General features: G+C 31.4%; 50 protein-coding genes and 3 rRNA genes (2 of these 53 only partly in view). 27 read left to right on the top strand and 26 right to left on the bottom strand.

The features are described 5' to 3' along the window. From J9309_RS07810 to J9309_RS07790, 5 genes are all read right to left on the bottom strand, one after another. Nucleotides 1–1,328, bottom strand: the 5' portion of a protein-coding gene (locus J9309_RS07810) for an acyl-CoA dehydrogenase family protein (RefSeq protein ID WP_230475341.1). Its footprint begins 475 nt before the window's first position; the window shows 1,328 of its 1,803 coding nt (coding positions 1–1,328); it begins with the start codon at nucleotides 1,326–1,328; the stop codon falls past the left edge of the window. 89 nt (nucleotides 1,329–1,417) lie between these two features. After that, nucleotides 1,418–2,599, bottom strand: a complete 1,182-nt coding sequence (locus J9309_RS07805) for an acetyl-CoA C-acyltransferase (protein WP_230475340.1) — start codon at nucleotides 2,597–2,599, stop codon at nucleotides 1,418–1,420. Nucleotides 2,600–2,624: 25 nt separating this feature from the next. Further along, nucleotides 2,625–2,984: a four helix bundle protein gene (locus J9309_RS07800; RefSeq protein ID WP_230475339.1), complete on the bottom strand. Its 360-nt coding sequence runs from the start codon at nucleotides 2,982–2,984 to the stop codon at nucleotides 2,625–2,627. 40 nt (nucleotides 2,985–3,024) lie between these two features. Continuing rightward, the gene (locus J9309_RS07795; protein ID WP_230475338.1) at nucleotides 3,025–5,424 is read right to left on the bottom strand and encodes a 3-hydroxyacyl-CoA dehydrogenase/enoyl-CoA hydratase family protein; all 2,400 of its coding nucleotides are present in this window, start codon (nucleotides 5,422–5,424) and stop codon (nucleotides 3,025–3,027) included. Nucleotides 5,425–5,426: 2 nt separating this feature from the next. Then, nucleotides 5,427–5,870, bottom strand: a complete 444-nt coding sequence (locus J9309_RS07790) for a MarR family winged helix-turn-helix transcriptional regulator (RefSeq protein WP_230475337.1) — start codon at nucleotides 5,868–5,870, stop codon at nucleotides 5,427–5,429. Between the two features lie 328 nt (nucleotides 5,871–6,198). Here J9309_RS07790 and J9309_RS07785 point away from each other — a divergent pair, with 328 nt between their 5' ends. After that, nucleotides 6,199–8,148, top strand: a complete 1,950-nt coding sequence (locus J9309_RS07785; RefSeq protein WP_230475336.1) for a KUP/HAK/KT family potassium transporter — start codon at nucleotides 6,199–6,201, stop codon at nucleotides 8,146–8,148. Between the two features lie 164 nt (nucleotides 8,149–8,312). Here J9309_RS07785 and J9309_RS07780 read toward each other — a convergent pair whose 3' ends face one another. The 3 genes from J9309_RS07780 to J9309_RS07770 all read right to left on the bottom strand — a co-directional run bounded on the left by J9309_RS07780 (nucleotide 8,313) and on the right by J9309_RS07770 (nucleotide 13,153). Beyond that, entirely contained in the window at nucleotides 8,313–8,774 is a 462-nt protein-coding gene (locus J9309_RS07780) for a Dps family protein (RefSeq protein WP_230475335.1), read from the bottom strand. Between the two features lie 450 nt (nucleotides 8,775–9,224). After that, nucleotides 9,225–12,047, bottom strand: a complete 2,823-nt coding sequence (uvrA, locus tag J9309_RS07775; RefSeq protein WP_230475334.1) for an excinuclease ABC subunit UvrA — start codon at nucleotides 12,045–12,047, stop codon at nucleotides 9,225–9,227. A 74-nt stretch (nucleotides 12,048–12,121) separates the two neighbouring features. Beyond that, a complete protein-coding gene (locus tag J9309_RS07770) occupies nucleotides 12,122–13,153 on the bottom strand; it encodes a GyrI-like domain-containing protein (RefSeq protein ID WP_230475333.1) in 1,032 nt (343 codons plus the stop codon). A gap of 109 nt (nucleotides 13,154–13,262) precedes the next feature. On the opposite strand from J9309_RS07770, the gene J9309_RS07765 reads away from it, so the two are divergent. Both J9309_RS07765 and gdhA read left to right on the top strand, forming a co-directional pair. Then, entirely contained in the window at nucleotides 13,263–13,847 is a 585-nt protein-coding gene (locus J9309_RS07765; RefSeq protein ID WP_230475332.1) for a DUF937 domain-containing protein, read from the top strand. 195 nt (nucleotides 13,848–14,042) lie between these two features. Then, nucleotides 14,043–15,392, top strand: a complete 1,350-nt coding sequence (gene gdhA / locus J9309_RS07760; protein WP_230475331.1) for an NADP-specific glutamate dehydrogenase — start codon at nucleotides 14,043–14,045, stop codon at nucleotides 15,390–15,392. A gap of 79 nt (nucleotides 15,393–15,471) precedes the next feature. On the opposite strand, the gene J9309_RS07755 is transcribed toward gdhA, so the two are convergent. Together J9309_RS07755 and J9309_RS07750 are read right to left on the bottom strand one after the other, a co-directional pair. Next, nucleotides 15,472–16,587 carry a tetratricopeptide repeat protein gene (locus tag J9309_RS07755; RefSeq protein ID WP_230475330.1) on the bottom strand — a complete coding sequence of 372 codons (1,116 nt, stop codon included), beginning with the start codon at nucleotides 16,585–16,587 and terminating at the stop codon, nucleotides 15,472–15,474. After that, nucleotides 16,574–18,181 carry a helix-turn-helix domain-containing protein gene (locus J9309_RS07750; protein WP_230475329.1) on the bottom strand — a complete coding sequence of 536 codons (1,608 nt, stop codon included), beginning with the start codon at nucleotides 18,179–18,181 and terminating at the stop codon, nucleotides 16,574–16,576. The genes J9309_RS07755 and J9309_RS07750 overlap by 14 nt, the downstream gene beginning before the upstream one ends. Nucleotides 18,182–18,357: 176 nt before the next feature. Here J9309_RS07750 and J9309_RS07745 point away from each other — a divergent pair, with 176 nt between their 5' ends. The 3 genes from J9309_RS07745 to J9309_RS07735 all read left to right on the top strand — a co-directional run bounded on the left by J9309_RS07745 (nucleotide 18,358) and on the right by J9309_RS07735 (nucleotide 19,650). Continuing rightward, on the top strand, nucleotides 18,358–18,504 hold the full coding sequence (locus J9309_RS07745; RefSeq protein WP_230475328.1) for a hypothetical protein: 147 nt from the start codon (nucleotides 18,358–18,360) through the stop codon (nucleotides 18,502–18,504). A gap of 70 nt (nucleotides 18,505–18,574) precedes the next feature. Then, nucleotides 18,575–19,186, top strand: coding sequence for a hypothetical protein (locus J9309_RS07740; RefSeq protein WP_230475327.1), 612 nt, complete (start codon nucleotides 18,575–18,577; stop codon nucleotides 19,184–19,186). A gap of 191 nt (nucleotides 19,187–19,377) precedes the next feature. Next, nucleotides 19,378–19,650 (top strand): T9SS type A sorting domain-containing protein, encoded by a 273-nt coding sequence (locus tag J9309_RS07735; protein WP_230475326.1) that lies wholly within the window; start codon nucleotides 19,378–19,380, stop codon nucleotides 19,648–19,650. A 53-nt stretch (nucleotides 19,651–19,703) separates the two neighbouring features. Here J9309_RS07735 and J9309_RS07730 read toward each other — a convergent pair whose 3' ends face one another. The 4 genes from J9309_RS07730 to J9309_RS07715 are packed head-to-tail and all read right to left on the bottom strand — an operon-like array spanning nucleotide 19,704 to nucleotide 24,306. Next, on the bottom strand, nucleotides 19,704–20,459 hold the full coding sequence (locus J9309_RS07730; protein WP_230475325.1) for an SDR family NAD(P)-dependent oxidoreductase: 756 nt from the start codon (nucleotides 20,457–20,459) through the stop codon (nucleotides 19,704–19,706). Between the two features lie 55 nt (nucleotides 20,460–20,514). Next, nucleotides 20,515–23,334: an AsmA family protein gene (locus J9309_RS07725; RefSeq protein ID WP_230475324.1), complete on the bottom strand. Its 2,820-nt coding sequence runs from the start codon at nucleotides 23,332–23,334 to the stop codon at nucleotides 20,515–20,517. A 60-nt stretch (nucleotides 23,335–23,394) separates the two neighbouring features. Next, entirely contained in the window at nucleotides 23,395–24,024 is a 630-nt protein-coding gene (locus J9309_RS07720; RefSeq protein WP_230475323.1) for a carbonic anhydrase, read from the bottom strand. Nucleotides 24,025–24,027: 3 nt separating this feature from the next. Continuing rightward, nucleotides 24,028–24,306, bottom strand: a complete 279-nt coding sequence (locus J9309_RS07715) for a GNAT family N-acetyltransferase (RefSeq protein ID WP_230475322.1) — start codon at nucleotides 24,304–24,306, stop codon at nucleotides 24,028–24,030. Nucleotides 24,307–24,569: 263 nt separating this feature from the next. Between J9309_RS07715 and dnaN the strand changes: the two genes are divergently transcribed. From dnaN to J9309_RS07700, 3 genes are read left to right on the top strand one after another with little or no spacing between them, the layout of a single operon-like run. Continuing rightward, on the top strand, nucleotides 24,570–25,688 hold the full coding sequence (gene dnaN / locus J9309_RS07710) for a DNA polymerase III subunit beta (RefSeq protein WP_230475321.1): 1,119 nt from the start codon (nucleotides 24,570–24,572) through the stop codon (nucleotides 25,686–25,688). Nucleotides 25,689–25,721: 33 nt separating this feature from the next. Next, nucleotides 25,722–28,136, top strand: a complete 2,415-nt coding sequence (gene pheT, locus J9309_RS07705; RefSeq protein WP_230475320.1) for a phenylalanine--tRNA ligase subunit beta — start codon at nucleotides 25,722–25,724, stop codon at nucleotides 28,134–28,136. An 11-nt stretch (nucleotides 28,137–28,147) separates the two neighbouring features. Next, entirely contained in the window at nucleotides 28,148–28,582 is a 435-nt protein-coding gene (locus J9309_RS07700; RefSeq protein ID WP_230475319.1) for an META domain-containing protein, read from the top strand. Nucleotides 28,583–28,639: 57 nt separating this feature from the next. Here J9309_RS07700 and J9309_RS07695 read toward each other — a convergent pair whose 3' ends face one another. The 4 genes from J9309_RS07695 to J9309_RS07680 form a co-directional block, all read right to left on the bottom strand. Continuing rightward, the gene (locus tag J9309_RS07695; RefSeq protein WP_230475318.1) at nucleotides 28,640–29,923 is read right to left on the bottom strand and encodes a cation:proton antiporter; all 1,284 of its coding nucleotides are present in this window, start codon (nucleotides 29,921–29,923) and stop codon (nucleotides 28,640–28,642) included. A gap of 113 nt (nucleotides 29,924–30,036) precedes the next feature. Beyond that, on the bottom strand, nucleotides 30,037–30,879 hold the full coding sequence (locus J9309_RS07690) for an OmpA/MotB family protein (protein ID WP_230475317.1): 843 nt from the start codon (nucleotides 30,877–30,879) through the stop codon (nucleotides 30,037–30,039). Nucleotides 30,880–31,115: 236 nt separating this feature from the next. Beyond that, nucleotides 31,116–31,571 carry a peptidoglycan-binding protein LysM gene (gene lysM, locus J9309_RS07685; RefSeq protein WP_230475316.1) on the bottom strand — a complete coding sequence of 152 codons (456 nt, stop codon included), beginning with the start codon at nucleotides 31,569–31,571 and terminating at the stop codon, nucleotides 31,116–31,118. Between the two features lie 69 nt (nucleotides 31,572–31,640). Further along, a complete protein-coding gene (locus tag J9309_RS07680) occupies nucleotides 31,641–32,474 on the bottom strand; it encodes a hypothetical protein (protein WP_230475315.1) in 834 nt (277 codons plus the stop codon). A gap of 121 nt (nucleotides 32,475–32,595) precedes the next feature. On the opposite strand from J9309_RS07680, the gene J9309_RS07675 reads away from it, so the two are divergent. From J9309_RS07675 to J9309_RS07650, 6 genes are all read left to right on the top strand, one after another. After that, complete coding sequence (locus tag J9309_RS07675; RefSeq protein WP_230475314.1) at nucleotides 32,596–33,633, top strand: asparaginase; 1,038 nt, start codon at nucleotides 32,596–32,598, stop codon at nucleotides 33,631–33,633. Nucleotides 33,634–33,783: 150 nt separating this feature from the next. Next, a complete protein-coding gene (locus tag J9309_RS07670) occupies nucleotides 33,784–34,431 on the top strand; it encodes a TatD family hydrolase (protein ID WP_230475313.1) in 648 nt (215 codons plus the stop codon). A 20-nt stretch (nucleotides 34,432–34,451) separates the two neighbouring features. Next, the gene (locus tag J9309_RS07665) at nucleotides 34,452–35,174 is read left to right on the top strand and encodes a tRNA threonylcarbamoyladenosine dehydratase (protein WP_230475312.1); all 723 of its coding nucleotides are present in this window, start codon (nucleotides 34,452–34,454) and stop codon (nucleotides 35,172–35,174) included. Between the two features lie 66 nt (nucleotides 35,175–35,240). Further along, nucleotides 35,241–35,954, top strand: a complete 714-nt coding sequence (locus J9309_RS07660; protein WP_230475311.1) for a hypothetical protein — start codon at nucleotides 35,241–35,243, stop codon at nucleotides 35,952–35,954. Between the two features lie 148 nt (nucleotides 35,955–36,102). Beyond that, nucleotides 36,103–36,732: a hypothetical protein gene (locus J9309_RS07655; RefSeq protein WP_230475310.1), complete on the top strand. Its 630-nt coding sequence runs from the start codon at nucleotides 36,103–36,105 to the stop codon at nucleotides 36,730–36,732. Nucleotides 36,733–36,839: 107 nt separating this feature from the next. Continuing rightward, nucleotides 36,840–37,754, top strand: a complete 915-nt coding sequence (locus J9309_RS07650) for a helix-turn-helix transcriptional regulator (RefSeq protein WP_230475309.1) — start codon at nucleotides 36,840–36,842, stop codon at nucleotides 37,752–37,754. On the opposite strand, the gene J9309_RS07645 is transcribed toward J9309_RS07650, so the two are convergent. Further along, nucleotides 37,755–39,893 (bottom strand): type IA DNA topoisomerase, encoded by a 2,139-nt coding sequence (locus tag J9309_RS07645; RefSeq protein WP_230475308.1) that lies wholly within the window; start codon nucleotides 39,891–39,893, stop codon nucleotides 37,755–37,757. Between the two features lie 326 nt (nucleotides 39,894–40,219). Between J9309_RS07645 and J9309_RS07640 the strand changes: the two genes are divergently transcribed. The 4 genes from J9309_RS07640 (at nucleotide 40,220) to J9309_RS07625 (ending at nucleotide 43,239) form a co-directional block, all read left to right on the top strand. Next, the gene (locus J9309_RS07640; RefSeq protein WP_230475306.1) at nucleotides 40,220–41,032 is read left to right on the top strand and encodes a MotA/TolQ/ExbB proton channel family protein; all 813 of its coding nucleotides are present in this window, start codon (nucleotides 40,220–40,222) and stop codon (nucleotides 41,030–41,032) included. An 81-nt stretch (nucleotides 41,033–41,113) separates the two neighbouring features. Then, nucleotides 41,114–41,704 carry a biopolymer transporter ExbD gene (locus J9309_RS07635; RefSeq protein ID WP_230475304.1) on the top strand — a complete coding sequence of 197 codons (591 nt, stop codon included), beginning with the start codon at nucleotides 41,114–41,116 and terminating at the stop codon, nucleotides 41,702–41,704. A gap of 18 nt (nucleotides 41,705–41,722) precedes the next feature. After that, on the top strand, nucleotides 41,723–42,262 hold the full coding sequence (locus tag J9309_RS07630; protein ID WP_230475303.1) for an ExbD/TolR family protein: 540 nt from the start codon (nucleotides 41,723–41,725) through the stop codon (nucleotides 42,260–42,262). Between the two features lie 32 nt (nucleotides 42,263–42,294). Continuing rightward, the gene (locus tag J9309_RS07625) at nucleotides 42,295–43,239 is read left to right on the top strand and encodes a hypothetical protein (protein WP_230475302.1); all 945 of its coding nucleotides are present in this window, start codon (nucleotides 42,295–42,297) and stop codon (nucleotides 43,237–43,239) included. Nucleotides 43,240–43,328: 89 nt separating this feature from the next. On the opposite strand, the gene J9309_RS07620 is transcribed toward J9309_RS07625, so the two are convergent. Next, entirely contained in the window at nucleotides 43,329–44,396 is a 1,068-nt protein-coding gene (locus J9309_RS07620; RefSeq protein WP_230475301.1) for a M20 family metallo-hydrolase, read from the bottom strand. Continuing rightward, complete coding sequence (gene argB, locus J9309_RS07615; RefSeq protein ID WP_230475300.1) at nucleotides 44,390–45,157, bottom strand: acetylglutamate kinase; 768 nt, start codon at nucleotides 45,155–45,157, stop codon at nucleotides 44,390–44,392. The genes J9309_RS07620 and argB overlap by 7 nt, the downstream gene beginning before the upstream one ends. Before the next feature lie 329 nt (nucleotides 45,158–45,486). On the opposite strand from argB, the gene J9309_RS07610 reads away from it, so the two are divergent. The 7 genes from J9309_RS07610 (at nucleotide 45,487) to carB (ending at nucleotide 54,254) form a co-directional block, all read left to right on the top strand. After that, nucleotides 45,487–45,990, top strand: a complete 504-nt coding sequence (locus tag J9309_RS07610) for a GNAT family N-acetyltransferase (protein WP_230475298.1) — start codon at nucleotides 45,487–45,489, stop codon at nucleotides 45,988–45,990. A gap of 70 nt (nucleotides 45,991–46,060) precedes the next feature. Continuing rightward, the gene (locus J9309_RS07605) at nucleotides 46,061–46,513 is read left to right on the top strand and encodes an arginine repressor (RefSeq protein WP_230475297.1); all 453 of its coding nucleotides are present in this window, start codon (nucleotides 46,061–46,063) and stop codon (nucleotides 46,511–46,513) included. Nucleotides 46,514–46,521: 8 nt separating this feature from the next. After that, complete coding sequence (argG, locus tag J9309_RS07600; RefSeq protein ID WP_230475295.1) at nucleotides 46,522–47,703, top strand: argininosuccinate synthase; 1,182 nt, start codon at nucleotides 46,522–46,524, stop codon at nucleotides 47,701–47,703. An 83-nt stretch (nucleotides 47,704–47,786) separates the two neighbouring features. Continuing rightward, entirely contained in the window at nucleotides 47,787–48,773 is a 987-nt protein-coding gene (argC, locus tag J9309_RS07595; protein ID WP_230475293.1) for an N-acetyl-gamma-glutamyl-phosphate reductase, read from the top strand. A gap of 21 nt (nucleotides 48,774–48,794) precedes the next feature. After that, nucleotides 48,795–49,931 carry an aspartate aminotransferase family protein gene (locus tag J9309_RS07590; RefSeq protein WP_230475292.1) on the top strand — a complete coding sequence of 379 codons (1,137 nt, stop codon included), beginning with the start codon at nucleotides 48,795–48,797 and terminating at the stop codon, nucleotides 49,929–49,931. Beyond that, entirely contained in the window at nucleotides 49,924–51,012 is a 1,089-nt protein-coding gene (carA, locus tag J9309_RS07585) for a glutamine-hydrolyzing carbamoyl-phosphate synthase small subunit (protein WP_230475291.1), read from the top strand. Before J9309_RS07590 ends, carA begins: the two co-directional genes overlap by 8 nt. 11 nt (nucleotides 51,013–51,023) lie before the next feature. Beyond that, complete coding sequence (gene carB / locus J9309_RS07580; RefSeq protein WP_230475290.1) at nucleotides 51,024–54,254, top strand: carbamoyl-phosphate synthase (glutamine-hydrolyzing) large subunit; 3,231 nt, start codon at nucleotides 51,024–51,026, stop codon at nucleotides 54,252–54,254. Nucleotides 54,255–54,665: 411 nt separating this feature from the next. Here carB and J9309_RS07575 read toward each other — a convergent pair whose 3' ends face one another. Continuing rightward, the gene (locus J9309_RS07575; protein ID WP_230475289.1) at nucleotides 54,666–55,274 is read right to left on the bottom strand and encodes a hypothetical protein; all 609 of its coding nucleotides are present in this window, start codon (nucleotides 55,272–55,274) and stop codon (nucleotides 54,666–54,668) included. A gap of 118 nt (nucleotides 55,275–55,392) precedes the next feature. On the opposite strand from J9309_RS07575, the gene J9309_RS07570 reads away from it, so the two are divergent. Beyond that, nucleotides 55,393–56,307, top strand: a complete 915-nt coding sequence (locus J9309_RS07570) for a T9SS type A sorting domain-containing protein (protein ID WP_230475287.1) — start codon at nucleotides 55,393–55,395, stop codon at nucleotides 56,305–56,307. Nucleotides 56,308–56,519: 212 nt separating this feature from the next. On the opposite strand, the gene J9309_RS13590 is transcribed toward J9309_RS07570, so the two are convergent. From J9309_RS13590 to J9309_RS07550, 4 genes are all read right to left on the bottom strand, one after another. After that, nucleotides 56,520–56,882 carry a DUF3667 domain-containing protein gene (locus J9309_RS13590; protein WP_262897260.1) on the bottom strand — a complete coding sequence of 121 codons (363 nt, stop codon included), beginning with the start codon at nucleotides 56,880–56,882 and terminating at the stop codon, nucleotides 56,520–56,522. Nucleotides 56,883–56,928: 46 nt separating this feature from the next. Then, nucleotides 56,929–57,036 (bottom strand): 5S ribosomal RNA (rrf, locus tag J9309_RS07560). 91 nt (nucleotides 57,037–57,127) lie between these two features. Continuing rightward, nucleotides 57,128–57,235 (bottom strand): 5S ribosomal RNA (rrf, locus tag J9309_RS07555). A gap of 145 nt (nucleotides 57,236–57,380) precedes the next feature. Then, a 23S ribosomal RNA gene (locus tag J9309_RS07550) occupies nucleotides 57,381–57,671 on the bottom strand (it continues 2,490 nt past the right edge of the window).

The raw sequence follows: 57,671 nt of genomic DNA, 5'->3' as shown, positions 1-57,671 counted from the left end.
TCGTCTGCAATTCCCATTGCTGGAGTCATCAAATCTAGCTTACCTTGGAATGCACGTTTTACTAACATCGACACACATAATAAGGAGTTGATTTCGTTTGTTCCTTCGTAAATTCTAGAAATACGAGCATCTCTCCAAGCACCTTCCATAGGCATTTCTTTAGAATATCCCATACCTCCATAAATTTGGATTCCTTGATCCGAAGCAACTTGAGCAGCTTCAGAAATCCAAACTTTTAAGATAGAAGCTTCAATTGCGTATTCTTCAATACCTTTTAATTCAGCTTCATTATGAGCCATTCCTTTCGCTATATTATCTGCAATTGCATCTTCAACATCTTTTGCAGCGCGGTAAGCACCCGCTTCAGAAGTGAATGTAGCAACAGCCATATCCGCTAACTTTTCTTTAATCGCACCAAACGTATTGATAGAAACACCAAATTGTTTTCTTTCTAAAGCGTATTGTAAAGAATTATCTAACACACGACGCTGAGCATCTAAACAAGCAGCACCTAATTTGATACGACCTACGTTTAAAGCATTCATCGCAATTTTAAACCCTCCGTTTCTTTCTCCTAACATGTTCTCGACAGGAACACGAACTTCATTTAAAAATACTTGACGAGTAGATGACGAAACAATACCTAATTTATCCTCTTCTTCCCCTAAAGTAAATCCTTCTCCTGCTTTATCTTTCTCTATGATGAAACCTGTAATATTTTTATCATCATCGATGCGAGCAAAAACAATGAATATATCAGCGAAACCTGCATTAGTAATCCACATTTTTTGACCTGTGATGATATATTCTTTCCCATCTTCAGATAAGCGAGCTTTTGTTTTTCCTGAATTAGCATCTGATCCAGCTTCTGGTTCAGTTAAACAATAAGAAGCGAAAACCTCACCTGAAGCTAATTTTGGTAAATATTTTTGCTTTTGCTCTTCCGTACCATATAAAGTAATTGGCATCGTTCCAATCCCTGTATGCGCACCAAAAGCTGTTGCTAAAGAACCAGTAGCTCCAGAAATGTAATCACAAACCAACATTGTTGTAACGAATCCCATTCCCATTCCGCCGTATTCTTCCGGAACAGAGATTCCTAACAATCCTAATTCACCAATTTTACGCATCAACTCTTCGATTAATGCATAATCTTTTTTCTCAATTTTATGTTTATTTGGAACTACTTCTTTATCGATAAACTCTTTCGCAGATTCTAAAATCATACGTTGTTCTTCTGATAAATCTTCGTAAGTAAATATATCATTGTATGAAGCGTCTTTTATTAAATATTGACCTCCAATTAATCTGTTTGGATTTGTAGACATTATAATAGTTTTTTTTGGGTTTTGAAAATATTTTGATAAAAGTGAGACCGACTCGGTTTTGAAGCTCATCAGTCTCACACCGCATTATTTTATTTTAAATATTCGAAAACAGAAGCAGCACCTTGACCAGTTCCGACACACATCGTTACCATACCGTATTTTGCTTTACGCGCTTCCATTTCGTGTAATAATTGAACAGTTAATTTTGTTCCCGAACATCCAAGTGGGTGACCTAATGCAATCGCACCACCACTAACGTTCACTTTTGATACATCCATCTCTAATTCGCGCATAATGGCAACGGATTGAGAAGCGAACGCTTCATTTAATTCGAATAAATCGATATCTTGTAATTGTAATCCAGCTTGCTCTAATGCTTTTGGAATCGCATATAAAGGCCCCATTCCCATGATACGTGGCGCTAAACCTACAGTAGCATAAGAAACTAAGCGAGCAACTGGCTCTAAACCTAACTCTTTTACCATATCCTCAGACATTACCATTACGAAAGCAGCACCGTCTGACATTTGAGATGAATTACCTGCTGTAACTGAACCTCCATTTGCGAAAACTGGACGTAATTTTGCTAAACCTTCTAATGAAGTATCTGCACGTGGTCCTTCGTCTTGTTTGAAGATTGTTTTTTTCGTTTGTATTTTCTCATTCGCATCTAAGAAATTATATTCTACCTCAACCGGAACAATTTGAGAATCAAATTTTCCTTCAGCCAATGCTTTTAACGCTTTTTGATGCGAATTAAACGCAAACTGATCTTGTTCTTCACGAGAAACTTTAAATTCGTTTGCAACTGCTTCAGCTGTTAATCCCATACCCCAATAATAATCCGGATGATCTTTTGCCATATCCGTTTCTGGAATTGGCTTGTAACCTCCCATTGGAATATACGACATTGACTCAGCTCCACCCGCAATGATACATTCTGCCATTCCAGTTCTAATTTTAGCCGCTGCTAATGCAATTGCTTCAGAACCTGATGCACAATAACGATTTACTGTAACTCCTGGTACTTTATCTGTGCTTAATCCCATTAACGAGATTAAACGTGCCATATTCAAACCTTGTTCTGCTTCTGGCATTGCACATCCTACGATTAAATCGTCGATACGTGCTGGATCTAATGTTGGATAATCCTCCATTAATCGTTTAAGAACAGTCGCCGCTAATTCGTCTGGACGAGTAAAACGTAAAGTTCCTTTTGGTGCTTTACCTACTGCTGTTCTATATCCTGTAACAATATATGCTTGTTTCATTTTTTTTGAATTTAGTTTTTAGTAATTAGTCCTTAGTAATTAGTTTTTGTTGTAATGCGAAATTCATTTTTTGAATCTCAATAATTTTATTTTTTAGATGTAGAAATTCATCCTCTGAACAAAATTTCAACTTAAACGAAATTTCTAATTGTGTTAGTAATTCATAACTTGAACCATGAGAAATCGCTAAAAATTGTTTGAATTCTTTTTTCGAATTCCTTCCTGCTCCTTCAGCAATGTTAGATGCAATTGAAACCGATGCTCTTCTCATTTGATTAATCAATCCAAATTTTTCAATTTCAGGAAAGTGAGTCGTTAAACTGTAAATTTGTACAGATAACTCAACAGCCTTATTCCAAACTTTTAAATCATTTAGATTATTCATCTTCCTCTAATTACTATTTACTAACATCTAACTACTATTTTTAGTTACGTAATGGTTTACCTGTTTTTAACATGTGTTGGATACGCTCTAACGTTTTACGTTCACCACATAATGATAAGAACACTTCTCTTTCTAAGTCTAATAAGTATTGTTCTGATACTTCTGTCGCTTCAGATAAGTTTCCACCTGTCATTACATATCCTAATTTATTCGCAATTAAACGATCGTGGTCTGAAGCGTAACGCCCAGCTACTAATTGATCTGTTCCTACATAGAACATCCCTTGCGCTTCGCGACCCAATACTTTCACTTTTTGTTTGATTGGACGTGTATATCCAGCTTCAGCCATAATGATTGCATGTTTCTTTGCTTCTGCGATTTGACGATCTTTATCCACTACGATAATGTCTTGATCACGAATAATTCCCATGTTTTTCGCTTCGTAAGCAGAAGTAGCCACTTTTGCCATTGCGATGTTCATGAAAGCATCTCTTAAGTGATTTGTTTTAACGTCATCTGCTATAACATTTTTAGCAGCTCGTAAAGCAAACTCTTTCGATCCACCTCCTCCAGGAATCAAACCAACACCAACTTCAACTAATCCGATGTAAGTTTCACCAGCTGCAACTACTTTATCTGCATGCATTGTCATTTCACATCCACCACCTAAAGTCATTCCGTGAGGAGCAACTACTACAGGAATATCAGAATAACGAACACGCATCATCGTATCTTGGAACATTTTGATTGCCATATTTAAATCCCACCAATCTTGTTCGGCAGCCATCATCATAATCATTGCTAAATTTGCTCCGACAGAGAAATTATCTGCTTGATTACCGATTACTAAACCTCTGTGGTCTTTTTCAGCTAAATCAATTGCTTTGTTGATTCCTTGTAAAACTCCACCTCCTAAAGAATTCATTTTTGAACGGAATTCTAAATTGATGATTCCATCTCCTAAATCTTGAATAGAAGCTTCTTTGTTCGACCAAATTTCATTCGTTTTACGGATATTATCTAAAATAATAAATGCATCTTGACCTGGAATTGGTTCGAACTGTTTTGAATTTTGGTTGTAGTATAATTTTTTACCCCCTTCAACTTTATAAAAAGAATCTGCTCCAGTTGCAGCTAATTCTTTTACCCATTCTGAAACTTGATATCCTTCTGATTCTACTAACTCAATTCCTTTAGTTAAACCAACATAATCCCATGTTTCGAAAGGACCATATTTCCAAGCATAACCTGTACGAATTGCGTCGTCGATTGGATAGAATACATCTGTAATTTCTGGAACACGTTGAGAAACATAAGCAAATAATGATGCAAAATGTTTACGAATTAAATCTCCGTGTTTTCCATCAGCTTTTAATAAAGCGGCTAATTTATTTTTTGTAGAACCTGCTTGTTTTGCTGTTTCAACTGCAGCAACTTTTGCACGTTCCATCGGACGATATTCTAAAGTATCTAAGTTTAAAGCAAATCGATTTGTGTTTCCTTCTTTATCTACTTCTTTGTAATAGAATCCTTTTTTTGTTTTATCTCCTAAGAATTTATTTTCAATCAAGAAATCTAAGAATTTAGACTCTTTTAAATCTTGAATCATTTGGTCTCCCGTCGTATTTTGTTGTAAGCCTTTCGTAACATTATACGCCGTATCTAAACCAACTAAATCTCCTAATTTGAATGTTCCAGTTTTAGGTCGACCTAAAATAGACCCTGTTAATGTATCTGCTTCTTCGATTGTAAGACCTAACTCTTGCGTTAGCTCCATTACTTTTGCCATCGAATAAACCCCAACTCTATTTCCGATGAATCCTGGAGTATCTTTACATAAAACAGCTGTTTTTCCTAAGAATAAACCTGCGTAATTCATAAAGAAATCTAAAACAGATTGATCCGTTTTTGGACCAGGAATTACTTCAAATAATTTTAAGTAACGTGGAGGATTAAAGAAGTGTGTTCCACAGAAATGTTTTTGGAAATCTTCTGATCTTCCTTCCGACATCATATGAATTGGAATACCAGATGTATTAGATGTTACCAATGTTCCTGGTTTGCGTAAAGCATCCACCTTTTCGAACATAGCTTGTTTAATATCTAAACGTTCAATAATTACTTCGATGACCCAATCCGAGTTTTTAATTTTCTCTAAATCATCATCAAAGTTACCGACAGTTATACGTGAAGCAAAAGCTTTGTCGTAAATTGGGGAAGGATTGCTTTTAAGTGCTGCATCTAGATGAGATTGAGCCGTTCTGTTACGAACAACTTTACTTTCTAAAGTCAACCCTTTCGCTTGCTCTTGTGGCGTAAGCTCGCGAGGCACCATATCTAACATCAAGACTTCTACACCGATATTTGCAAAATGACATGCAATACCAGATCCCATAACCCCTGATCCTAATACAGTAACATGTTTAATGTGTCTTCTCATAATTATTTTTTGAATATTTTACGATCAGATATTAATTGATTAATCTTTACCATTACTTCAAAAAATATCTTCATCTTTTCTGGTTCTATATTTTCATTAATTGCATTATTAAATTGTAATACGAATCTTTTAGAAGTATCCCTCATTTTCAACCCTTCATTAGTTAATGTTATTAAAACACTTCTACCGTCTTCTGGATTTGGTTTACGTACTATAAATTTTCTGTCTTCAAGATTTTTCAAAGTTCTTGATAAACTTGTAGGCTCAATACCCATTTTAGGCCCTAACGAAGTACTTGGCGTACCTGTTTTGGGATCGATAGACAATAATGTAAAGGCATATACCATAGTCGAGTCATACTCGCTTGCTTGTTCATTATACATTTTTTGTACGGCCAACCATGTTGATCGCAATAAATAGTCAATCGTTAAATCGTCTCTTAACATATCACTCAGTGTATATATAACAAATATAGATTATTTTTTACTATGCAAGCATAATAAAAAATATTTTTTTTTGAATTTCTATATTTTAAGCATATATATTTTAAAAATAACACTTTAAAACACTATTAATCATATTCATTATTATCATTCAAATTAAAATTTAATCATTATTTATAACAAAAACAGTATAGTGTATATGTACACCATTAAATAGATTTTATCATCAATAACTGAATCTACATTATAAATATTAAGTATTAAATTAAACAAAGCTAAGAACTACATTCGTATAAGATTTCAAATCAAATATTTTAAGAATCAAAATATTATGAGTACAACTACAACTCACTCAAAAGTAACTTATGCATCGCTGCTAATTACATTCGGTATTATTTTCGGAGATATCGGAACTAGTCCACTTTATGTAATGAAAGCAATCATAGGAAACGAAAGATTAATTACTGAAGATATTGTCTACGGTGGTGTATCGTGTATATTTTGGACACTATTTTTTCAAACCACGATAAAATATATTTGGCTAACCTTACAAGCTGACAATAATGGTGAAGGTGGAATAATTTCACTTTACTCATTAATTAATAAAAAAGGTAAAAAATTAATTATTCCAACAATTATTGGTGCAGCTATGCTTTTTGCAGATGGTATTATAACACCACCAGTTTCTGTTACATCAGCCGTTGAAGGGTTAAGGTTTATAAAAGGATTAGAAGAAATACCAATCATTCCGATAGTTCTTACCATTATCACCATACTATTTTTAGTTCAGCGATCTGGAACATCTAAAGTTGGGAAAATATTTGGCCCTATGATGTTTATTTGGTTTACTTTTTTAATGGGAATTGGTATTTATATGTTGACAAAGTACCCAGAAATCATTAAAAGTTTAAATCCATATTATGCTTACAATTTATTAGTTAACTATCCAGAAGGATTTTGGTTACTTGGTGCAGTATTTTTATGTACTACAGGAGCTGAAGCATTATACTCTGACTTAGGACATTGCGGGAAAAATAATATTCGAATCAGTTGGATTTACGTAAAGATTGCATTAATCATCAATTACCTTGGACAAGCTGCTTGGTTGATGCATTCGGGTCAAGAATATCTAAATGGTAAAAATCCATTTTTTGCCATGTTACCAGAATTCTTATTAATTCCAGGAATCATTATATCAACATGCGCTGCCATTATCGCTTCACAAGCGTTAATAACAGGTTCTTTCACTTTGGTTAATGAAGCTATCAATATTGGACTTTGGCCACGAACAATGGTTATACAACCCAACGAAGAAAAAAGTCAAATTTATATTCCAACAATCAATGTATTACTTTGGGCGGGATGTGTTTTTGTCGTGCTTTATTTCCAAAGTTCAGAACATATGGAGGCCGCTTATGGACTAGCCATCACTGTAACTATGTTAATGACTACGTTTCTGTTGGCCTACTATTTATATTTATACAATAAACTTCCTAAAGTTGCGATTGCAATTATCATTACAATATTTACAATTATAGAAATATCATTCTTTACAGCTAATATTTTAAAATTTCATGAAGGTGGTTACGTTGCACTTTCAATTAGTTTAATATTTATTGTATTGATGTATTGTAATTATTATGGTAAAATCCTAAACGAGAGAAACCTAGAATTTGTAAATTTTAATAATTATAAAAGTATTTTATCTGAATTGAGCGAGGATAAAAGTGTGAATAAATATTCTACTTTGTTATTCTATTTCACTAAATCAACAAAGAAAAATAAGATTGAGAAGAACATCATTAATTCTATATTAGCTAAACGACCAAAACGCGCCGATATGTATTGGTTTGTAAATGTAGAAAGAACTAATCAGCCTTATACGTTAGCGTATGAATTAATTGAAATTGAAGAAAAGAAAATCTATAAAATTATCTTTAAAATTGGATTCAGAGTTCAACCAAAAACTGAATTATACATCAAAAGAATCATTAGCGATTTGTATCAATCGGGAGAATTAGAATTAAAATATCTTCAACCGACCTTAAAAAGATATAATTCTGAACCGGATATGAAATTTATTTTATTACAAAAATTCCCTTCAATAGAAAGTCATTTCACATTAAAAGAAGCTACAATTTTAAAGGTTTATGGTTTAATTAAAAAGGTTGAATATAATATTTCTAAAAGTTTTGGTTTAGAAAAAAATGACGTAATTATTGAACAAGTACCACTATATCTACATTCTAAAAATAAAATTGATTTACAACGTATTAAATAATATTTTAAAAATAGAAAATTAAGCTACGCTTAAAATTGAAGAAAAAAGAAATTAAACACGAACCTCTATAAAAAGCTGAAGCCTTGGACAAAGTCCAAGGCTCAACCTAATTAACACTAATATGAATTAACACTAAAAACTTATGAAGTAAAATAATGTTCACTTTATTTAAGATGCGATCTAAGCATCCAAGCAGTTTTTTGATGTTGTTCTAACAATCCAACTAAATAGTCTGAAGTAGATACATCGTTTAAATCTTCAATTTCATTGATAGATTCGTTTAAGAAAGCAATAATAATTTCGTAATCGTTTAATAATTCTCTCATGAAAGATAAACTATCATACTTTTCGATTTTGTTTTCTTTTAAGTGAGTTAACTGCAAATACTCACTTATTGTTGCAGGCGCATAAACATCTTTTGTTCTGATTTTTTCTGCAACCTCATCAATTACTAACTGCAACTCGTTATATTGTGTTTCAAAATACACGTGCGCAGTTTGAAAATCTGGACCTTCTACATTCCAGTGAGCATTACGTGTTTTTAAATATAATATTGTTTCGTCAGCTAATAATTGTTTTAAAATATTCGCTATTTTATTTATTTGATCCTCTGTTAAAAATTTCATGATATAGCAAAGTTTAGATTCTAATTTGTTTCTTTTTCTGATACAAATATAAAACAATACTATTTCAAATCAATAGATTTTATAAATTAAAAATTAATTGAATAATAAATAAAATTTATAGAACGACTCTTTTAAATAAAACCTTTTATTTGGTATTATTACAAGGCAAAGTTAACGCAGAATCTCATATTTAAATTAAATAATTAGTTAAATAATCTTTAAAATTCTGTTATTTAGCATTTGTATTCATGATTACTCAATAAACATGCCACAATAAATTGATTTATAACAATATATAAATCATCAATTTTAAAACTAACTAAAAAACTTTTCTGAAATTCATCTATTTCACAAAGATATTTTTCCGTATATACCTTATACAGCGAAAATATTAAATAAATTTTAAGAAAAATTAAGGTCTTAAAATGAGTAAAACCTAATTATATTGCTTTAGAGTTCGTTTACTAAAAACTTCCCTGTTACGCTCTTTTTGTTTTTTGCAATTTCCTCTGGAGTACCTTCTGCTACAACTTTACCACCATTTCTTCCACCTTCAGGACCTATATCAATCACATGATCGCCCAATTTTACAACATCCAAATTATGTTCAATTATGATCACAGTATTTCCAAACTCTACAATAGTCTCAATAACATTCATCAAAATTCTAATATCTTCAAAGTGTAATCCCGTCGTCGGTTCATCTAAAATATAGATTGTTTTACCCGTTTGCTTTTTAGATAATTCTGTAGCTAATTTTACACGTTGTGCTTCACCTCCACTCAAAGTAGTTGATTGTTGCCCCAATGTGATATATCCTAAACCAACATCTTGTAACATTTTAACAACACGATAAATCTTTGGAATTGGTTCAAAAAATTCTACCGCTTCGTTTACTGTCATATCCAAAACATCAGCAATAGATTTTCCTTTATATCTAATTTCTAAAGTTTCTCGATTAAAACGTTTTCCATTACAAGTTTCACAATTTACATGAATATCAGGTAAAAAATTCATTTCAATTACTCGCAAACCTGCACCTTGACATGTTTCGCAACGACCACCTTTTACATTAAAAGAAAAACGACCAGGTTTATACCCGCGAATTTTAGCTTCTGGAAGATTGGTAAATAACGTACGAATATCAGAGAAAATACCTGTATAAGTTGCAGGATTAGAACGTGGTGTACGCCCAATTGGAGATTGATCAACTTCAATCACTTTATCCAAATGTTCTAAACCTTCAATCTTTTTATAAGGCATTGGTTCTTTTTCAGCTCTGAAGAAATGTTGGTTTAAAATTCGGTAAAGCGTTTCGTTAATCAATGTTGATTTCCCAGAACCAGAAACTCCAGATACAACCGTTAATGTACCTAAAGGAATTGAAATGTCTACATTTCTTAAATTATTTCCTGTAGCTCCTTTTAATTTCAAAAATTCACCATTTCCTTTTCGGCGTTCAGTCGGAACTTCTATATTTTTTTTCTTATTTAAATATTGTGATGTTAATGTATCTGATTTTAACATTTCTGTTGGTGTACCTTCCCAAACGATTTGACCACCATTTCTACCAGCTTTTGGACCAACATCAATTACGTGATCTGCTTCTAAAATCATGTCTTTATCATGCTCTACAACCAAGACAGAATTTCCTATATCACGTAACTTTTTTAATGAATCTATCAACTTTACATTATCACGTTGATGAAGACCAATACTTGGCTCATCCATAATATAAAGTACATTAACCAACTGAGAACCGATTTGTGTTGCTAAACGTATACGCTGCGCCTCGCCTCCTGACAAAGTTTTAGAAGATCGATTTAACGATAAATATTCTAAACCTACATCTAACAAAAACGTTAATCTAGTCGAAATCTCTTTTAAAATCTCAAAACCGATTTGTTGTTGCGTAGAACTTAAAGTATTTGGAACATTATCAATCCAATCATAAAGAGTTTTTAAATCTAAATTTGCTACTTCTCCTATGTGTTTCTCGTCTATACGAAAATGTAAACTTTCGTTATTTAAACGAAAACCATAACAAGATGGACACTCGATTTTTCTTGATAATAATTTTGAAATCGCATTAGAATTTGAATTCGTTTTATCATCAATTATATCTTGTAAATAAGGCAACAAACCTTCAAAATCTATTTTATATGTTTTTTTAACGGATGCAAACTTTAAATCTACATTTAATGTTTCTACCAAACCATGTAAAATATCGTGAAGTAGTTCTTTTGATAGATCTTTTAATTTTGTTTTTTGATCCGTATTATGTTTAACAAAAATCGCCTCTAATTGCTTTTCAACTCTTGACGTATTTTTTATTATTTCAAAAATTTCTTCCAGATTATCATTCAAAGATTTTTTATGATCTGAAAATAATTTATCCATATTCACCTCTTTTAACTCCCCTAAACCAGCACAAGTAGAACATGCACCTTTTGGTGAATTAAACGAAAATGTATTTGGTTCTGGCAATGCATAAGAAGAACCTGTTGTTGGACACATCAAGTTTTTTGAATAAAATTTTGCTTCTCCGGTTTCGTAATTCAGAATCATGATGATTCCGTTACCTTGATGCATTGCTTGTGTAATTGAAGATTGTAAACGTTCGTCAGATATTTTATCGTTTAACTTTAATTTATCAATTATCAATTCAATATCATGGGTCTTGTAACGATCTAGCGTCATTCCAGGAGAAATCTCTCGTACTTCTCCATTAATGCGCATTTCTAAAAATCCTTTACGAGAATATTGAGCAAAAAGTTCCCTGTAATGTCCTTTACGAGATCGTACTAAAGGCGCTAATATTGCAATTTTTTGATCATCAAAATTTGTGCGGATCAGATTTATAATTTGATCTTCCGTATAAGAAACCATCGGTTCGTTTGTTGCTGTTGAATAAGCAGTTGAAACACGCGCAAAAAGTAAACGAAGAAAATCGTAGATTTCTGTAATTGTACCAACAGTTGAACGTGGATTTTTTGAAGTCGTTTTTTGCTCGATGGCAATAACCGGAGATAATCCATCGATTTTATCAACATCTGGACGCTCTAAACCTCCAAGAAATTGACGAGCATAAGCTGAAAAAGTTTCGATGTAACGACGTTGCCCTTCAGCATAAATCGTATCAAACGCTAATGAAGATTTACCACTTCCACTTAAACCAGTAATAACTACTAATTCGTTACGAGGAATTTTAACATCAATATTTTTTAGATTGTGTTCTCGTGCTCCGTAAACTTCAATAAAATCTTTATCCATTGCAATTTTTTGATAAGTTGCAAAATTACAATAAAAAAGCCACATTTCTGTGGCTTTAAAGACGTTAAAATATCTTAATTTGTTTTGATTGGAATATAAATTCGTGTTTTTAATTGTAACGAATCCGTTTCTTTTGGATCATTTAAAAACACTTCTAATTCTCTATCATCTAAATTTATTTTTTTACTTTTTGCATAATCTTTCATTAATTGAATGGTATGCTTTCTTTTGCTACGAGAACCTTGATGCAGAGTTAATAAATATTCACCCTCAGGCACAATTACTCTTTGCATTCCTTTTTGAAAATTGATTCCTTCTATATAATTTATCCCAGCAAATAAAGTTTTTCTATTTTTTTCTAAATCATTTTGAGTTGTATAGACTGTTGGAAATCCTAAATCAAAATCGTAAGTATTTTCTTCATTAACTAATGATTCGTAAATGGTTTCAAAAGCTTCATCAGTTTTGTCCATTGCATCCTTATCATCTAAAGTTGAAGTTTTCTTAATCGCCATTAATACTTGACGATTTAATTTTACTAACCTAAATTCACCGTAATTTAATTTTCCTTCCTTACGCTCTTTATCCAACCTAACTTTTACCATCTCGTTGAAATTTTCTATAGATTGTTCAACTTTAGTCAAAGGAGATTTAAAAAATAAAAAATATCTATAAAAATACGGAACATCTTGACTTACATAATGTATATTTAAAAGTGTATTTCCTGATGCTTTCTGTTCAAACTCAATCTTTAGATTATCTTTTTCTTCCCAACCTTGGTACTGTAAAACATATTCTATCGATTTATTCATTTCGAAATCATCTATAATAATCTTCCCATTTCCAATATCAGATTTTGTACTTTTCCATTCAGTGAATTCTTTTTCAGCTTCTTCGTTACTAAATGATTTTACAACTGTTGAATCTTGTCCAGTAAATTGTTCCCATTTAGAAAATTTTCTCAAATCCAAAAACTCATCGTAAACTAATCCTATAGGAGCTTCAATTTCATAAGTTAATTTTTCATCTACTTTTTTTGACAAGAAAAATGGAAAAAGAACAAATAATAAAACCAATCCGATTAAAAATATATTTATTTGTTTCATTACTGTATAATAAGTTACAAATTTACCATTTCGCTATATATTTTATCCTCTTGATTAAAATTATTTCATTAAAAATCATTATTTTTATGTACAAAGAAATTTAAACGCTATGGATTTATCTTCATTATTACAAGGTGCGATGGGACAACAAATTGTTGGAGCTGCTGCACAACAATTAGGAATTAACGAATCTCAGGCACAAACTGCTGTTGGTGCTGCAATTCCATTTTTATTATCTGCATTAAACAAAAATGCTCAAAGTGGTGGAGCTAATGGTATTGCTAACGCTCTAAATCAGCATGACGGTAGTATTTTAGACAATCTTTCTGGATTCTTAGGTCAAGGTGGAAATATGCAAGATGGTTTAGGAATTTTAGGACACGTTTTAGGTGGAAATCAAGAAACAGTTGCAAATAATATTGGAAAACAAACTGGATTAGATTCTGGTCAAATAATCAAAATTTTAGCATTAGTCGCGCCTATTGTTATGGGATTCTTAGGAAAACAAAAACAAGAGCAGGGATTACAATCTGATGGAATCGCTGGATTATTAGGTGGTTTAATTGGCGGAACTAATCAAGCTGCAGGTGGAATCAATTTAGGTGGTTTCGAAAAATTATTGGATCAAGATGGCGATGGTCAATTAGGTGCAAGCGATGTAATGGGATTACTAGGAGGATTCTTCAAGAAATAATTTTTTATATCATATTGATAAATGCGAGTTTGTAAAAACTCGCATTTTTTTTGTTCTATATTTTTTCAAGTTCATAATCAAAACTACTTTTTAATCTCTATTTGATAAAAATAATACTATTTTATCTTAAATATATGGTTTAAAAACAGATTAAATTCACTTTTTATTAATTTTAGCCTACACATCAAACACTAAATGAACACAGTAGATTATTGTACAGAATTTGTAGAGCAAATAGCTTTAAAAAATCCGAACGAAACAGAATTTATTCAAGCAGTATCAGAAGTTTCTGAAAATATATTACCCTTTATCGAGGATCATCCAAAGTATAAAAAATTTAAGATTTTAGAACGAATTGCTGAACCTGAAAGAGTAATACAGTTTAGAGTAACTTGGGTTGATGATGCAGGAGTTGTACAAATAAATAAAGGATATCGAGTTCAAATGAATTCAGCGATTGGTCCATACAAAGGTGGACTTCGCTTCCATCCAACTGTTAATCTATCTATTTTAAAGTTTTTGGCTTTTGAACAAGTCTTTAAAAACTCTTTAACAACATTACCAATGGGTGGTGGAAAAGGCGGATCTGATTTTGATCCAAAAGGAAAATCAGACATGGAAATTATGAGATTTTGTCAAGCTTTTATGACAGAATTAAGCAAACATATTGGTTCTGATACTGATGTTCCGGCTGGCGATATCGGAGTTGGAAGTCGTGAAATTGGCTACTTATTCGGGCAATATCGAAAATTAAGAAATGAATTTACAGGTGTTTTAACTGGTAAAGGATTAGAATTTGGAGGTTCGCTTATTAGACCAGAAGCAACAGGTTACGGTTTATTATACTTTGTAGAATGCATGCTAAATGAAAATACAGATACTTTAGTTGATAAAATCGTTGCAATATCTGGATCTGGTAATGTAGCTCAGTATGCAGCTGAAAAAGCAATAGAATTAGGTGGTAAAGTGGTAACCTTATCAGATTCTTCAGGATATATTTATGATAGTGAAGGTTTTTCTAAAGATAAATTGAAAGTGATTTTTAAGATTAAGAATGAAAATTACGAGAGAATTTCTAAATACATTGACAATTTTCCAAATGCTGAATTTTATCCAAATGAAAAACCTTGGAATGTACCTTGCGATATTGCCTTGCCTTGCGCTACGCAAAATGAATTAGACATTCAAGACGCTATTACTTTACATCATAATGGCTGTAAATTGGTTGCTGAAGGCGCCAATATGCCAACGACACCAGATGCCGTTCATTATTTCTTAGCAAATGATATATTGTATGGTCCGGGAAAAGCTACAAATGCTGGCGGAGTTGCTACATCTGGATTAGAAATGTCTCAAAATTCTATTCGCCAAAATTGGAGTCGAGAAAAAGTTGATTCCTATTTAAAAGATATTATGATTAAAATTCATGATCAATGTAAAACGTACGGATCTGAACCACATCAAAGAAACGTTAACTACTATAAAGGAGCAAACATTGCAGGATTTGTAAAAGTTGCTGATGCAATGTTGGCCCAAGGAGTATAGTTTTTTCCATATATTTAATTCTTTTATAGCCGAAATTAATTTCGGCTATTCTATTTTAACTAATTGTAAAATAACTTTTTTAGTTTAATATTTTCTTGATTTCTTTCTGAATTAAACTTGTTGATTTTCGTTTCTTAAAAATAAAAAATCCTAAAACTCCACCTATTAACAATACGGAAGTGATTAACATTATATTGATACGTTCATGTTTTTCGATTAATTTATCTGTTTCTTCTAAATTTGATTGAAACTGATAATCTATTGATTTACTAATTGATTGCAATTCGTTCTGATTTCGTTCAAAAGTAATTTTCTGGAATTTCTGATTGTATAATTTGTAATTTTCAAATTGGTTTAATGCCAAATAATTTTTAGCTTTTTCTTCAAAAATTCCTTCATTCAGCATTAAATCGCCGATTTCATTAGATAAAATTTCAGCTTCATTAAGCAATTCGAGAGCTTTTGTATAATTGCGTTCAGCAAAATAAACTTCAGCCATTCCTTTATTAGCAAACGCCAACAAACTTTTTGCATTTCCTATTTTCGCAAATTCTGATGATTTTTCAAATGCTTTTTTTGCATTATCTAAATCATTCAAAATCATATACGAATAACCAATATTATAATAAACTACACTTTGATTTGGACTTGCTTTATGCGTTAATTGATTAAAGTATGAAATGGATTGATTGAATTTATCCAAAGCCAATTCAGGATTTGATTGACTTTTATAAATTATTCCTCGAACAGCATAAATACGACCTAAAATAGAAAACTTTGCGTTGTCAGATTCCACCTTTGGAGCCAAAATTTCTGCTTCGTCTAATGTTTCTAAACTTTTACTATACAATTGCATTTGTTGATATTGAATAGCAATTTGTAACAAAACATTCGTTTTATTTTTAACATTCGTAACATACTTCAACAAACCTTTAGCTTCTAAAATAACATTCAAAGATGTTTCGTAATCACGCTTGGCTAAATATGCAGTAGAAAGCAAAATGTAAAAGTTCATTTTCTCATCTACCGAAATATTTTGTTTTATTATATCATTTGAAACTTGTATTGTAAAATCAGGATTTTTGTATAAATTTTTTTCTGCATTAGCATAAATAGAATCCATTTTATCAGAACCAAAAACAAATGATGTTGATAAGAAAAGAAACGATAAAAATATGCGACTAATTCTCTTCATTTTTGATCTGATTTAATTGTTGAATATAAACATTCGGCGACATTCCTGTAATGGATTTAAAAACAGTAGTAAATGAACTGTGAGATGAAAAACCAGAAACTTCTGCCAAATAACTCACTTTATAATTCAAAAATTCTGGATTTTCTTTCATCAAATAAGCAATATAATTTACTCTTAATTCATTAATATACGAATTGAAATTTTTGCCTTTGTATTTGTTTATTACTTCAGATAAGTACTTTGTATTAGTTTCGAATTGTCCGGCCAAAACTGCCAACGACATTTCTTTACTTAAAAATCTATTGGATTTTTCAAATTCCTGTAATTTCTCAAGAATCTCTACTTCTGTATTTTTACTAATAACCAGATTACGTTTATTCTCTTTTAATTGAATTTCGTTTTCTGTTTCAACTTCTTTAATTTGTTGAAAACTATTCATTGCCAGATCAAATTTCTGATTCTGTTTCTTAAAAAAAGCCAACTGTTTTTTTACCTCTTCGTTACGCTTGTTTTCAAAGATCAGATAAATTACTAAAGCAATCAACACAACAAATGATGCAATAACTATATAAATAGATTTACTTTTTTCTGATTCGAAAAGAAATGAATAAGAATTTTTTTCATGAGCCTCAGTAAGTTTTAACAAATAACGAATACCTTCTTTTTGATTGATGTCTAAATCTTCTTTAGAATCAGCATACAACTTATCATATTCTTTGTATTTATCTTTATTATTAATTGCTAAATAACTTTTTGCTAATCCTGAATAGATTAGGTTTTTCATACCTAAATATTCATAATTATCAATTTTTTTCAATGCTTTTTCATTTACCTCAATAGCTAATTGATAATTATTTTCTAAAAAATAAACATAAGCCAAACGATGGCTAGCTAAAGCGAAGAGAAAATTGTATTCTGGATTTGATTCTAAATCCTTCAAAATTTTTAACAACTGAGCTTTTGATTGGTCTAAATGTCCTAATTGTCTTAAAACTGAAGCTTTAAAAATTGAATTTTCAATTAAAAGAATAGTATTCTCTTTAGAGGAAAGCTTTAAACTGTCATCACTTTTATTAAAAAAATCTAATGCTTTTGTATAATCTTTTAAAACAAGATAATTAAGAGCTTGTAGTTGATACAATTTTGCGAACGTAATTAAATAATTTGCATTATCCTTTAAAGAAGGTTGTTCTTCTTTAAGCAATTGATCTATCAACTTCTGAGATTGATTGTATAATTGTAAATTTTGATATTGTTCTGCCAAGACATAATCTGAGTAGAATTTAGCAAAATCAGAGGGTGTTTTATAAGAATCTAATGTTTCTACATCTAATGAAACACGAATAGATTGAATGTATTCGCCTTTCATTGCATAAGCCTGAGAAATAATATTTTGCAATAAGTTTCTACGCTCTATATTTTGTTGGTTTAATATAATTCCCTGAGTAAAAACAATACATTCTTCCGGATTTTGATAGAGCTTCTCAATACTTTTATCAAACAAAGTAAAGAAATCATCATTTTTTTCAGCTTTTAGTAAACTTGTTAGATGCAAAAAACATAATAAAATAACGATAATCAATCGTTTAGGCATAATTCATCAAGTGTTAAATTGAATTTATTTTCTCAAATACAAAAAATCAAAATATTCATTTTCAATAACTTGACATTTTATACTTTCAAATTTCACGAATTTATAAAAACTATCTTTTCATTCAAAATATTTAATTCATTAAAATTGATAAATATTAAATACAACACTCACGAAAAATGAAAAAAATTTACGATTTATCTTTAATGACTTTAGGTTTATTGCTTCTAAGTCCAACTGTTTCAAAAGCACAATTATATATTATTGATTCAAATTTATCTCCTGCAGATGTTAATAATGATGGTGTTGTAACTGGAAGAAAATAAAACAACTTATCGTTGGTCAAATAATGATGGTTTATATCAAATCGGAACAATTGCAGAAGGTAGTACATTTATGGGAAAACCATTAGTAGGTACTGATGGAAATAGAATTGTAACATATTTATTAAACCCTGAAACAAATTTAAATGAAATAACTATTTACGATTATGTTACACATTCTAAAACTTATTTAGGTGGAATCAATGGTTTTTCAGATTTTTCTAAAAGTTCTCCTTGGGGAATGTCTGAAGACGGGACAACAATTGTTGGCTTAGGTTGGTATAACACAATGGTAGGACAAGCTATTAAATGGACTGCTGAAGATGGAATTGTAAGTTTAACAACAAATAATAATGATTCTTCAAGAGCAAATAGTATTAGTAATGACAAATCTGTAATTGCTGGTTGGCAAGATACACCTTTCGGTTTTAGACAAGGTGCTGTTTGGAAAAACGGAACTCAGATCTTATTAACCGATCAAGATGGTTTAGAAGTTAATGAAGCTGGTGAAGTTTCTGGAAATGGTGAATATGTAATTGGGCTTAGCAGTACCTATCCTTACATTTGGAACGAACAAACTGGAATTACATACATAGATCACCCGTCAGCAGGAAACTTTTTTAGAGGTGGAGCTACAGGTATTAGCTTTGATGGTAGCAAAGTTGTAGGTTATTATAGAGGTTAGCCAGGTGGAGCAGCATTTGGTGAAGGTTTTATTTGGACTCCTACTGAAGGTAGAACAGAATTAAATGCTTACGCTGATAGTTTAGGTATCGATACGCAAGGATTAACTTTATCATTGCCATTAGCTATTTCTCCGGATGGTACAAAATCGTTGGTATCGGAAGAGATGCAAACTATTCATTATATGGATTTATGCTTGATTTAACAAACTATTTAAACACAAACAATGCGACTGATTTAAAGAATAAAGTTTCTATTTATCCTAATCCGGTTGCAGATGTTTTAAATATTTCTGGAATAAAAACTGAAGCTAAAATTGAAATCACTAATATTTTAGGTCAAAAAGTTAAATCAGAAAATATTAAAAATGGAAAAGTTAATGTTCAAAATTTAAACAAAGGTACTTATGTAATTTCTATCACAGAAAATGGAAATGTAACTAACCTTAAATTTATTAAAAAGTAACATTAGATATATATGAAAAAGCTCGGTTAATAACCGAGCTTTTCTATTTGTATTTATTTTTTGTAGATCGTTGCTCCACTCGCTTGTGCTCGCGGAAAAATTGTAACATCTGCTATTTGCACATGTTTTGGAGCATTTAAAGCATAAGCAATTGCATCTGCAATATCTTCTGCAACCAGAGGTTCAAAACCTGCATACACATTATCAGATTTTTCCTGATTTCCTTTAAATCTTACCAAAGAAAATTCAGTTTCAACAGCTCCAGGAGCCACATTTGTAACTTTTACACCAAAAGGCAACAAATCAAATCGCATTCCTTTACTCAAAGATTCAACAGCCGCTTTGGACGCACAATAAGTTGCTCCGTTTGGATAAACCTCTTTACCTGCAATAGAAGAAATATTAACAATATGTCCATTTTCAGATTGTTTAATCAATGGAATAACTGCTTTAGAAACGTAAATAAGACCTTTCACATTAATATCAATCATAGCTTCCAAATCATCTAATTCGGCCGCATCAAAAGTTGCTAAACCATGTGCATTACCAGCATTGTTAATTAAAACGTCGATCGATTTCCAATGCTCTGGCAAATTTTCAATCGCATTAAAAACTGAACTCTTATCTCGCACATCAAAATTTAATGTTAAAACTTCGGTTTCTTTTGCTAGTAAATCTTTAAGTTCATCTAACCTATTTTGCCTTCTTCCACATATTATTAATCGATAATTTTTAGCTAATATTTTGGCTGTTGCCATTCCTATTCCAGACGAAGCGCCTGTAATTAAGGCTGTTCTTTTTGTATTCATTTTGTACTAAAAATTGTTTGCTTTTAAGCAACTAAGTTACAATCAAAATTAAGTTTTAAAAAATTAACAAAGTCTGTTTTAACCCATCGAGTAAACTTGCTAAAAAGAAATTAAAAAATGATTTTTGATGATCTCTTTCTACTCCTTTTATTTCTGCTTCTTTTTTATTTCCCGCTGTATTTTTACTAACCGCTACATTGGCAATAGCTGATAAAACTTTCCTTTCAGACATATCGTCTTTTAGTAAATTAAGTTTCAAATTATTGTAACTAATGTCAAATTTACCATTCGCAATGTTATCATTTCCATTGATGTTGAAATTAACCTCATCAAAATTTCCTTCCGCAGAAACTTTTAAATACGGTCGAAGAAATGGATCCATATTTTGCATTGGAAGATTTTTAATATGACCTTTTATACTAAAATTTTCAGCAGTATGCATTGGATTAAAAACCCACTTTACAAACATATTTCCACCCATAAAATTAGATTTCCAATCTAACGTTAAATCTGGTAAAGATTTCTTTTTAAATCCAGAATTTATATTCTTTCCAATCGCATTGATATTAGAAAATGTTAATTTCCCACTTCCTATACTATTTGGTCCTTCTTCAGCATATTCTAATTTTGATTGAACAATATCTAATTGTTTTATAGCCAAACCAAATTTCATTTTTCTTAGTTTTTCTGAAAACATCGATTTTCTCGAAGTATCATCTGGAGGTGTTTTACTTCTAAAAATATTCGCATCCAAACCATTTAAAGTAAATAGATTGGCATTAAGATTAAAATCTTTCTTTTCATCAATATTCCATTTTACTTGTTTTCCTGTAATTTGGTTAATTGTTAGAGTGTATAAATCCTGTTCTTTCTTTAGATTTGATACAAATGCACTACGAGAAATTTTGGGAATTAATTTAAAATTATTTACTAACAAATCACCGTTATGAAATTTAAGATCATTCGTATTTAATTGATAAATTTCATTCATCTCAAAATCTAAACCTTTCGAATGCAATAAGACGTTATCATACAAAAACGGAATCGAGTTTTTTATCGTTGTTGGATCAAACTTTATATTTTTAAAATCAAGATTAAATGTTTTTAAGGTAAGATTTGGATTTTTTCTACCGTAAGGAATCATATTTAATGTTCCGTTTTGTACAGATGTATTCTTAATTTTAATAATATCGTTAAAAGAATTTGAAGTTACAGCTTCTCGTTGAGTTACGCGTTCGGGTTGACCAAACAGAGTAAAATTCGGATTTTTAACAATTAATTGATTAGCAATTAATTCTTTAGAATAAAAATTTTTCAAACCTAAAAGCGTGATATTTACATTTTTAAAATCAAACTTTTTATTGGCAATAAATTGAGATTTTTTAACTTGGATTGTATCAACAATAAGATCAAAATTTATTAAAAATTTCTTTGCAGCTTTTTCAGCATTTTTTGCAATAGTTTTTTCGTTCTTTTGATTGATGATTTGAACTTTCACATCATCCAATTTTATCGCATTTGTTTTGAAATAAAATTGTGAATTATTAAAACCCCATTCGTTATTATTCATTTTTAAAATAGGTGCTTCAATATCCAATAAAGTATTAGATGAAGTGTAATTATTTTTAAATTGATTATTCTTAATCAAAGGTTTCATTTTGAAATCTTGTAACACTAAATTTTTAGTAGTAAAATCTAGCTTAGCAGCGCGTAAATATTGTACCTCGTTCAACTCGTAATACATCGAATCGAGTTTAATTTTGAAGGTTTTGTAATCAATAGGAATTTCAGAAGCTTTCGTAATCGAATTCATTTTAATGCCATCAATATTACAAACAACATTATTGATATAAAATTTTGGTTTAGATGCGTCTGGATACCACATTTTAACGCTTCCATTTTCAATCTCGAAACGTTTAACGTTTATCAATTCTGCATCTGATTTATTTATTTTTACATTCGATTTTTCTTGCTTATTTGCAGCTTTTGCAGCTTTTGCAGCTATGATATTTATTGTTGGATTTGAAAATTTAATTAAATCAGATTTAAAATAAAATTTATCTTGATTATCAAATCCCCAATCTGTTTTGGTTAAAACTAATTTCGGAGATTCGATATCAAAAATATCTGCATCAGTTACATTTGGCGCGTATTTAGTTCCGTCTTTTTGGATAGGTTTTAAACGATAATCATTCAAAATCAATTCTTCATCACTCCATTTCACATGGCTAGAAACCATATATTGATAATTATTCATTCTGAAAACCATTGTATCCACCTCAATTTTAAAATTGGAAAATTGAAATGGAATTTTCTTTTCGACAGTACGTTTATTGAAGTAAATTCCGTCGAAATCAATATTTATATTTTGAACTCTCGCCAATCGATCTTTTCCAGACGAAGAAAATAGATTGAAATTTCCACCTTCAATTTCTAAAGAATTTATATCTATACTTTGACCAACTTTAACTTCTGCTGTATCTTTTTTTGCTTTTACTGAAGGTTGATAATAATTAACTTCTGGCTGTTTAATTTTTATTTTAAGCGCTGCGAGTTCTTTATTTTTAAACAATTTAAAAAAATTAACCCCAACAACATCTATCTGTTTTATTTTACCAGTAACATCTATTGAATCTTTTATTGTGGTAGAATCTTTTGGAGAAACTTCAATATCATTTAACGATAATGAGCTCCTTAGAATTGAAAAATCAACCTCTTGATAGGAGAAATTATAAGGTGTATCATTTTTTTCAGCAATAATGTTTGGAAGTTGCTGATGAATTAAGATTGTTATGAAATAACTTAAAACAAAAAGTATCGCAATGACTGAAGCCAAAACGATACTTGATATTTTTATCCATTTTTTAACGATCATATTAGGTTTTTGATTGAATTATTTAAAACCTAACAAATTTTAATCCAAATATTTAAAATACTATTCGGTGATATCGTAAATTTCTTTGATGTTTTTTAAAATCGTATCAAAATCTAATTCTAAGTCGATAATTTTTCCCGAAAATAAGTCAAAAACCCAACCATGTACAACTAATCCTTTTTTTAACATCGCTCTTTGAACAAAAGGATTTTTAACAACATTAACGCATTGTTCTTGCACATTTAATTCTACCAAACGATTGTAACGCATTCCTTCATTTTCAATCGCATTCAATTCCTCTGCATGTAAACGATACACATCTCGAATACTTCTTAACCAAGGATTCATAATTCCTAAATCTTTCGGAATCATAGCAGATTTTATACCACCACAATTGTAATGCCCACAAACAATAATGTGTTTTACTTTTAGATGTTCTACCGAGTAATCTAATACCGATGTTGTGTTCATATCCAATCCTATAACCATGTTTGCTATATTTCGATGAACAAACACCTCACCTGGCTCTGCACCCAATAATTCTTCAGCTGTTACTCGGCTATCTGAACAACCTATATAAAGCACTTCTGGATTTTGACCATAAGATAATTCATCAAAATACGATGGATTTTGAGCTAAACGTTTATCAATCCAAGCTTTATTATGCTCGAAAATTTTTTCTATATTCATAAGCTAAACTACGTCTTGTACTTCTGGATGACGACCAATGTAAACACTAACATAAGAACAAAATGGTCTAACTTTCAACTCATTTTCTCGCGCATATTCAATAGCTTTTAAAACTAATTTTTCTGCTAAACCTTGTCCTCTCAGATTTGGGTTTACACCTGTATGATTAATAATCATTTCTTTATCTCTCAACAAAAAAGTTAATTCGCCAACAGCTATTTTTTGATCATCAATCAATTCGAAAACGCCATTATTTCCGTTTAATTTCAATTCAATATTCATAGTAATTATTTTATGTAGTAATTAATTGTTCAATTATCTATCCAAAAAGAATATTCAGTTATCAAATTAATAACAAATTTAGGTTTGTAATTTTTAAAAAATACTACGATTTAAAGTTAATTTTTAGAATAATTTACAATTAATTAAAAGACTGATTAACAATATGTTTATAAATCGTTATATAAATAATGTATGACAAGCAATTTTATTCGTTTGATATTTCTTACATTTGTTAGATATATTTAGGAAAATATTCTTCTCTTATGAAATTTATTGTATCAAGCAACACGCTATTAAAAAATGTTAACTTAATTGGTGGTGTTATCAACTCGAATAACACGTTACCTATCCTTGATAATTTTTTATTTGAATTAGACGGAAATCAATTAACAATTACTGGATCTGATTTAGAAACTACAATTTCAACAACTTTAGAAGTTGAATCAAATGACAGTGGAAAAATTGCAATTCCATCTAAAATCTTAACTGATACGTTAAAAACCTTCCCAGCGCAACCTTTAACTTTTATCCAAAAAGAAGGTCACACGTTAGAAATTGTGTCTGAACAAGGTAATTATCAGTTAGCATTCGAAGATGCTAATGAATATCCTCAAACTCCAGATATTGAAGATGCAAGCAATACAACTGTTGGCGCTAGCATTTTATCTGAAGCTATTGTAAAAACAATTTTTGCTACAGGAAACGATGAATTACGCCCTATTATGACAGGAGTATTCTTCCAAGCAGAACAAGATATTTTCCGTTTTGTTGCAACAGATGCGCACCGTTTAGTAAAATACACGCGTACAGGTTTAGAAAACGCGGGTACTTCTGAATATATTATGCCTAAAAAACCTTTAAACTTATTAAAGAATATTTTAGGAGGAAATAATGATGATGTAACAATCGAATACAACAAAACAAATACGCGTTTCTCTTTCCAAAACATTGTTTTAACTTGTCGTTTAATTGACGGTAAGTATCCAAACTATGAAGCGGTAATCCCAAAAGAAAATCCAAACGTATTAACAATCAACAGAAACTTATTCTTAACATCGTTAAAACGTGTGGCAATTTTCTCTAACAAAACAACAAATCAAGTTCGTTTAAAATTAATTGGAAACTCATTAACGATTTCTGCAGAAGACGTAGATTTCGCAAACAAAGCGGAAGAACGTTTACCTTGCGATTACAACGGAACAGACTTACAAATTGGTTTCAACTCACGTTTCTTAATCGAGATGTTAAACAATTTACAATCTGATGAAATTACATTAGAAATGTCTGAACCAAATCGTGCCGGAATCATCAAACCAGTTGATGGTTTAGAAGAAGGTGAAGAAATCTTAATGTTAGTTATGCCAGTAATGTTAAACGCATAATCAAACAGATAAAAATCTATTTTTCAAATAACAATGAAAATCTCATATAATTGGCTTAAAACCTACATCGATACTGAAGTTTCTTTAGATGAAATTTCAGCGGTATTAACAAATATCGGACTTGAAGTTGAAGGTGTAGAAAAAGTAGGTGGAGCTAAAGAATACTTAGAAACAGTAGTGGTTGGTAAAGTTTTAGAGACTCAACCTCATCCAAATGCTGATAAATTAAAAGTTACTAAAATTGACTTAGGTGACGGACAAGCAACACAAATTGTTTGTGGTGCTCCAAACGTTGCAGCTGGACAAACTGTTCCTGTTGCTACAATTGGAACTGTTTTCCCTGGTGATTTTAAAATAAAAAAATCTAAAATACGTGGAGAGGAATCTTTCGGTATGATCTGCTCAGAAGTTGAGTTAGGAATCGGAGAAGATAATTCAGGAATTTTAGTATTGGACGATGCTTTAACAGCAGGAACTCCATTATCAACAATTTTTGTTGAAGAAGAAGATCATTTAATTGAAATCGGATTAACGCCAAACCGTGCAGATGCAATGTCTCACTTTGGAGTAGCTCGTGATTTATATGCAGCTTTCAAAGCGCGTGAAATTAACGGATCATTTACTTCTTACAATGTAGAGGCTTACCCAACGACAGATTTTGGAGCAAATCCAATCGCTATCGAAGTTGCAGATACTGAAGCTGCGCCTCGTTACGCTGGTGTTTATTTAAAAAATGTTACGGTTAAGGAATCTCCAGATTGGTTAAAAAATAAATTACGTACAATTGGTTTATCGCCAATTAACAATATAGTAGATATTACTAACTTTATTTTACACGATTTAGGGCAACCTTTACATGCGTTTGACGCAGATAAAATCGAAGGAAATAAAGTTACAGTTAAGAAATTAGCTGAAGGAACTAAATTCACAACTTTAGACGGAGTTGAACGTTCGTTGAAAGGTCACGAATTAATGATTTGTAACGAAAATGCACCAATGTGTATAGCTGGTGTTTTCGGAGGTCAAGATTCTGGTATTACAGAAAATACTACAAACGTTTTCTTAGAATCTGCTTACTTTGAACCTGTAACAATTCGTAAAGGTGCGAAAGCTCACGGATTAAATACAGATGCTTCTTTCCGTTTCGAACGTGGAATTGATCCATCAATTACTGTTGATGCTTTGAAAAAAGCTGTGATGATGTTAGTTGAATTAGCTGATGCTGAAATTGCTTCTAACATTACAGATATTTATCCAACGCCAATCGAAAACTTTACATTCGATTTACGCTTAGCGAAAGTGAAAGAATTATTAGGTGTTGAAATTCCTGAAGCAACAATCAAAACGATTTTAGCAGCTTTAGATATTAACATCTTAAACGAAAATAACGGAACATTATCAATCGAAGTTCCTGCTTACCGTGTAGATGTACAACGTGAAGTGGATATCATCGAAGATATTTTAAGAATTTATGGATACGATAACATCGAAATTCCATCAAAATTCTCATTCTCTTACGTTCCTACAACTTCTATAGACCCTGAAAAAACAGAAGATTTTGTTGCAAGACAATTAACTGCTGCAGGTTTTAACGAAGCAATGAACAACTCTTTAACGAAAAAAGAATACGAAAATGTATTCTATTATCCAGAGGGAGAAAGCGTAGAAATGTTAAATCCACTTTCTACTGATTTAGCTGTAATGCGTCGTACATTATTAAACGGATTATTAGAAAATGTTGCGTTTAATGTAAATCGTCGTAATACAAATGTTAAGTTATTTGAATTTGGAAAAATTTACCGTAAATTAAATGAAGTTTACGAAGAACAACGTTGTTTAGGAATCGTTTTATCAGGAAACTACACATCGGAGTCTTGGACAGGTAATTTACGTAAAGCATCTTTTGCTGATTTAAAAGGTTTAGTTCAACAACTTTTTGTTCGATTAAAAATTGAAATTACAGCAGAAAAAGCAGCGCATAATGATAATTATACAGATGGTATCGAAATCTTTAATAATGAAGTTTCTTTAGGATCTATTGGAATTATCAATAAAAAATTAGCAAAGAAAATTGGAATATCACAAGAGATCTACTTTGCACAATTAAACTGGGATGCTATTTTAACATTAGCAAACGAGCAAAAATTAACGTACAAAGAAATTTCTAAATTCCCATCGTCTCGTCGTGACTTAGCTTTATTATTAGACAATACAGTGAAGTACGAAGAATTATATCTTGCAGCACGTTCAGTTAAAACGAACTTATTAAAAGATATTAATTTATTTGACGTTTACGAAGGTGATAAATTACCTGCTGGTAAAAAATCATACGCATTAAGCTTTATGATTCAAGATGAAAATAAAACATTAAGTGATCAAGAAATTGATGGCGTAATGAATAAATTAATCAAAGTTTACCAAACTCAATTCAATGCTGAATTAAGATAAAATATAAACTTATGAAATTTGTAAAAGTATTATCAGTTCTCGCTTTGTCAGGGATATTATTAACAGGTTGTACAACTTCAAAAAGTGCATCAACAGGTTATAATGTAACTACAAAAAATAAATCATCATTAACTGAAACGAAATGGAATTTAGTTGAAGATGATGAAATCGTGAAAGGATTCAACGGTGAAAATGTTCATATCACAATTACTGAAGATGGAAATTTGAATGGTTACGCAGGATGTAATCAAATATTTTCTGAAGGTTTATTAGAAGGTTCATCCATCAAATTCAATTTAATTGGAGGTACAAAAATGCTTTGTCCATCAATGAAAATAGAAGAATCTTTTACAAGCATATTAAAGTCTGTTGACCGATATGAAATTAAAGGAAACGAATTATATTTTTACAAAGGCAATATGCTTTTATTAAAGTTTATAAATTAAGAGAAGAATATATAAAAAAAGGCGAACCATTTGGTTCGCCTTTTTTGTTATGATAGATTAATGTGATTTATCCACAATAACATCGTTATCTATTTCCTCATCATCTTTCAAGAATTTTTTCGCAACTTTTCCTACTGTTAAACCTTGAACAACAATCGAAAATAATACGACAATATATGTAATTTCTAACAACAATTCTTTCCATTCGCCATTCGGTAAAGACATTACTAATGCAATAGAAACACCTCCACGAATTCCACCCCAAACCATTACTGGCAAAGAACCTTTTGAATAAGGATTTCTTCTTAATAGCGTTTTGAAAGGAATCAAAATCGATAAAAAGCGTGAAAATAACACAACGAAAATACAAGATATTCCTAATAAGATTTGATCCAATAAATCATCGATTAACAATAATTCAAATCCAATAAACAAGAATAAAATTGCATTCATAATCTCGTCAATCAATTCCCAGAATTTTCCTAAGTAATCTTGAGTTTCCTTAGACATCGCTACAGATTTACCATAATTACCAATGATTAAACCTGCAATTACCATCGCTAAAGGAGATGAAGCATGAAGTTGCTTCGCAACTAAAAATCCTCCCATTACCACAGCTAACGTCATTAAAACAGAAACTTTATAATCGTCAATCTTCTTCATTAAGTTAGAAGCTGTAATTCCTAAAACTGCACCTAAAATAATTCCTCCACCTGCTTCAATCAAAAATAGTTTAGAGATTGATCCAAACGAAGCTTCAAAATTTGGATTCGTAGCAATTTGTAAAACAACAGCAAACATTACAACAGCAACCCCATCATTAAATAAAGATTCTCCTGTGATTTTAGTTTCGATAGCTTTCGGAACTTTCGCTTGCTTTAAGATTCCTAATACAACAATAGGATCTGTAGGCGATATTAAAGTACCAAACAATAGACAGAATATGTATGGAATATTGATTCCGAATAAAGGCGCTAGATAATATAGAATACCAGAAACTATAAAAGCCGACAACACAACACTAACTGTTGCATAGGTCATGATGGCCCATTTTTGATTTTTTAGATCCCCAAACTTTACATGTAACGCTCCGGCGAATAATAAAAAATTAAGCATTGCACCCATTAAGATTTCATTGAAATCTAAATCTGTAAATAATGCATATAGTTCTTTCGTTGCATCAGGAAAAAATTGATCTCCTACAAGACGAATAACAACTGAAACTAACATTGCGATAATCATAATTCCAATCGTTCCTGGAAGTTTTAAAAATCGCAGATTAACATACGCAAAAATTGAGGCAAGCACAATTAAAGCAGAGAAAGAGTAATACAATTCCATTGGCAAAAAATAATTGATTATATAATTAATGAAGCCTAAAGATATGAAAAAAGCCACTTTACAGTGGCTTTTAACAATTATATAGATAAATAAATATTTTTATTTATAAAGAATTAGTCTTTTGGCGCTTGACCAATTAATTCCATAAACTGATCTAGTTTAGGTAAAATAATGATTTGAGTACGACGGTTTTTAGAACGTCCATCTTCAGATGCGTTAGAAGTTAAAGGATTATATTCTCCACGTCCACCAGCTGTCATACGTTTTCCATCAACACCAAATTGATTTTGTAATGCCTGTACTACAGACGATGCTCTTAAAGCAGATAAATCCCAGTTGTTACGAATGTTTGTTTTATTAATTGGAACATTATCCGTATTACCTTCGATTAATACATCGTAATCTTTATAGTCGTTTATGATTTTAGCAATTTTGCTTAAAGTTTCACCAGCAGCTGGAGAAATTTCGTAAGATCCAGATTTGTATAACATATTATCTGATAACGAAATATAAACTACTCCTTTTAAAACCTGAACATCAACATCTTTAGACTCGTCACGAGATAATGAACGAGTTAAATTATTTGTTAATACCATGTTTAAACTATCAGATTTATTTTTAGTATTAACTAAGTGCTTGATGTATTTATTAGATTCGTTAATTTCTTTTACTAATTCAGCAACGTTTTTGTTACCACCTTCAATACAGTTAGATAAAGCTTTTTGTAACTCACGTACTTGTGCGCGTTCGCTAGATACTGTGTTTTCGAATTGATTATTTGAGCTTTCGAAATTAGCTAATTTAGATTTAGCAACCGCTAACTCAGTTTGACAACCTTGGTTTTCTGAATAAACAGAATTAAAACGATCAGATAACTCGTCATACTTTTTCTGACTCACACAACTAAATAAAGTTGTTCCAGCGATTAACACTAATGGGAAAATTGAAAATTTCATAAATATTCTAATATTTAATTAATACGAATTTATAACATTATCACAATTACACAACAATATCATTATATTAATCAATAATATAAGTTTGTAGTATAATTTTATATGTGATACTAATTAGTAAAATTACATCATAGCTTATTATTAATTTGATATTACTAAAGCTAATATATAACAAAAAGCTCTCCAAAACATGTTATTGGAGAGCTTTTTTATTAACAATTATTTTTATCGTGTATCTAACCTTGTGGAATGTATAACACTTGTCCTGGATAAATTTTATCAGGATCAGATAACATTGGCTTATTTGCATCAAAAATAACTGGATATTTCATTGGATCGCCATATACTTCTTTTGCAATTTTTGATAAAGAATCTCCACTTTTCACAGTGTACATCGTTGCTGCAATATCTGGAATTTCAATTTTTAATGGTGTTTTTAAAGTTAATTGATCCTCTACATTTTCAACTCCATCAACATTTCCTGCAGTAGCTAATATCTTTTGTTTTTCGTCAATATTCAATGCTTGCCCAGAAACTACGATAGTTTCTCCATTTGCAGAAAAAGTTACGTTAGATAAATCAAAATTAAATTTAGCTACATGGTCTTTTACTTTCGCTGCTTTTTCTTCAGGTGTATCTGCACCTCCAAAAATTTTTTCCCCTGCGTTTTTAATAAAAGAGAATAATCCCATAGTTTTATTTTTTTAGTTAATATGTAATTAAATATTGGTCAATATAAATATAGGTTTTTTTTCTAATAATTAACGCTGAATTGATTCAAATTTTGTTTTTAAGTTATCTATTGCAATACGTTGCGTCTGTAATTGCGATGTTACCACATCAATTTGGTCATCTAAAACATTGTTATTTTCTTCGGCCATCATCACTTTTCCAGTTAAAATTTGAATTTTTTCATCCAGTGATTTAAATCGATTCACCTCTTTAGTTTTTTTCTTCATCAAAACATCAATTTGTTTATCTTCTGAAGCACGTTCAAGCTGATTTTCTAACAAGTCTAATTTATCACCAATTAAAGTTCGCTTATTTTCTAATTTCAACAATTCATTATTCGATTTTAAATACGATTTGATTGAAGTTCCTTTCTTTGTTTGTAATTCTACATTTTGTTTACTCAATTTAATCATCGACTCATTTGCAATTCGCAAATTATTACGAACACATGCGCGTCTTGATTGGTAAGACAAATCTCTTAACTTTTCGTAGATTTCATTAAAATCAGGATTATTTTCAGAAAAATACATTCCGTTTTGATCTTGTAACGTATTAATCAAAGTTAATTTCGTTGGCGAATCTTCTACAATGCTTAAAATAATCTTATAACTATCTTTAGAATTTTTAAACTGAAGATTATTGGCCTCATTTTTCTTCAAGATACTAAACGAACCCGCTTTATTCAATACCCAATTTTGCCACGTATTATGTACAGTTGTTTGCGAACAATTTTCTACCGAATATGCGTACGAATTCATTTGTCTTCCATTCATTTCATATTCCACAGCAAACAAACCTTCGTTTTCTTGTGCAAAATTAACTCCTGTAAATAATAGCGAAACTGCTAAAACTAAATATTTCATTGACTTAAATCTTGATGTATGATTCTTATTTCGAAAAACAATTTACTCAAATTTCATACAATGTTAATATTGTTGTACAGATTTTTTTTAATATTTACTTTTATACATATTTATAAACTACATGCAAACAAAAATTTTATTAGTATATACGGGTGGAACTATTGGAATGGCAAAGGATTATGGTGATCAATCATTAAAACCATTCAATTTTGATAATTTATTAAAACAGATTCCTGAATTGTCTTTAATCGATTGTAAAATCGAATACCATAGTTTTGAAACTCCGATTGATTCTTCTGATATGAAACCTGAATATTGGATAGAAATTGCTAATACAATTGAGGATAAATATGAAGAATATGATGGTTTTGTGGTTTTACATGGAACCGATACAATGGCTTATACAGCATCTGCGTTAAGTTTTATGGTTGAAAATTTAGAAAAACCTATCATTTTCACTGGTTCACAACTTCCAATAGGTGATTTACGAACGGATGCGAAAGAAAATTTGATTACATCAATTCAATTAGCTGCAATTCAGAAAAACGGAAAACCAATTGTACAGGAAGTCTGTATTTACTTTGAATATAAATTGTTTAGAGCCAATCGCGCTACTAAAATTAATGCTGAAAACTTTGATGCTTTCGAATCTCCGAATTATCCGATTATTGGAGTTTCTGGTGTGCATTTAGAAATTAAAGAGAATTTACTTTTAGATAAAAAAGTTTCAGGTAAATTATCCTTCAATAAAAATCTTTGTGCTGATGTTGGTGTTTTAAAAATATTCCCAGGAATGAATCGTTGTTTTATCGAAAGTGTTTTAAACGCACCGTGTACAAAAGCTTTTATTATTGAGGCCTTCGGAACAGGAAATATTTTTACAGATCAATGGTTTATAGATTTATTAAAAGAAAAAGTTGATAGTGGAATTCATTTAATTATTAACACACAATGTTCTGGCGGAATGGTAGAAATTGGCCGTTATGCGACAAGTGATGCATTATTAGAAATGGGTGCGATTTCTAGTTTCGACTTAACAATGGAAGCAGCAATTACAAAAGCAATTTATTTACTTGGACAAAATTTATCAAAAGAAGAGTTCAGAACACAATACGAAGCAAATTTAAAAGGTGAATTAAGACATCACTTTTATAATTAAATAAAAAGAGCTTATCAAAATGATAAGCTCTTTTTATTTCAATTTATATCATTCAATCAAATAAGATTCGTGATATTTTTAGTAAAATTCCAATCGCTAAAAACGTTTATACTTCTACTCATTTCGTTCAAAAAATCTTAAATTTGGTTTATGCTAATTAACGCACACACACATCACATTTCCCAAAATCCATTAATCGTTAGGGACATCTACAATCAATATCCTTGGAATTTTGTTGCAAACGAAGCGTATTATTCCATCGGAATTCATCCTATACTTATTAATGAATCAAATATTGAGAGAGATTTATTAACAATAGAAAAACATCTATCAAACGAAAAATGTTTAGCAATTGGAGAAATTGGTTTAGATAAAATCACACCTATTAATTTTGATTTACAAATCAGTGTTTTTAAAGCACAACTTAAAATTGCAGAACTACATCAAATCCCTGTTATAATACACTGTGTGCGTGCTTATCAAGAAATATTATCTATACGAAAAGAACTAAAACTTAGTATTCCTTTTATTTTCCATGGATTTAATAAAAACGAACATTTAGCACAACAAATTATAAGTAATAATTGTTTACTTTCATTTGGAAAAAATTTGCTTCAAAACCCAAACTTACAAACTATATTTGCAAACCTTTCGGATGAAAATTTCTTTTTAGAAAATGATGATAGTCAAATTTCTATTGAAGAAATCTACTCGAAAGCTGCTGAAATTAGAAATACTTCTGTAGATAATATTGAAAATATTATTCAGGAAAATTTCAAACGAATTTTCAATAAATAGTAAAAAAATAAATTAATCATATGGCAATTTGGCAAGAAAGAGCTGAGTTATTATTTAAAGAAGAAGGTTTAAAAAACCTTAAAAATTCTAACGTATTAGTTGTAGGTTTAGGAGGTGTTGGATCTTTTGCAGCAGAATTTATCGCTCGTGCTGGTGTTGGTAAAATGACTATTGTAGATGGTGATACTGTTGATATTACAAATATTAACCGACAATTACCTGCATTACATTCTACCGTTGGAATGAATAAAGTTGATGTTGTTGGTGATCGTTTAATGGATATTAATCCTGAATTAGAACTTACACGTATCAACGAATTTTTGTCGCCTGAACGTACACACGAAATCGTAACAGAAGATTTTGATTATGTGATGGATTGTATTGATTCTGTTACACCTAAATTAAATTTAATTATTGCTGCGAAACGCAAAAAGATTAAAGTTGTGAGTAACATGGGTGCAGGTGGAAAATTTTTAGCAAGTAAAGTACAAGTAAAAGATATTAGTAAAACTGATGTTTGTCCATTAGCTAAGAATGTTCGTAAAAGATTAAAAAAAGCTGGAATATCAAAAGGTGTAAAAGCAGTTTTTTCTACTGAAGTTCCTGATGAAAGTTCTGTAAAATTAACTGACGGAACAAACTTTAAAAAATCTTTTTATGGTACTAACAGCTGGATGCCTGCTTTATTTGGTTTACATGCTGCAGAAACTGTAATCAAACATTTAATAAAAAAGAACAAGTAATATCTGTATTTTACAATGGTTTTATTATTTTAGAGACCTTAAAAAAAAATCATAACACATTAAGAAATGAATATCAACTACGATTATATCACGTACAATGATGTCTTACGCGCTCGTCGTGAGATGTATGAAAGAGCATACGAAAAACACGCTACGAATTCTATTTTAAATTCAGCACGTGATTTGTTTAGTCAAGGAGCATTCGATATGTGTATTAGTATTTGTCAAGGATTATTAGATTCTAAAGATCCTAAACAATTATACGACGCAAAAAAATTAATTGCTTTATCTTATTACAGCAAACAAGATCATGCGAATGCAGATGAAGCTTTTTATGATTTAACTCAAAATTCTACAAATTCTGATGATTATTTTAACGCTGTTATTTCATCAGCTTTAAATAAAAATTTCGAACGTAGTAAAGCTCTTTTTGAGGTTGCTCTAGAAAAATATACGCACCACGGAACGCAAAAAAATATGCCTTCTGTACAATTAATTCTTCATTACATGATTACATTAATTACTGTTGAAGAATTTGAGTTAGCAAAAGAGCAGTTTCATTTATTAAAAGAAATTTACATCAAAGTTAAAAACACTGACGAAAAATTTCTACGCTCTCGTGCATTAGAACCGATCGAAAAATTCTTGGAACTTTCAACTCCAATTTTAAAGTTATTTACGGAAGATGAATTGGAAGTTATTTACGACGCTTTACATTCAAATATTGACGAAGCGGGACAAGAAAAAGTTTCAGATTACTTTAATTCAATCGTAAAATAAGATTTACATCTTCATTTAAAATATACCAAGCACGCTATTTAGCGTGCTTTTCTTTTTTAGATAATTATAACATTTTTTGTTATTAATTAAGATTTAACGGAATAATTAATGTTTTTATTTAACTGTACAAACTAAAAAAAGAAAACAGATGAAAACATTAATTAAAAACACAGCATTTGCCTTTGCAGGTATTATTTCATTCTCATTTACTACCATAGATGATAAAGATCCAAAAATTGTTATTGTAGATATTGTTGATAACATCGAAACTACAAACAATCAAAATTTAACTTCAACCTTCAAACAATCACTTGATACAATAAATCAAGCGGATGATATTAAAATTTTGGATTGGAAAGAAATTGCAAATGGTTTAGATGATACAAAAAAACAAGTATTATTAGATAGTATTCAACCTGATGTTGTATTAACTCTAAATTTTAAAAATTCTGAAAAAGGAAATAACGCAGTAACCGCAGTTGTTTTTAAAGGAAATAAACATTTTGATGAATCTTTAAGCACAGCTCGTGATTTAACAAATTCTTTTGATGAAAAAGTTATTAAAAACGAAGGTGTTTTTCAGGCTGAGTCAAAATATATCCAAGACAATGCTACACCAGCGATATTTTTAAGTGTGGAGACTTTAAACGATCAACCTTCAAATTCAGAAATTGTATCTACACTTACTGATTTTATTAAAAATGTAAAATCAGAAAATGAAGATCCAAACGAAATTATCAAAAACGATAGTATCCAAAGTGATATAAAAATAGAATAATGTGATTTTTAAAATTCTTTTAATTTACTAGGAAGTAGTACTCAAAATACGAGTACTACTTTTTTATTACTTTAAATTATTTAAATTTGTTTCTAAAGCAAAAATCAATGTCAAAACAAGGATATATCGCTCGTTACTTTAATATTGTTAGAAAATTATCTCAACAAAAGTATTGTTCTTTCGAGGAATTAGAATCTTTTTTAGAAGATCAGTTCGAAATGATGAAAGTTTACGATGATACTTTAGAGTTTAATTTTTCTAAAAGAACGTTGCAACGAGATATCCGAGAAATTAGGACAATCTTAGGAATTGATATTGTTTATAGCAGATCAAACAAAGGTTATCATATAGAACAAGATGATTATTCTTCTGATTTATTCCTGAAAACTATTGAAGAAATAAATAGTTTTTCAGCTTTAAAACTAACTAATTCTTTAGACAATGTTGTTTATTTAGAGAAACGACAACCAAAACGTGCCGAATATTTACCCGATATTATTCAAGCCATTCAGAAAAAACGAAAATTAGAATTCAATTATTTAAAATTCGGAGAAACTGAAGAAACTTCACGCAAATTAAATCCAATCGCAATTAAAGAATTCAATAACCGTTGGTATTTGATTGCTGAAGAAAACGATTTAATTAAAAATTTTGGAATTGAAAGAATGTCGAAAGTTTTGATTTCAAATGAAAAAATTGGGAAGAAAATCAATTTTGATTATGATGAAAAATACCAACATTGCTTTGGAATTATCGCACCTAATACAGAAGAACCTTTTGATGTTGAATTAGAAGTAGATTTAAGACAAAGTGCTTATCTTGAGACTTTGCCATTACACAGTTCTCAAAAGGTTTTAAAAAAATCTGCTGATAAAATGGTGTTTGGACTAAAAGTGTACATCACAACCGATTTTATCAGCGAAATATTATCTATGGGTAAGTTTGTAAAAGTAATAGAACCTCAGATTTTAAAAGATCGTATCAAGGAACATCTTTCAGTTATGAATGATTATTATAATTAATTATCGTTCAAAATCTAATTTATACATAGGATCTAAAACCAACTTTGCATCAAATTTTTCGTTGGTATTTACATCTACAAAACCTTTTATTTTTACTGTTTTTTGTTTCGTTAATAATTGATGAATTTGGTTATCTGTTAATTTTTTTCCACCAATTTCAAACGGAATCATAAAACCACATGCCTTAAAGTTTGCACAACCATAGGCAGTTTTACCTTTCACAATTTTGTGCTCCTTACATTTCGGACAAGTAGAATCTTCAATCAAAATTTTCTCTTTTTCCTTTTTAGGCTTAGATTGTTTTTCCTCTACATTTTTCGTTGTATGAGAAGCGATTGGACGAAAATAACTTTTCTTAACAGAATTTGTCAATTCGGTTACCATTGAAATTAGTTCTTGTTTAAAAGTTTCTAATTCGTATTCACCTTTTTCCATCAAACGAAGTTTACGTTCCCAAACTCCAGTTAATTCAGGTGACTTTAATAATTCATCCTGAATTGTATCAATCAAATCAATACCCGTTTGTGTCGCAATTATATTACGTTTTTTCTTTTCGATGTACTTACGTTTAAATAACGTTTCAATAATATTGGCACGCGTAGAAGGTCGACCAATTCCGTTGTCTTTCATCAACTCTCGCATTTCTTCATCATCAACTTGTCGGCCAGCAGTTTCCATAGCTCGTAACAAGGTTGCTTCTGAATAAAATTTTGGTGGCGTTGTTTTTCCTTTATGTATAAACGGTTCGTGAGGACCTTTTTCACCAATATTAAAAATTGGCATGATCTTCTCCTCGTCATCTTTTTTATCTTCCTGTTTATCTTTCACATAAACTTCTCTCCAACCCATTTCAAGAATTTGTTTTCCTGATGCTTTAAAGTTGATTGAAGTTAAATCGCCATCTTTTCCCGTATTTTCTACTTTACCTTCAACATTTGTATTGGCAACTTTACATTCTGGATAAAACACAGCAATAAAACGACGAGCAACCAAATCATAAATACGCTTTTCATCTAAATTTAATCCTTGTGGAAAAATTTCTGTCGGAATAATTGCGTGGTGATCGGTTACTTTTGTATCATCAAAAACAGCTTTAGATTTTGCTATAGGCTTTTGTAACAAAGGTTCTACCAAAGGTTGATAAGCAACTAATTTCTGTAAAATACCTGAAACTTTAGGGTAAATATCTTCTGATAAATACGTTGTATCTACACGAGGATAGGTAACAAACTTTTTTTCGTATAAACTTTGTATATACTTTAATGTATTCTCTGCAGAATAAGCATATTTTTTATTAGCTTCTACTTGTAAAGAAGTTAAATCAAATAAGCGTGGATTTTTTTCTTTTCCTTCTTTAACTTCGAAGTTGATAATCTCAAATTCTCTATTATTTATAAAAGCTAAGCCATTTTTTGCTTTATCCTCTGATTTTAATCGTGGAATATCAGCCGTAAATTCTACCGTTTTATAAATCGTTTTTAATTCCCAATATTCTTCTGAATTAAATGCATCAATTTCTTTTTGACGCTTTACAATCATCGCTAAAGTTGGGGTTTGTACACGACCAATAGACAAAACAGTTTTTGGTGGTGCAAATTTTTTAGTAAACAAACGTGTAGCGTTCATCCCTAATAACCAATCACCAATAGCGCGTGCTTGCCCTGCAGCAAAAAGGTTTTCATATTGCGAACCTAATCTTAGATTGGCAAAACCTTCTTTAATAGCTTCTTCTGTTAAAGACGAAATCCACAATCGGCGCAATGGTGCTTTACTTTTAGCTTTTAATAAAACCCAACGTTGTATTAATTCTCCTTCTTGTCCAGCATCGCCACAGTTAATAACTTCTTCCACTTCAGTATTTGTTACTAAATTCTGAATGATCTTGAATTGTTTTTTAACTCCAGCATTATCAATAACTTTAATTCCGAATGAAGGTGGAATCATGGGTAAATAATTTAAATCCCAACTTTTCCACTCTGGTGCATAATCCTGAGGTTCTTTTAAAGTACATAAATGTCCAAAAGTCCATGTTACTTGATACCCGTTACCTTCATAGTAACCATCTTTTTTTTGATGAGCACCTATTACTTTAGCGATGTCTTTAGCAACGCTTGGTTTCTCTGCAATACAAACTTTCATGGGATTAAATTTAAAGAAGTACAAAAATCTTGATAAAATATTTAATTATAAAATATTTTTTAAAAACTAACATTTTAAAAATGCAACATATAGAAAAAAGCATTAAATTAGTTTATTATATAACTAAACATCAATAATTTAACATAAATTACACTTCAATCAGTTATTAAACAGGTATATTAACAATCTGATAATAAATAAATGCAAAATCAAATTTATTATAAATTTAACGTGATAAGTGAATAAAAAATATTGACGTTTTAAAAAATTTTCACTTAATTTACACCCACATTAATAAAAATCATAATATTTAAAAGAATTAGTAAATGGAAAAGAATGTATCAGTACCAGCTAAAGGTAAAAAAGGAGGTATAAATCCTGTGATTACTATGATCGTATTAATTTTAGCAGCTATGGCTATTTTCTACGGTATTTTTGGAGCTGAAGGAAACTTCGAAGGTGGAGACACTGCTAAAGGTCACCCATTAAACATGTTAGGGATTATTTATAAAGGAGGGGTAATTATCCCATTCTTAATGTCTTTCTTCTTTATGGTAATTGTTTTCTCAATTGACCGTGCAATTGCTTTAGGAAAAGCTAAAGGAACAGGAAGTGCAGACAAATTTGTTAACGACATTCGTGCTTTATTAAACAAAAATGAATTAAATAAAGCTATTGAATTATGTGACAAACAAAAAGGTTCTATCGGTAACGTAGTAAAAGAAGGTTTAACAACTTACAAAGCTTTAGAAAACGATACAACTTTAAACAAAGAGCAAAAATTAGCGCAATTATCTAAAACTTTAGAAGAGGCTACAACTTTAGAAATGCCAACTTTAGAGAAAAATATGACAATTATTTCTACTATTGCTTCTGTAGGTACATTAATTGCCTTAATGGGAACAGTATTAGGTATGATTAAATCTTTCTTCGCATTAGGAGAAGGTGGAGGATCTGTTGATTCAGCTACATTATCTGTAGGTATCGCGGAAGCCTTAATTAATACAGGTATGGGTATTGGTGCATCTGCATTTGCGATCATCGCTTACGCTTACTTTACTTCTAAAATTGACGAATTAACATTCAAAATTGACGAAGTTGGAATGAGTATTCAACAATCTTTCTCTGCTCACAATTAATATTCAACAAATCGAAACAAAGTTTACACTTTGAGATTTAGTTAAATTAAACAAGAATATTAATAAATAAAACAGAGGAAAATGGCAAGAGTAAAACCGAAAAGAAGAGGTCCGGATATGGACTTAACAGCTATGTCTGACATGGCTTGGCTTTTGTTATCTTTCTTTATCTTAACATCTAACTTCCGTGATCCAGAAACTGTAGCAGTTGTTACTCCTACTTCTGTATCTAACGAGAAAATGGCGGAAGAAAACATGATGATCGCTAAAATTGATGGAAAAGGAAATTTCATGATGTCTTTTGAGGAAGACGATAGAATTCCTGCTCTTGAAAGAATGGGTGATAAATACGGTGTTAAGTTCACAGACGCTGAAAAGAAAGCTTTCAAAAGTTTACCAGAATTTGGAGTTCCAATGGCAGAGATGAGACAATTCTTAAATCTTCCAGCGGACAAACAAGCAACATATAACCCAGGTATTCCATTAGATACAATCGGTGGAGCAAAAATCGAGGTTGTTGATTGGATTTTTGAAGCGCAAGAAACTAATCCTGATTTATTCTTAGCAATTAAAGGAGATGAAACATCTGAATACAAACAATTCAAGACGTTAATCAAACAATTGCAATTAAAAAACATGAATAAGTTTCAGTTAATCACATCGCAAGAATAATTATAAAGAAATTAAAGAATGTCACAAATAGATACATCAGCCGATAGTGGCGACGGAAAAAAAGTCCGTTCCAAAAAGCAGTCAACGAAAGTTGATATGGCTCCTTTGGTAGATTTAGGTTTCTTATTAATTACTTTCTTCATGTTTGCTGCTACGCAAATTAAACCGAATGTGATGAACTTAAATATGCCTCCAATAATTGATAAGCCGAAACCAAATGAGATTCCTGAAATTGACTTAAGAAATTCATTATCTATTGTATTAAATGATGAAAATAAGTTATTTTGGCATCAATCTGACCAAAAAAGTTTATCAACAACAACTTTAAATGAAACAGACTATTCTGCTGAAGGTGTTCGTAAAGTAATTACTGATGCGTATGCGAGAGCACCTAAAAAAGACATGTTTACTGTTATCATTAAACCAACGGACGGAGCAAGTTATAAAAACTTAGTTGACGTTTTAGATGAAATGGAAATTACGAAATCTACTAAATACGGAATCGTTGAGGTAGCTCCTTGGGAACAAGTAATACTTGATGAGAAAGTAGGTAAATAACGTAGATTGATTAATCAAAAATAAATTTTAAAATGTCAGATAACAATAAGAATATAAAATCTTTAGACGAGATCGTATTCGAGAACAGAAATAAAGCTTACGGTGCGTACGATTTACGTATGTCTGAGAAGAATACTTTATTACGTGCTCTTTTACGTGGTGGTCTTATCGTTTTATTGATGGTTGGTGGAATTCTATTCTCTGTTTCTGATTTAGGAGGTGGTAAAAATAATGAAGATATTTCTGTTGAAGTAGATTTATCTCAAATTGATATCCCAGAAGTTGAAGAACCAGAAGAAGTAGAACCGGAACCAGAACCAGAGCCGGAACCAGAACAAAGATACCAAGAAGAAACAGCACAGGTAAAAGTTATTATGCCGGAACCTAAGGCTGAACCTAAAAGGGAAGAAACTGTTCCAGAGGTTAAAGCAATGGAAGATAAAGATTTAGGTTTAGTAGACCGAGAAGGTCCTAAATCTACAACTCAAACTGGAGGTGCTAACGAAGTTAATACTAACAAGGAAGCTCCTAAAGAAACTCCTAGAACTGAAAATCCTAGTACTGGTACAAAACCAGCTGCTCCAGCTACAGTAACTGCTCGTTCAGCAACTGTAATGGCAGTTTACCCAGGATGTGAAAAGGATGCTGCTAAAGGTAAACAACAAGCAATTGATTGTATGTCTAAGCGTTTAAATGCTGATATTGGAGATGAGTTAGCAGATTTCGCTGAAATTGCAGAACGTGATGGTATCACTAGTGCAGTTGCTAAATTAAACTTCCAAATTAACACTCAAGGACACATTGTAAAAATCTCTCCTCAAGGAGATGCGAAATTAGGTCCTGAAGCAAAAAAAGCTTTAGAGCGTATTACAGCAAAACAACAAAGAAGAGGTAAAACAATTAAACCTGCAGAATCAGATGATGGTAGACCAGCGATCTTAAACTTTAATATCCCTGTTCGTTTCCAACAGATGTAATCATATAAAAAATGGATATCATTACGATATCCATTTTTTGTTTATAATAAAAGGCGAATCATACGATTCGCCTTTTTTAAATATATGATTTAGAAATTAAAATCTTTCAACAACTTAATGTATCGATCAATTCCATGTTCTATTTCCGAAATTAAAATGTATTCATCTGGTGTATGAGAACGAGCAGAATCTCCAGGACCAATTTTAATTGTATCAAAAGCCATCATTGTTTGATCAGACATTGTTGGAGATCCATAAGTTGTACAACCTAAAGAAATACCTTTTTGTACAATTGGATGATTAATTGAAATTCGAGATGAATTTAATCGCAATGATCTCGGTTTTACTTCAGCGTTTGGTAAAGCAGCTTTAATTATATCTGCAACTTCTTCATTCGTGTACATTTCGTTCACACGACAATCAACAACCATTGTACATTCATCTGGAACTACATTATGTTGTTTTCCTGCGTTAATTTGTGTTACAGTTGTTTTCACTGGACCTAACATATCTGAAACTTTCTCGAATTGATAAGTTTTAAACCAATTAATAACATCTAAAGCTTCATAAATTGCATTTACACCTTCTTCCCTAGCCGCATGACCAGTTTTACCCTTTGCAATAACATCAAAAACAATTAAACCACGTTCTGCTATAGCCATATCCATTTTTGTAGGTTCGCCCACAATTCCTAAATCAATTTTAGGTAAATTCGGTAATAAGCTTCCAACATTTAATTTCCCTGAACTTTCCTCTTCAGCTGTAATTGCTACAATTAAATTGAAAGGTAAATCTTCATTTAAATAATTAATAAAAGTCGCTAATAAACTAACTGCAGATGCGCCAGCATCATTACTTCCTAAACCTGTTAAACGATCGCCTTCGATTGTTGCTTTTAAAGGATTATAAGTCCATGAAGAACCAAACTTTACTGTATCGTGATGCGAGTTTAATAAAATAGTTTTCTTAGAATCATCAAATCCTGGATGAATAGCATATACATTATTATCTTGACGCTGTGGTTCAGCTCCATTTTCTTTTAAGAAATTGAAAATGATTTCAGCGGTTTCATGTTCTTCACTTGAGAAAGATTGTGTTTCAATTAACTTGCACAATAAATCAACAGCTTTTTGTTTTAAAACACTTAATTCTAACATAAAATAGTTTTTATTTCTCCATTAATATTATTTGCATGAACAAGTGTTACCTCTTTCACTCCATTTTCAATAACACGGAAAGCATTATCCAATTTAGGAATCATTCCCTCAAAAATTACTCCCTCTGATTTCAACTCTTGGTATAATTCTTTGTTGATAACTGGAATTAATGTTGAATCATCATTAACATCACGCAAAACGCCAATTTTATCAAAACAAAAATTTAATTGAACTTCATTTTTGACTGCTAAAGCTTCTGCAACTGTAGAAGCAATTGTATCTGCATTGGTATTTAATAATTGAGAATTTCCATCGTGAGTAATTGCACATAAAACAGGTGTAAAACCATTATCAATTAACAGCTGCAAAAAATCTACATTAATACCATCTAAACTGATATCACCCACAAATCCATAATCAATTGTTTTGACAGGACGCTTACTTCCTTTAATTACATTTCCATCAGCACCAGATAAACCCACTGCATTAGTTCCAAATTCTTGTAAATTGGCAACAATAGATTTATTCAGATTCCCCGCATATAATCCAGTCACAACATCTAACGTTGGTTGATCGGTAATACGACGTCCGTCAACCATTTTTGGCTCAATTCCTAACTGTTGTAACATTTTAGATGCTCCTTTTCCACCTCCATGTACTAATACTTTAGGACCTTCAATCTCTGAAAACGCCTTTAAAAACTGCGTTAATTCATTTGGATTATCAATAATCCCACCTCCTATCTTAATTATTTTAAGCATGTTAATAATTCTGTAAAATTTATTGTGTTTTTTTGGTGTTACAAAAATAAAGTATTTAACTTTGCACTTCAGTATAATAACTGAATATCTTGTTGATTAATGGAAGAAATTTCTAAGAACATTCTTCTCTTCTCTGAGAAAAAATCTTTTAAAATAAAAGTTTCTAACACTTTTGGAGACTTTAATGGTAATGATGGCTATTGGTCATCCTTTTTTTTAACCTCTATTTTCTTAATCAACTCTCCTAAATTATGTATGTAAGAATAGCAAATGCAGACGATGCCAAGTATTCAGAGCTTTTATGCGAATGGTACGAAGAGTCCGCTCGTATGAGAAAGACTGGTATCGCGAAAAGAAATCCGGTTTACCTGGAACGCAAAATGCGAAACGGGAATGCGGTGATTGCTTTTGATGACGATGATCAAGTAGCAGGATTTAGTTACATCGAAACCTACGAAGAAGAAAAATTCGTAGTAAACTCGGGTTTAATTGTACGTACGGATTTAAGGAGTTCGGGAATTGGTAAAGAAATTAAACAAGCCGTGTTTAAATTATCTAGAACCAAATTTCCTAATTCTAAAGTTTTTAGTATTACAACATCACTTGCAGTGATGAGAATGAACACCAAACTGGGTTACAAACCAGTAACTTTTTCAGAATTGACTCAGTCAGATGAGTTTTGGAATGGTTGTAAAAGTTGTAAAAATTACCACATCTTAATGGACAATGACCGTGAAAGATGTATTTGTACAGGATTAGTGTATGACAATTTAGATGATGATTATGCAAAAGAAGCTAGAAAACAAAAAAATGATAACAGCGATAATGAATAAATATTCGTTATAAGGTTTTTTTTTGCCTAAAATGAGTATATTTGCACAAATATTCGAATAAATATTCAAAATGAGCAATAAAAAATACAGATTTCAAGTCATTAAGGATTTAATCGTAGCAGAAGAAATTAGTAGCCAAGACGAGTTATTGAAAAAACTTATGGACTTAGAAATTGTAGTGACTCAAGCAACTTTATCGAGGGATTTACGCGAATTAAAAGTTTCTAAATTTCCTAATCATAACGGAAATTATATTTATAGATTAACTGAAGCAGAGCCTACTCATCAAACTATTACGCATAGTAATCATATTACACTTACATTTTCACAAAATTTAGCTGTGATTAAAACTAAACCAGGTTATGCAACAAGTTTAGCATTCGAAATTGATAATGCTTCTTTTAAAAGTATAATCGGAACAATTGCTGGTGATGATACGTTACTTATCATCATGAAAGAAACAAGCACAAGAGAAGAAGTAACTAATGAATTAAGAACAATAGTTCCCAATATAAACAAATAACAAACAAAATGAGCAACAAAGCAGTTTTAGCTTACAGTGGTGGTTTAGATACATCTTACTGTTTAGTTAACTTAACAAAAGACCAAGGTATGGAAGTACACACAGTAATTGTAAATACTGGTGGATTTTCTGATGAAGAGTTAAAAGAAATTGAAGCTCGTGCATACGAGTTAGGTTCTTCTAAACACGTAACAATCAATATTACAGACAAATACTACAATGACTGTGTTCGTTATTTAATCTACGGAAACATCTTAAAAAATAACACTTACCCATTATCTGTAAGTGCTGAACGTATGTTCCAATCAATTGCTATTGCTCAGTATGCAAAAGATGTAGATGCAGAATACATTGTACACGGATCTACTGGTGCAGGAAACGATCAAATCCGTTTTGACGTTGCTTTCGCAGTAATCTCTCCAAACTCAAAAATTATCACTCCTATTCGTGACGAAAAATTATCTCGTCAACAAGAAGTAGATTACTTAATCTCTAAAGGAGTAAACTATAGTTGGGAAAAAGCAAAATACTCTGTAAATGTAGGTATTTGGGGAACTTCAGTTGGAGGTGTTGAAACATTAACTTCTAACGAAGCTTTACCAGAAGAAGCTTATCCAACACAATTATCAAGAACAGAACCATCTGTTATCGAAGTGGAATTCGAGAAAGGTATTCCAGTTGCTTTAGATGGTGAAAAAATGTCTCCAGTTGCTTTAATTCAAAAATTAAACGTAATCGGAGGTGAATATGCAATCGGTCGTGACATCCACGTAGGCGATACAATTTTAGGTATCAAAGGACGTGTTGGTTTCGAAGCGCCTGCAGCTTACATCTTAATTAAAGCACACCACTTGTTAGAGAAACACACGTTAACAAGATGGCAATTATTACACAAAGATTCGTTATCTAACTGGTACGGAACTTTATTACACGAAGCACAGTACTTAGATCCTGTGATGCGTGACATTGAAGCTTTCTTAGAATCTTCACAAGAAAGAGTAACGGGTAAAGTTAAATTACAATTAAACCCTTACCACTTCTCAATGATCGGTATCGAGTCTCCTTACGATATGATGCAGTCTAAAGTTGCTGTATATGGTGAAGAGAATGACGCTTGGGATTCGAGAGATGCAAGAGGATTTATCAAAATATTTGGTAATCAATTAAAGATTGTTCATAGTTTCGATTAATTGATTCGTTAAAGTGGGTTCATTGACTTGGATCCACTTTATTTCAATATAGATTACAATAAACACGCGCAACAAAATACAAAATGACACACAAAATTAACGTTAGCATTGTAGGTGGAGCTGGTTACACAGCAGGAGAACTACTTCGCATTCTGATTCATCATCCGAATGTAAATATCTCTTCTGTTTACAGTACTTCAAATGCAGGAAATTCTGTTTCTCAAGTTCATGACGATTTATACGGTGAAACCGATATCGTATTTTCAGATCAAATCGACGAAAATGCTGATGTCGTTTTTTTATGTCTTGGTCACGGTAAATCAGCAGAATTTTTAGCAAATAATAAATATGCAGAACATACTGTTGTTATCGACTTAAGCAATGATTTCCGTTTAGATGCTGATAAAAAATTTGAAGAAAGAGAGTTTGTTTACGGATTACCAGAATTTAATCGTGCTGCAATCTTAGAAGCAAAAAATATTGCAAATCCTGGTTGTTTTGCAACAGCAATACAATTAGCAGTATTACCTCTAGCAGCAAGTAAAGCAATTCATTCTGATATCCACATCAATGCCGTAACAGGTTCTACTGGTGCAGGACAATCATTATCTCCTTCTACTCATTTCAGCTGGAGAAACAACAATGTGTCTTTCTACAAAGAATTTACGCATCAACACGAAGGTGAAATTTACCAAACGTTAAAATTATTAGAACCTAGTTTTGATAATAAAGTTTATTTCTTACCAATGCGAGGTGATTTTGCTCGTGGAATTTTAGCCGGTGTTTATTTAAAATCTGATTTATCAGAGGAAGAGGCAATTCAATTGTATAAAGAATATTACAAAGACGAGCCATACACATTTGTTTCAGATGCGCCTATCGCATTAAAACAAGTGGTAAATACAAACAAGTGTTTATTACACATCCAAAAACAAGACGACGTTTTATTAATCACTTCGATCATCGATAACTTAACAAAAGGTGCTTCTGGTCAAGCGGTTCAAAATATGAACATCATCTTCGGATGGGAAGAGAATCTTGGATTGAATTTAAAGACTGTTGCTTTTTAAGCACATAAAACAAAAACAAAAATGAAATTATTCGACGTATATCCATTAATGAACGTAACTCCGGTTAAAGCTAAAGATTGTATTCTTTGGGACGAAAACGGTAAAGAATATTTAGACTTATACGGTGGTCACGCTGTGATCTCTATCGGGCATGCACACCCACACTATGTGCAAAAAATTACAGAACAAATCAATAATATCGGATTTTACTCTAACTCTGTTCAAATTCCAATTCAAACAGAATTAGCAGAGAAATTAGGGAAATTATCAGGATATGATGACTATACATTATTCTTATGTAACTCTGGTGCTGAAGCTAACGAGAATGCAGCGAAATTAGCATCTTTCCACACAGGAAAAGATCGTATCATTGCTTTCAACGGAGCTTTCCACGGACGTACATCAGGAACAGTTGCTTTAACGGATAACCCAAAAATTGTTGCACCTTTCAACGCTCACCATAAAGTTTCTTTTGTTGATTACAACATCGATGCAATTAAAGAAATCATCGCTGGTGGAGATGTAGCTGCAGTAATTTACGAACCAATTCAAGGAGTTGGAGGAATAATTTTACCTTCAGACGAATTTGTTCAAGAATTAAGAACTGTTTGTACAGAAAACGGAGTGATTTTAATCGCAGACGAAGTACAATCAGGATACGGACGTTCAGGGAAATTCTTTGCACACCAACATTCAAACATCAAAGCAGATTTAATCACAATGGCTAAAGGTATGGGGAACGGATTCCCTATCGGTGGTGTATTAATCTCTCCAGAATTTAAAGCGTCTTACGGTTTATTAGGAACTACTTTCGGAGGAAACCACTTAGCTTGTGCTGCTGCAGTTGCTGTTTTAGATGTAATCGAGCAAGAAAACTTAGTAGAAAACGCAAAAGAAATCGGTGAATACATCGGTATCCAATTAAATAAATTCCCAAAAATTCAAGAAGTTCGTGGTCGTGGATCAATGATCGGAATCGAGTTTGATTTCCCTATCAACGAACTAAAAAATAACTTGTTAACTAAACATAATATTTTTGTTGGTTACGCAGGTACAAACGTAATCAGATTACTACCACCACTTACTATTACAAAACAATACGTAGATAAATTCATATCAGCATTAGAAACTGAAATTAACATTATCATCAATGGATAAGACAGTAAAATTAGTATTCCAAGACGGATTAGAGATCGAAGGTAAATCTTTCGGTGCTTACACTTCTGCCGCAGGAGAAGTAGTATTCAACACAGCATTAGTTGGATACAATGAAAGTTTGACTGACCCTTCTTACAAAGGTCAGATTATGGTAATGACAGCTCCAATGATCGGAAACTATGGTGTTCCAGATGATAAAGCAATGATAGAATCAATTGAAACTTGGATGGAATCAAATAAAATTCAAGTAACTGGATTAGTTGTTTCTTATTATGCTGATGATTACTCACACTGGAATGCAATTCAAAAATTAGGTGCTTGGTTAGAAAGCCAAAATATCCCAGGAATTTACGGTGTAGATACGCGTATGATCACGAAGAAATTACGTGAGCAAGGTTCTACTTTAGGTAAAATCGTTGCAGATACAGATGTAGAATTTTACAATCCAGATTTAGATAATTTAGTGGATCAAGTTTCTTGTAAAGAAGTGATTCGTTACAACGAAGGTGCTGATGTAAAAATTGTTTTAATCGACTGTGGAGTGAAGAATAACATCATCCGTTGTTTCACAACTCGCGGAGTTGAAGTAATTCGTGTGCCTTGGGATTACGATTACTCAACGTTAGAGTACGATGGATTATTCATTTCGAATGGACCTGGAGATCCTGCTTTATGTGTTCCTACAATTAACAACATCAAAGAATCTTTAAAAGGTGATAAACCTATCTTTGGGATTTGTTTAGGTAACCAATTAGTAAGTTTAGCAGCTGGTGCATCTACATTTAAATTAAAATATGGACACCGTTCTCACAACCAACCTGTACAATTAGTTGGTACAAAAAGATGTTTCATCACTTCTCAAAACCACGGTTTCGCAGTTGATGATTCTAAATTACCAGAAGGATTCAAAACATTCTTTACGAACTTAAATGATGGAACTTGTGAGGGAATTCGTCACGAGTCTAAACCAATTTTCACAGTTCAATTCCACCCAGAAGCAATGGGAGGTCCAGTGGATACAGAGTATTTATTTGATGAATTCATCGAAGAAGTAAAAAAATATAAAAGCGCTAACGCATAATCAGAATCACGATGTTAAAAAAAGATATTAAAAAAGTATTAGTATTAGGATCAGGAGCATTAAAAATTGGTCAAGCTGGTGAGTTTGATTACTCTGGTTCTCAAGCGTTAAAAGCCTTAAAAGAAGAAGGAATTAAAACAGTTTTAATCAATCCAAATATTGCAACTGTTCAAACTTCTGAAGGTATTGCAGACGAAGTTTACTTCTTACCTGTAACACCTTACTTTGTAGAAGAAGTAATTAAAAAAGAAAAACCAGACGGAGTTTTAGTTGCCTTTGGAGGACAAACAGCTTTAAACTGTGCGGTTGAATTAAATAAAGATAACATCTTTGAAAAATACGGTGTTGAAGTTTTAGGAACACAAATTCCCGTAATTGAAGCAACAGAAGACCGTGATATTTTCATTGAAAAATTAGACCAAATTGGTGTTTTAACAGCTCGTTCAGAAGCTGTAGAAACTGTAGAAGATGCAATGGCAGCTGGTAAACGTATCGGTTTCCCATTAATTATCCGTGCAGCTTACGCTTTAGGAGGTTTAGGTTCAGGTTTCGCTAACAACGAAGAGGAATTATTAGAATTAGTTGAAAAAGCATTCAACTACTCTACTCAAGTTTTAGTGGAAGAATCTTTAAAAGGATGGAAAGAAATTGAGTACGAAGTGGTACGTGATGCATACGATAACTGTATTACAGTTTGTAATATGGAAAACTTCGATCCAATCGGTGTTCACACTGGTGAATCTATCGTAATCGCTCCATCTCAAACATTAACAAACTCAGAATACCACAAATTACGTGAAGTTGCTATTCGTACAATTCGCCACCTTGGTGTAGTTGGAGAGTGTAACATTCAATACGCATTTGATACAGTTTCTGAAGAATACCGTGTAATTGAAGTAAACGCTCGTTTATCTCGTTCTTCTGCCTTAGCGTCTAAAGCTACGGGTTACCCATTAGCTTTCGTAGCAGCTAAATTAGCATTAGGATATTCTTTATACGAATTAAAAAACAGCGTGACGCAAACAACATCTGCGATGTTCGAGCCAGCGTTAGATTACTGTGTAGTTAAATTACCTCGTTGGGACTTAAACAAATTCTACGGCGTTCGTCGTAACATTGGTTCTGCGATGAAATCTGTTGGTGAGGTTATGGCAATCGGACGTTCTTTCGAAGAAGCAATTCAGAAAGGGGTTCGTATGTTAGACATCGGACACAGAGGATTCGTAGCAAATTCATTTGTTATCCCAGAAGGAGAATCGTTAGATACTTGGTTAGCTGAACCAAATGATGAGCGTTTATACGCGATCACAGAAGCTTTCAAAGCGGGATATTCTATCGAGAAAATTCACGATTTAACGAAAATCGACTTATGGTTCTTACAACGTTTAGAAAGAATTTACAACATTTCTAAAGAATTCGAAGCTTTAGAAAGATTTGAACAAGTGGACGCTGAATTAGTAAAAACAGCAAAATTAGCAGGTTTCTCTGATCAACAAATCGCAGTTTTAGTAAAAGGAAATACAAACGTTCACCGTAACGAATTAACGGTTCGTGAATTACGTAAGAACTTTGGAATTAAACCTGTTGTAAAACAAATTGATACGTTAGCCGCTGAATTCCCAGCACAAACAAATTATTTATACGTTACATACCACGGAACTGAAAATGATATTACTCCAGAAACTGAAAAATCAGTTTGTATCTTAGGTTCTGGTGTATACCGTATCGGTTCGTCAGTTGAATTCGACTGGTGTTGTGTTAATGCAGCGCAAACAGCGTCTAAAAACGGATATAAAACAATTATCATCAATTATAATCCAGAAACTGTTTCTACTGATTATGATGAGTCAGATCGTTTATACTTCGAAGAATTATCTTTCGAACGTGTAATGGATATCTTAGAATACGAAAACCCTGACGGTACAATTATTTCTACTGGAGGTCAAATTCCGAACAATTTAGCAATGAAATTGTACGATGAAAAAATCAATATTTTAGGAACTTCTCCTTTACGTATTGATGATGCTGAAAATCGTCACAAATTCTCTGAAATTTTAGATGAATTAGGAATTGACCAACCACGTTGGAAAGAGTTATCTTCTTTAGAAGCGATTCACAAATTCGTAGAAGAAGTAAACTTCCCAGTTTTAATTCGTCCTTCTTACGTGTTATCTGGAGCTGCAATGAACGTAGTTTCGAACAAAGAAGAATTAGATGCCTTCTTAAAATTAGCGAAAGAAGTTTCTCCAGACTATCCAGTTGTAGTTTCTGAATTCGTACAAGGAGCAAAAGAAATCGAATTAGATGCAGTTTGTCAAAACGGAGAAATTGTAGATTACGCCGTATCTGAGCACGTGGAGTTTGCTGGAGTTCACTCTGGTGATGCGACAATGTACTATCCACCTCAAAAAGTGTATATCGAAACAATTCGCCAAATGCGTAAGGTTGCAGCTAAAATTGCAAAACGTTTCGAAATCTCTGGACCAATGAACATTCAGTTCTTATCGAAAAACAATACAGTTCGTGTAATCGAAACAAATATTCGTGCATCTCGTTCGTTCCCATTCGTATCGAAAGTGGCTGGAAACAATATGATCGAAAAAGCGACTAAAGTTTTATTAGGTTTAGAAGTTGAAAAAGGACATTCAGAAATCGTTTACGATTTAGATTACGTTGGTGTAAAAGCCTCTCAGTTCTCATTTACACGTTTAGCTGGCGCTGACCCAGTTTTATCAGTTGATATGTCATCTACAGGTGAAGTTGGATGTATTGGAGATACAGCGGAAGAAGCTTTATTAAAATCAATGTTATCAGTTGGATATGAAATTCCTGAGAAAACGGTTTTAATCTCTGGTGGACCAATCGAGTCGAAAGTGGCTTTATTAACTCCAGCGAAACAATTAATTGAGAAAGGATACAAAATTTACGCGACTGAAGGAACTCACAAATTCTTTACTGAAAATGGAGTTTATTCAACATTAGTGTACTGGCCATCGGATAAGAAAGAACCAAATGTAATGTCTTACTTACACGATAAGAAAATTGATATGGTAATTAACATTCCTAAAAACTTAACAAAAGTTGAGTTAGATAATGATTATCAAATCCGTCGTACAGCAGTAGATTTCAATATTCCATTAGTAACTAATGCACGTTTAGCAGCTGCTTACATCAATGCATTTACAACGTTAACAATGGATGATTTAAAAATCAAAACTTGGAATGAATACCGTAATAAGTAAAACGTTTTAAGTCGTAAGTTATAAATTAAAAGCCTCGCAATTGCGAGGCTTTTTTATTTAATTTTCTCGTCATGTTGAACTTGTTTCAACATCACATAAAGAGCTAAATAGTAAGATTAGAAGCTAAACTGAATTCAGCTTAACAATCTCCGTCAATTCGAGTGATTTTCGTTGCTATAGCAAAAGAAAATTGTATCGAGAAGTTAGACGGAATATATTTTCTAGTATTATATTAAAATGACATCTAAATCTATGATGTTAAGAAAAAAAATTGATTGAAGGATTAAAATGAATTAGTGAGCGAATGCGAATCATTTAATTCATTTCCGTAATGAAATTTATTTTTAGTCAAATAGATTTAAAGTCTTGATTTTTTTGGTTCGTTTTTTTATCAAGAAAAAAATGAACATATTATTTACTTCTAAAATGAAATAATAAACTTATCATCAATAGAATTCCTAAAACACCTAAACCAATCCAATAAAACTTCTCTTTTCTTTCTGCTGTTAATTGATACAAATCAAACTTTTTCGATAAAACTTCTAAATCATCATTTACATAAGGAGGCAATATAATCTCATTAGATGCTAAAAATTCTTTTTTCAATTTTTCCAATTGATTAAGTTCATTTTCAGATACATTATTTAAAACATCGGTTCTTGTACAAATACCAGTATCCACACCTAATGAAGTTCGGTATCCATAGACTAAATAACTTTCATTCAAATTGAATGACATTCCACATCCACCAAAGAAACTTCCTAATGGAGTGTAAATTGTGGTATAATATTTCTTTGAATTTTGTTTAGGCAATTCACGCTTAAAATCCTTTTCAATTTCAAAAGTATAGGCGAAAACTTTATTGGACGAAAAATCATATTTGGTAGAATCAACCGCTATTACTTTTCCAATAAAAATCGCATCAGAAGTTTTAAAACTATCTTCTATCGTAGATCCTGAACAACTACATCCAAAAGCAGAACTAGAAAATATGAATAGTAAAAAAAATATGTATTTCATAAATGTGTAATTATCAATGAAGATAGATTAAAAAATTCACAATATTTCATTAAAAAAAATATATAAGGATTATTAAAAACATCTAATTAACTGTATATTAGTGATATAAATAACTTATATGAAACACCATCTATTTTTTTTACTAGTAGGAACCTTACTTTATGGGCAAAATTATCAACCATTAGTGAATTCCAATCACGTATGGAAATTTGCTTTGCATTCAAGTCCATATTGTTTGCCAAATGAAACGATTCAACCTGTTAACTACGAATTAAAATTTGGAGACGAAGTAGTCATTAATCAAAAAACATATAGAGAAGTATACAAGCAGTTTCAATTTACAGATGCGCAAACATTCCAACGAATCAAGAATTGTGACCAAACGCAAGAAAACGATGGTTATTTATCATTTCTAAACGAATCGAACTACAACCATGAAGTTTTAGCTGGATATATACGTGAAGATATTTCCAATCAAAAAGTCTATGTTTTACCACTCAATCAAAATGAAAAAATACTATATAATTTTGAACATGATTTTACTGTAAACACAAGTGCATTAACACTGTTAGAAACAAATACTTTAACAGCATATAATACTAATACAATAGAATATAAATTCGGATTACCGTATGGGGCAGGATATTATTATATATTAGAACAAATCGGTGATCAAAGCGATTTGATCCATTCTACAAAAAATAATATCGATGGAACGATGATCAATTTGATCGCGTTTTCTACAGATAATGGAACTACATTCTACCAACGTAGCAATGAAGTTTTAAAAGTAAACGATCTAACAACTGAAACAACTTTTAAAATCGTTCAAAATCCTGTTGGAAACACTTTACTATTATCGAATGATAACAACATTGATCAACTACAAATTGTAGATGCATCAGGAAAAGTGATCTTAACGAGAAAAAACAAGTTCAACACGATTTCAACACAACATTTAAATAAAGGAACATACTATTTAATTATTCATTCAAAGCATAATACTACAAAGATACCTTTCATTAAAAAATAAAAAAAGCCACTCCTAGGAGTGGCTTTTCTATTAAATATGTAAATAGGAATAAAGTATGATTATAAATATAATTGTGAAAAATAAAAATGAATTAATTCCAAGGATTATAAAACCTTTTATAAGCGTTTTTAACCAACTTTCTTGATATCGTCTGCGAAGTGCTAATAAAAAATTAATAACGGTATACAATCCTATTAAAACGGCTAAAAATCTTAATATTGAACTAATGAAACTATTCTCGATATAAGGCGAAAGAGCATTAATAAGGTAAATTGATAAAACAGATAATAAAACAATAGAGAAATAATGTAAAGCTTAACAGGATTAACAGAACTATTTCGTTTTCCACTTAAATACTCTTTAGTCACCATACCTGGTTTAAAAAACAAACGACGAATGGTAGACCAAAAACTTCCATCATAGTGCACAAAATCTTCGATAAAATGGGTAAATAAATAATGAAAAGGCTGACGGGTTTCTGTATTCTCTTGTCCACAATAGGAACAATAACGATGTTCTACGTGATTTCCGCAGTTTTGACAAGAAGAATCTTCTCGTAATTTTCCGTGACTCATGAATAAAAAAAAGTCTTTAGAAACTAATCTAAAGACTTTTGACAAAGACTGGCGACTACCTACTCTCCCGCAATAGCAGTACCATCGGCGCTGAAAGGCTTAACTTCTCTGTTCGGAATGGGAAGAGGTGAGCCCTTTCGCTATAATCACCCTAATATTTTATATGTAATTTTTAATCAGGTTTACATTCCTGATAATTTTTAAAAAATCCCCAACCAACTAAATGATTGAGGATTCTTTTTAAAAACTGGCGGCGACCTACTCTCCCGCAATAGCAGTACCATCGGCGCTGAAAGGCTTAACTTCTCTGTTCGGAATGGGAAGAGGTGAGCCCTTTCGCTATAACCACCCTAATTTCTTAGATATTTTTAATTAGGTTTAATTCCTAATATATTATCAACATTATTAGATACTTGAATACAAGTTTACTGTTTATACAATCCAGTACACAATTCAAATAAGATTAACTAACCTTCTCTATGACGGTTAAATTAATATTTGAAAAAGTTTATGGGTAATTAGTACTACTCGACTATGACATCACTGCCTTTACATCTATAGCCTATCAACGTGGTAGTCTGCCACGACCCTTTAAAGAAGTCTAATCTTGCGGCGAGTTTCGCACTTATATGCTTTCAGTGCTTATCTCATCCAAACGTAGCTACTCAGCGGTGCACCTGGCGGCACAACTGATACACCAGAGGTTTGTTCAACACGGTCCTCTCGTACTAGAGTCAAGTCCGCTCAAACTTCTAACGATCACAACAGATAGAGACCGAACTGTCTCAC

It is taken from the genome of Faecalibacter bovis (genome assembly GCF_017948305.1).
Taxonomy (GTDB): domain Bacteria; phylum Bacteroidota; class Bacteroidia; order Flavobacteriales; family Weeksellaceae; genus Empedobacter; species Empedobacter bovis.
The sequence above is the reverse complement of the archived record's forward strand: the minus strand, read 5'-3'. Positions and strand labels throughout refer to the sequence as shown.

What these genes read in the sequence shown, in the direction of transcription:
- J9309_RS07650 (WP_230475309.1), top strand. Translation starts at nt 36,840, where the DNA reads ATGTCAAAACAAGGATATATCGCTCGTTACTTTAATATTGTTAGAAAA.
- dnaN (WP_230475321.1), top strand. Translation starts at nt 24,570, where the DNA reads ATGAAATTTATTGTATCAAGCAACACGCTATTAAAAAATGTTAACTTA.
- J9309_RS07590 (WP_230475292.1), top strand. Translation starts at nt 48,795, where the DNA reads ATGAAATTATTCGACGTATATCCATTAATGAACGTAACTCCGGTTAAA.
- J9309_RS07740 (WP_230475327.1), top strand. Translation starts at nt 18,575, where the DNA reads ATGGGAAAACCATTAGTAGGTACTGATGGAAATAGAATTGTAACATAT.
- J9309_RS07695 (WP_230475318.1), bottom strand. Translation starts at nt 29,923, where the DNA reads ATGGAATTGTATTACTCTTTCTCTGCTTTAATTGTGCTTGCCTCAATT.
- J9309_RS07620 (WP_230475301.1), bottom strand. Translation starts at nt 44,396, where the DNA reads ATGTTAGAATTAAGTGTTTTAAAACAAAAAGCTGTTGATTTATTGTGC.
- uvrA (WP_230475334.1), bottom strand. Translation starts at nt 12,047, where the DNA reads ATGGATAAAGATTTTATTGAAGTTTACGGAGCACGAGAACACAATCTA.
- gdhA (WP_230475331.1), top strand. Translation starts at nt 14,043, where the DNA reads ATGAACACAGTAGATTATTGTACAGAATTTGTAGAGCAAATAGCTTTA.
- carB (WP_230475290.1), top strand. Translation starts at nt 51,024, where the DNA reads ATGTTAAAAAAAGATATTAAAAAAGTATTAGTATTAGGATCAGGAGCA.
- J9309_RS07635 (WP_230475304.1), top strand. Translation starts at nt 41,114, where the DNA reads ATGGCAAGAGTAAAACCGAAAAGAAGAGGTCCGGATATGGACTTAACA.
- J9309_RS07720 (WP_230475323.1), bottom strand. Translation starts at nt 24,024, where the DNA reads ATGAATATAGAAAAAATTTTCGAGCATAATAAAGCTTGGATTGATAAA.
- carA (WP_230475291.1), top strand. Translation starts at nt 49,924, where the DNA reads ATGGATAAGACAGTAAAATTAGTATTCCAAGACGGATTAGAGATCGAA.
- J9309_RS07655 (WP_230475310.1), top strand. Translation starts at nt 36,103, where the DNA reads ATGAAAACATTAATTAAAAACACAGCATTTGCCTTTGCAGGTATTATT.
- J9309_RS07780 (WP_230475335.1), bottom strand. Translation starts at nt 8,774, where the DNA reads ATGAAATTTTTAACAGAGGATCAAATAAATAAAATAGCGAATATTTTA.
- J9309_RS07570 (WP_230475287.1), top strand. Translation starts at nt 55,393, where the DNA reads ATGAAACACCATCTATTTTTTTTACTAGTAGGAACCTTACTTTATGGG.
- J9309_RS07670 (WP_230475313.1), top strand. Translation starts at nt 33,784, where the DNA reads ATGCTAATTAACGCACACACACATCACATTTCCCAAAATCCATTAATC.
- J9309_RS13590 (WP_262897260.1), bottom strand. Translation starts at nt 56,882, where the DNA reads ATGAGTCACGGAAAATTACGAGAAGATTCTTCTTGTCAAAACTGCGGA.
- argB (WP_230475300.1), bottom strand. Translation starts at nt 45,157, where the DNA reads ATGCTTAAAATAATTAAGATAGGAGGTGGGATTATTGATAATCCAAAT.
- J9309_RS07765 (WP_230475332.1), top strand. Translation starts at nt 13,263, where the DNA reads ATGGATTTATCTTCATTATTACAAGGTGCGATGGGACAACAAATTGTT.
- J9309_RS07605 (WP_230475297.1), top strand. Translation starts at nt 46,061, where the DNA reads ATGAGCAATAAAAAATACAGATTTCAAGTCATTAAGGATTTAATCGTA.
- J9309_RS07690 (WP_230475317.1), bottom strand. Translation starts at nt 30,879, where the DNA reads ATGAAATTTTCAATTTTCCCATTAGTGTTAATCGCTGGAACAACTTTA.
- J9309_RS07715 (WP_230475322.1), bottom strand. Translation starts at nt 24,306, where the DNA reads ATGAATATTGAATTGAAATTAAACGGAAATAATGGCGTTTTCGAATTG.
- J9309_RS07665 (WP_230475312.1), top strand. Translation starts at nt 34,452, where the DNA reads ATGGCAATTTGGCAAGAAAGAGCTGAGTTATTATTTAAAGAAGAAGGT.
- J9309_RS07770 (WP_230475333.1), bottom strand. Translation starts at nt 13,153, where the DNA reads ATGAAACAAATAAATATATTTTTAATCGGATTGGTTTTATTATTTGTT.
- J9309_RS07735 (WP_230475326.1), top strand. Translation starts at nt 19,378, where the DNA reads ATGCTTGATTTAACAAACTATTTAAACACAAACAATGCGACTGATTTA.
- J9309_RS07795 (WP_230475338.1), bottom strand. Translation starts at nt 5,424, where the DNA reads ATGAGAAGACACATTAAACATGTTACTGTATTAGGATCAGGGGTTATG.
- argC (WP_230475293.1), top strand. Translation starts at nt 47,787, where the DNA reads ATGACACACAAAATTAACGTTAGCATTGTAGGTGGAGCTGGTTACACA.
- pheT (WP_230475320.1), top strand. Translation starts at nt 25,722, where the DNA reads ATGAAAATCTCATATAATTGGCTTAAAACCTACATCGATACTGAAGTT.
- J9309_RS07750 (WP_230475329.1), bottom strand. Translation starts at nt 18,181, where the DNA reads ATGCCTAAACGATTGATTATCGTTATTTTATTATGTTTTTTGCATCTA.
- J9309_RS07725 (WP_230475324.1), bottom strand. Translation starts at nt 23,334, where the DNA reads ATGATCGTTAAAAAATGGATAAAAATATCAAGTATCGTTTTGGCTTCA.
- J9309_RS07610 (WP_230475298.1), top strand. Translation starts at nt 45,487, where the DNA reads ATGAGAAAGACTGGTATCGCGAAAAGAAATCCGGTTTACCTGGAACGC.
- J9309_RS07800 (WP_230475339.1), bottom strand. Translation starts at nt 2,984, where the DNA reads ATGAATAATCTAAATGATTTAAAAGTTTGGAATAAGGCTGTTGAGTTA.
- J9309_RS07680 (WP_230475315.1), bottom strand. Translation starts at nt 32,474, where the DNA reads ATGAAATATTTAGTTTTAGCAGTTTCGCTATTATTTACAGGAGTTAAT.
- J9309_RS07675 (WP_230475314.1), top strand. Translation starts at nt 32,596, where the DNA reads ATGCAAACAAAAATTTTATTAGTATATACGGGTGGAACTATTGGAATG.
- J9309_RS07625 (WP_230475302.1), top strand. Translation starts at nt 42,295, where the DNA reads ATGTCAGATAACAATAAGAATATAAAATCTTTAGACGAGATCGTATTC.
- J9309_RS07660 (WP_230475311.1), top strand. Translation starts at nt 35,241, where the DNA reads ATGAATATCAACTACGATTATATCACGTACAATGATGTCTTACGCGCT.
- J9309_RS07575 (WP_230475289.1), bottom strand. Translation starts at nt 55,274, where the DNA reads ATGAAATACATATTTTTTTTACTATTCATATTTTCTAGTTCTGCTTTT.
- lysM (WP_230475316.1), bottom strand. Translation starts at nt 31,571, where the DNA reads ATGGGATTATTCTCTTTTATTAAAAACGCAGGGGAAAAAATTTTTGGA.
- J9309_RS07730 (WP_230475325.1), bottom strand. Translation starts at nt 20,459, where the DNA reads ATGAATACAAAAAGAACAGCCTTAATTACAGGCGCTTCGTCTGGAATA.
- J9309_RS07630 (WP_230475303.1), top strand. Translation starts at nt 41,723, where the DNA reads ATGTCACAAATAGATACATCAGCCGATAGTGGCGACGGAAAAAAAGTC.
- J9309_RS07700 (WP_230475319.1), top strand. Translation starts at nt 28,148, where the DNA reads ATGAAATTTGTAAAAGTATTATCAGTTCTCGCTTTGTCAGGGATATTA.
- J9309_RS07745 (WP_230475328.1), top strand. Translation starts at nt 18,358, where the DNA reads ATGAAAAAAATTTACGATTTATCTTTAATGACTTTAGGTTTATTGCTT.
- J9309_RS07805 (WP_230475340.1), bottom strand. Translation starts at nt 2,599, where the DNA reads ATGAAACAAGCATATATTGTTACAGGATATAGAACAGCAGTAGGTAAA.
- J9309_RS07785 (WP_230475336.1), top strand. Translation starts at nt 6,199, where the DNA reads ATGAGTACAACTACAACTCACTCAAAAGTAACTTATGCATCGCTGCTA.
- J9309_RS07645 (WP_230475308.1), bottom strand. Translation starts at nt 39,893, where the DNA reads ATGAAAGTTTGTATTGCAGAGAAACCAAGCGTTGCTAAAGACATCGCT.
- argG (WP_230475295.1), top strand. Translation starts at nt 46,522, where the DNA reads ATGAGCAACAAAGCAGTTTTAGCTTACAGTGGTGGTTTAGATACATCT.
- J9309_RS07755 (WP_230475330.1), bottom strand. Translation starts at nt 16,587, where the DNA reads ATGAAGAGAATTAGTCGCATATTTTTATCGTTTCTTTTCTTATCAACA.
- J9309_RS07790 (WP_230475337.1), bottom strand. Translation starts at nt 5,870, where the DNA reads ATGTTAAGAGACGATTTAACGATTGACTATTTATTGCGATCAACATGG.
- J9309_RS07640 (WP_230475306.1), top strand. Translation starts at nt 40,220, where the DNA reads ATGGAAAAGAATGTATCAGTACCAGCTAAAGGTAAAAAAGGAGGTATA.